The sequence below is a fragment of the Actinocorallia libanotica genome, assembly GCF_039525175.1.
GTDB lineage: Bacteria > Actinomycetota > Actinomycetes > Streptosporangiales > Streptosporangiaceae > Actinocorallia > Actinocorallia libanotica.
In genome coordinates, this window is record NZ_BAAAHH010000008.1 from 109,920 (window position 1) to 164,211 (window position 54,292).

The following is a 54,292-nucleotide window of genomic DNA, read 5'->3' on the forward strand; positions in this document are numbered from 1 at the left end:
CGGGATCCCGCGGGGAACCTGGTGCGCATTCAAGAGGTTCGTTGAGCCGGCCATCGGCCTTCCATGAAACTCGTGGGGGCGCGCGCTTATCGGTCAGGAATCGAGAAGCGTCGGTCGGGGTGTCGTGAATAGCGTGATGGGCATGACGAACATCGCATTCATCACTCTCGAAGTGGACGACACCGCGGCCGCCCAGCACTTCTACTCCACTGCTTTCGGCCTCGACGAGCAGGTGCGTCTGCGTGCTTCGGAGACGCCCACGAGTGGATTCCGCGGGTTCACGATGTCGCTCACGGTGTCCCAGCCGGCCGACGTCGACAGCCTCGTCGGCACCGCCTTGGAGGCCGGGGCCGCGGTGCTGAAGCCGGTCGCGAAGTCGTTCTGGGGCTATGGCGGGGTCGTGCGGGCACCGGACGGGACGATCTGGAAGATCGCGACCTCGGCGAAGAAGAACACCGGACCGGCCACCCGGCGGATCGACGGGACGGTGCTGCTGCTGGGCGTCGCGGACATCGCCGCGAGCAAGCGGTTCTACGTCGAGCGCGGCCTCACCGTGGCCAAGAGCTTCGGCCGCATGTACGTCGAGTTCGACACCGGGTCGAGCCCCGTCAAGCTGGCGCTCTACCGGCGCCGCGCCCTCGCCAAGGACGCCGGTGTCGCCCCCGAGGGCACCGGGTCGCACCGGATCGTGCTGGGCGGCTCCGCCGGGCCGTGCACCGACCCGGACGGGTTCGCCTGGGAGGACGCGTCACCGGCCGCGCTCGGCTCGGCCGAATGTACAGACGGGAAGGGAATGTAGAGAGACTTCCCTCAGCGGCGGGGAAGAATTTCGTGCCTTTGTCCCATGAACCGGCTGAACGGTTCGGTGAGGGTGAGGTGCATGAGGAAGCGAATCTCTCTCCTGGCAGGGGCGGCGGCCGTGGTCGTGGCGCTGCCGACGAGCGCCTATGCCGCGCCCGGTGATTCCTGGCGGCCGGTGACCTTTCTGCCGATCCAGGGAATCGAGGACTTCGACGCGGTGGGGGCCGCGGAAGTCTGGCATGTAGGGACGGACTACGACATCACGAAGGGGGTGGTGCCCGGGATCTTCCAGTGGACCGGCGGCCTCTCCTGGAAGAGGCACGCGCCGCCGGACCTTCCCCCCAACGGCCGTCTCACCGACGTGACCGCGCAGAGCGGGGATGAGGTCTGGGTCGCCGGGTTCTACCGCAGCAGCGATTACTTCCTCACCGGGTTCACCTATCTGGCCAGCTCCAGCCCGCTCGGGGTCTGGTCGAAGAGGCCGGTGCCGCAGCCGCCGATCGAGACCGAGCACCGCGAACTCGTCTCCGACAGCGCCGGTATGTGGCTCACGGAGGGCGGACGCATCTCCCGCTGGGACGGGACGGTCTGGACGACGGTCGCGACGCTCACCAGGAACATCGAGCGGCTGGAGTCGTTCGGTCCGGACAACGCCTGGATCGCGGCCGGTGACGAGGTCTGGCACTGGGACGGCTCGTCCTGGCAGCAGATTCCCAGGCCGGACGGCATCACCGGGCAGCGGGTGCGCTTCACCGCCGACGGCGCGTGGACGGCCACCACGAGCGGTCTGCGGACCTGGGACGGCTCGTCCTGGCAGACGACCGCCTACCCCGCGCCCTTCGACGGCGCGACCTTCTCGACCGTCAACGGCCTCACCGACTCCGACGGGCAGTGGGTGAGCCTGAAGATCCGCGAAGGCGAGGGCGGTCTGCTGCACTGGGACGGCTCCGAGTGGACCCGCTACCCGCTGATGGCCGACACGACGCAACAGGTGGTCGTCGACGACGCGGGCCGGATCTGGGGCGTCAACCGCATCAGCCGGCTGGTCTCCACCCTCCCGACCGGCGGTTACCTCCAGCACAAGGGCCAGGTCGTCCGTTTCAAGGACGGTGCCTGGGAGTCCGTCGGCGCCGCCGAGGCCGACTACAGGCTCACCCACCTTCCCGGGAGCGACCGTCTCTACGGTTTCGGCGAGAACGAGTGGAACGGCGCCGACAAGGCCGTCACCAACCGCTGACCCCCACCGCCGGGAGATGACTCCGGCCCTTGCGGAGACGAATCGGGCGACTCTCCGCAAGGGCCGGTCGGCGTCAGGGGCGGGGGAGGCCCGCGACGCGGGTGCGGGTGGCGTGGCCGCCGATGAGCCAGTCCCAGCGGGTGAGGAAGAAGTCGCCTTCGGAGCGGCAGGATTCGGTGAACCTCGCGTAGGTCCAGTCGTCCTCAGGCGGGCAGCAGTCGTCCGCGGGCCAGGTCCACTGCTCGTCACGGCCGGAGGCGACGATGCGTTCGCCCAACCGGATGGCCGACCCGTAGGCGCGCAGCCGGTCGATGGAGCACTCTTCGTCGTTCCGGGACGTGTGGAAGAGATCGAGGTTGCGGAGGATGAGCTCCTTGCCGTGCTCCAACTCGTCGGTGCGGGCGCAGAATTCCAGGTGCGCTGCGACCTCCATCGGGTGCTGGGCCGTTCGGTAGGTGTGTTCGTGGAGCTCCCGCGCCTCCTCCAGACGACCGGCACGGAGGTAGGGGAGGAGCCGGAGGGGCTCGTGGTCGGCCAGGATTTCGAGCGCCGGGTCGTCGCGGCCCAGGTCGAGCCACCACTGGGCGCGGCGCAGGACGTTCTCGCGGGTGGCGTAGGCAGCGCCGGCGGGGAGGGCATCGAAGGCCGACCATGCCGAGGCGGCCGCTTCCACGTCTCCGCACCGCACTTCCAGTTCCGTGCCGAACCAGCGGAGGTGGTGCAGGTCGTCGGTGTCCGGACGGCAGTGCGGCTCCAGCCTGTGCAGCAGGCCGCGAATCTGCGCCGGATGCACGGTCGGGAGGGTCAGTACGCGGTCCAGGACGATGGGGACCGCCCGCCACACCGCTTCGAGGCCGTCGGCTCCCAGCGGTGACGACTGGGCGTCGTGCAGCCGGAGGTATTCGGAGAGCGCGCTGAAGAGCTTGAAACGCCAGGTGCTGTTCAGCGGTGTCAGCTCCTCCAGCAGCGTGAGCCGGACGTCGGGGAGCAGTTCCCGATCGTCGGAGGCGATCGCGTTCTGGAGCACATGCTGGATCCGTACGATCCTCCTCCGGTTACGTTCCAGCGCGCGGGCCTCGGTGAGCGTGCCGAGCGGGTCGTCGGCCATGGCGCTCGGCAGGTGGTGGGCGAGCGGGGGGCACGCGTGCTGCCGGGGCGGGGCGGTGTCCGGGGGCAGGGGAAGGTCGTCGGTGACGGGCTCGGCGTGCAGCAGCTCCCTGATCTTCTCGCTCTGGAAAGTGGTGCCGTTCAGGCCGTCGAGCTCCTCCGCGAAGTTCACGACCTCCCAGTACAGGCGGGAGGCGAAGATCGCGTAGGTCCACACGGGGGTGGCGTCGCAGTCGGGGTCGTCGCAGGCGCAGTCCCAGACCCACTCCCGGTCGAGGTCCTTCGCCATGATCCGACGGCACAGCAGGACGGCCGCGGCGGCCGTCCACAGGTACTCGACCGTGGCGACCTCGTTCTCGAAGTAGTCGAGGTTGCGGTGCAGGACGTCGAGTCCGCGCTCCTCGTTGCCGGTGCGGGCGCAGAACTCCAGATGGATCGCGGTCCCGTCCAGCTTCAGGTCCGTACCGGTGTAGGTGTGCTGGTGCGCCGCCACGGCCTCGTCGAGGCGGCCCGCGTTCAGATACGGGAGGACCAGCGCGTCCCGCCGGTCCTTCTTCGTGGGGAACCGGCCCGCCGCCAGGGGCGCCGCCGCCGCGACGGCCCGGTCGCCGCGGCCCAGGCGCTGCCACATGCGGGACTCGATCGCGGCCTTCCCCGCCAGGTTGAGGTGCTCCTCCGGCTCGTCCTGAGCGCGGAGCCGCAGCCAGGTGCGCTCCACGGCGTCGAGGTCGCCCCGGCGCGCGTCGAGCTTCATCCGGTAGTGGTCGATGGTGTAGCGCGTCGACCGCCGGGTCGGGGGGCAGTACCGCTCCAGCTCGTCCAGGAAGCGGTGGAGCCGCTGCACCGGTTCGGGATAGAGCCAGATGTAGGCGTCGACGACGAGGAACAGCTGGTTCCACATGGCGCGGACGTTGTGCGCGTCGAAGAGGTGCGGTTCGGCGTGCCACATGAGCAGGCACCTGCGGAGGACGGGCAGCGCCTCGCCGAAGAAGTCCGCCTTCCCCTTCTCCAGCGGCTTGCTGCGCAGCGCCCAGGCGAACGACAACCGGGCGCGGAAGAGGAGGTTCGGTTCGCCGAGCGCCTCGGCGTGGGTGAGGACGCTCCGCATCGCCTCCACGTAGGCCTCGCCGCCGGGTCCTCCGTCCTCGGGGTCCAGCTTCTCCGCGGCCTTGAGCCTGGTGTGGATCTCGTCCCTGTCGAGCATCGGTCATCTGCCTCCGCGGTGGATGGCGTGTTCGACGAGGCCGAGGAACGCGCCGTTCACGGCGGTCACCTCCGCGGGGCGCAGCGCCCGGTTCCCGGTCAGGAGGGCGTAGCCGTACAGGGCCTCGACGGACAGCGCGACGACCCTGGCGTCGAGGGTGCTCGTCAGCCGGGCGACGAGCGGGTTGCGGTGGTTGAACACCAGCAGCGGGCGGGCCCGCAGGTCCTCCTCGGCGATGTTGTCCTCCAGGAGCTCGCCCCAGATCCCGTCGGCCTCCTCGCGGGCGGTGCGCAGGTCGGCGGCGAGCCTGGCGTCCTTGCCCTCCAGGTACAGCACCGGCAGGGAGGCGGGGGAGAACGCGCGCAGGACGGGCTTGCAGTCCCGCTCGTCCAGGGTCTCGCGGGCGGTGGCGAGGAAGTCGCGGGCGGCGAGCTCGGCGGCGGAGTCGAGGGCGTCGAACCGGGTGGCCAGGTCGTCGGGGTCGAGCCGCCGCACGACGAGGCCAGGGTCGAGGCGGTGCAGCCGCTGGAGGATGTCGCCGTGGTAGCTGTAACCGCCGTTGACCAGGCCGATGCCCTGGGCGGCGGCGATGCCCGCGAGCTGCTGGAACTCCTCGACCGACGAGGTGTAGTGGATCACGCGGTGGCGCCGGCGGAACTCGCCGAGGCAGACGGAGCCCTCGCTCGTCTCGAACTCCACCCATTCGTCGACGACGCGCAGCATCTCCACGTCGTGCAGGGCGAGGCCCATGACGCCGTGGTGGTGGACGCGCAGGAACGCGGCCAGCCGCTCGGGCGACGTCGACGCGAGCCGCACCAGCCAGGCGCGCAGCTGCGCGCCGAGCGCCTCCCGGGTGCTCTCCAGCAGGTCGTCCTCGTAGAGCTGCTCCCGGCTGGCGGTGGGACGCAGCTCGTCGGCGTTGACCACGCAGCGGGTGAAGAACGCCCAGTCCGGCATGACCTTCTCGACCCGGTCGCCCATGAGCATGCGTTTGAGGTAGACGCGGTGCCGTGCCCGATCGCCGGGCCCGGCCTCGTACGGCAGCACGTACGCCACGCCGCTCAGGCCCGCCTCGGGCACCTCGAGGTCGATCACGTCGAACGGCGGCGTGTCCAGCAGCCGTTCGCCGTACCGCAGGAGCGCCTCCCGGCGGGTCTGCGGGTCCGGGTGCTCGGCGTGCCAGGGCAGGACGCCCTCGGTGACGGGTTCGCCGCCGACCCGGACGTCGTAGGGCAGCAGTTCGCCGTAGTGCCGCACCAGTTCGACGACGGTGGAGGCGCCGAGCCAGTGGTCGAAGTCCCGGCGGGCCCGCAGGACGACCGTGGTGCCCGGCTCCTCCCGCCGCGGCCCGTGCTCCACCGTGTAGTGGCCGTCGGCGTGGCCGCGCCAGACGACGGTCTCGGCGTCACCGCAGCGTGTGATCACCTCGATCTCGTCGGCGACGAGGAAGCAGGAGAGGAGGCCGATGCCGAACTGGCCGAGGAAGTCGTGCCGGGCGAAACCGAACTCGTCGCGCTTGGCGGAGTTGCCGATGGTGGCGAGCAGTTCGTGCACCTGCGGCTCGGTGAGCCCGATCCCCGTGTCGTGGATGCGCAGCGTCCCGTCCCCGGTCGTCTCGCGCGGCTCGATGAGGATGCGTGTCGGCGCCGTCGCGTCGGCGGCGAGCCGGGCGGTGATCGCATCGACGGAGTTCTGCAGCAGTTCCCGCAGGTAGACCCGCGGGCTGCTGTAGAGATGGCGACTGAGCAGGTCGACGATTCCCCGCAGATCCACATGAAAGGTGTGCTGCATGGGAGGCACTGTAGGAGACGCCTCCGACACCCGGCGGGCACTCCGACCGGGACGCCCGCACACCGCCGGCCCGAGGGCCGCTCCGGAGGGCATCCCGTGCCCCCCGGAGCGGTCACCTCAGGCCGGCTTCGTGTGCGTTCTCAGTAGCCGGTCATGGCGATACCGGTCGCTACCGGATCACCACCACCCCCACCAGCCGCAGTCGTCCCACCACGAGACGGTGCTGGGAGCCGCCGCTGCGGCGTTCGTGGTGGTGGCGGCCTCCGCCGAGGTCGCCATCGCGGGGACACCGAGCAGGGCCACGCCGAGGGTGGCTGCGCCGAGCGTCTTCTTGATCATGCCTACCTCCCTGTGAGGATGTGACTTGCCATAGGGCTTTTGTCCGCTATCGGGTATAGCAAAATAATGCGATTGTCCTGTTGTTGGTAAATGCGCAAGAACCATCGCCTTTTGCAGAAATTTCAGCCCTATCGGTTGACGGGAAAAGGCGGTTTCAGGTGAGGTTTCGTTCGCCGTTCTCAGCGGTCGGGGAGGGTGAGGACGTCCGTGGAGGAGAGGTCGCGGTGAGCGGTGTGGACTTCGACGATCTCGGCGAGGGCGTCGCGGCCCAGGAGGCGGTAGGCGGCCGTGAGGAGGTCGCGGGACGCGGCGCGGTAGGCGTCGCGGTCGAGCCAGTGGAGTTCGCCTCCTACGGCCAGGGCCAGGGCGGGGCGGCCGTCTGCGAGCTCCCGTTCGGCGCGGGCGATCCAGGCGTCGGCTTCCGGGGTGCCCTTCCGGTAGGCGGCCAGGCGCTCGTTCGACTGCGCCAGGCACGGGTCTCCGCTGCCCGGGGGGAGGGCGGGGAGGATCGAGGGGGCGCCGGAGGGGTGGGGGGCGGAAGCCCAGCGCGGGCGGCCGTCGATCTCCGCGGCCTGGACCGCCTCCGGGATGAACCAGTCCAGGGCCTTGGCGAGCGGCTGGAGCGCCTGTGCCTCCTCGCCGTCGTCGCCGTAGTCCTGGATCGCGCGGGTGATCAGGTTGCGCAGCTCGGCCAGCAGGCTCGGGGCGCGGCTGGTCCAGGTCTCCGCGGAGTCGCGGGCGTAGTTGTGGACGATGAACGACGGGAGCTCGGCGGGGTCGTCGTACCAGAGGCCGTAGTGCAGGCCGTCGGAGCCGCCCATCATCACGGTGACGAACTCAGGGGGGTCGCAGCGGAAGCGGCCGTGGAGGCGTTCGTCCAGCCCGTTGCGGCCCACCAGGCGCAGGCCGTCGGCGCCGAAATAGTCGGTGATGCCGAACGGGCTCACGCCCAGCCGGTCGAACGCCTCTTTTTCGGCGGCGTCGGCGCTCTCCCACAGGGCGCGGAAGACGGCGAGATGGCGCGGAAGCCGCAGTCCGTAGACCTGCTGGAACTTCTCCGCGACGGCGGGAAAACGTTCGTGCATCGTCGAAAGCGCGGCTTGTCGTCGTGCGTTGTCGTCCATCGGGGCAGGGTAGTGGGGCGGTAGGACATGACCGGCTGCCTCGAACCCGAAGAACCCCTGCTGGGAAGGGGTTTCGCCGGTCCGGTTGCTTTTCGTGGGGCCAGCGGATACAGTCGGTAGCGGTTGTAGTTGTGGTTCCCATAGACTTTCTATGCGCCCCGCAGGCATCTGGCCGCGGTGGCGCATTTTTGTTTGACAGGTTCTACCTGGCGGGGTCATTTCGGCAGCTGGGAGTTCGTAAGGTGCGAACTTCGCGAATGCCTCAAAAGGAGTTTCATCATGGCTACTGGCACCGTGAAGTGGTTCAACTCGGAAAAGGGTTTCGGCTTCATCGAGCAGGACGGCGGCGGCGCCGACGTCTTCGCCCACTACTCGAACATCGCCGCCCAGGGCTACCGTGAGCTGCAGGAGGGCCAGAAGGTCTCCTTCGACGTCACGCAGGGCCAGAAGGGCCCGCAGGCGGAGAACATCATTCCCGCCTAAGTGCTTCACCTCCCACGGGGGCCCGGATTCTCAGTGATTCGGGCCCCCGTGGGCTGTCTGCTCCACACCTGGTTCGTACTTGGATTCGTCTCCTCGATACGTGCCGCATCGAGGAAGGCCCCATCCATGACCCGTACGCCCCGGCGCGGACCGCGCCGCTCCAGCACCGCACGCCGACCCGCGTCCGCCGTCCGGCACGAGGAGTTCGCGATGCCGGCCAACACCGTGCCCGCGCTTCCGCCGGTCGAGGACTTCGCCGCGATGGACATGCCGGCCCCGCTGCTGGCGGCCCTCGCCGCGCAGGGCCTGTCCACGCCGTTCCCGATCCAGGCCGCGACGCTCCCCAACGCGCTCGCCGGCCGCGACGTGCTCGGCCGCGGCCGCACCGGCTCGGGCAAGACGCTCGCCTTCGGGCTCGCGCTGCTCTCCCGGATCGCCGGGAAGCGCGCCGAACCCGGCAGGCCGCTGGCCCTGGTGCTGGTGCCGACCCGCGAGCTCGCCCAGCAGGTCACCGACGCGCTCACCCCGTACGCCGACGCCGTGCGGGTCCGCCTCACCACGGTCGTGGGCGGCATGTCCATCGGCCGGCAGGCGTCCTCGATCCAGCGGGGCCGCGAGGTCGTCATCGCCACGCCCGGGCGGCTCGCCGACCTGATCGACCGCGGCGCCGTACGGCTCGACGCGGTCGGCGTCACGGTGCTGGACGAGGCCGACCAGATGGCCGACATGGGCTTCCTGCCGCAGGTGACCCGGCTGCTCGACCAGGTCGAGCCCGGCGGGCAGCGCATGCTGTTCTCGGCGACCCTGGACCGCAACGTCGACCGGCTGGTGCGGCGCTTCCTCGACGACCCGGTCTCCCACTCGGTCGACCCGTCGGCCGGCGCGGTCACCACGATGGAGCACCACCTCCTGCACGTCTCGGACGCCGGGAAGCTGGACGCCGTCCTGCACATCGCCGCCCGCGACGGCCGCACCATCATGTTCGTCGGCATGAAGCACGCCGCCGACCGCCTGACCAGGAAGCTGCTGTCCAACGGCGTCCGCGCCGCGGCCCTGCACGGCGGCAAGTCCCAGCCGCAGCGCAACCGCACGCTGGAGCAGTTCCGCGCCGGCCAGGTCGACGTGCTGGTCGCCACCGACGTGGCGGCCCGCGGCATCCACATCGACGGCCTCGACATGGTCGTCAACATCGACCCGCCGACCGACCACAAGGACTACCTGCACCGCGGCGGCCGCACGGCGCGCGCCGGGGAGTCCGGCACGGTCGTCACCCTGGTCCGGGCCGACCAGCGCCGCGAGGTGGACCAGCTGATGCGCGCCGCCGGCATCACCCCGCACGAGGCGCGCGTCGCCGCGGGCGAGGAGCTCCTCACCCGCATCACCGGCGCCCGGAGGCCTTCCGGCGTCCCGGTGGTCATCGCACCCCCGGCCGTGCCCGCCCAGTCCCGTGCGGAGCAGGGCGACCGCCGCCGCTCCGGTGCGGGCAGGCCCCGCCGCGGCCGTCCGCAGCGCGCGGCCGCGTCCCGCTAGGGCCTTCACGGACGAGGCGCGGCGTGGTACTCAGCTAGAAGTGCGAAAAATATTCGCCTTTTGGAGGTGCCTGCCATGCCTCGTCCGCGTCTCGCCGTCCGCGCCGTCCTCACCGCCCTGACCACCATGATCGTCCTCGGGGGGCTGGTCCACGGGGCCTCGCCCACCCGAGCGGCGCCCTCCCCACCGGAGGACGCGGTCGAAGTCGTCGGAGAGCCCTTCCAGGGGACGACGCCCGACGGGCAGGTGCGCGGTTACGCCGACCTGCACAGCCACCTGATGTCGTACGAGGGGTTCGGCGGCCGGGTGATGTGCGGGAGCGTGTTCGACCCGCGCGGGATCCAGGAGGCGCTGAAGGACTGCTCCGACCACGGGAAGGACGGGTCGACGGCCTGGTTCGAGAACCTCGTCAGCAAGGGGAACCCGTTCGGGAAGCACGACACCGCGGGCTGGCCGACGTTCGCGGACTGGCCGCACCGCGGCTCGCGGACCCACCAGCAGGCCTACCACACGTGGATCGAGCGGTCCTGGCGCGCGGGGCAGCGGCTGCTGGTCAACCACCTGGTGTCCAACCGGACGCTGTGCGAGGTGTACCCGCTGAAGAAGTACCCCTGCGACGAGATGGGCTCGATCCGGCTCCAGGCGCAGCGCACCTACGAACTCCAGGACCACATCGACGCGCAGAGCGGCGGCCCCGGCCGGGGCTGGTTCCGGGTGGTGCGCGGCCCGGACGAGGCGCGCCGCGTCATCGAGCAGGGGAAGCTCGCGGTGGTGCTGGGCGTGGAGACCTCCGAGCCGTTCGGATGCAGGCAGGTCCGCGGCCGGGCGCAGTGCACCGAGAAGCAGATCGACGACGGCCTGGACGAGATGCGGCGGCTCGGCGTCGGCTCCATGTTCCTGTGCCACAAGTTCGACAACGCGCTGTGCGGGGTCCGCTTCGACCCCGACACCACGGGCCTCGCCGTCAACATGGGCAACTTCCTGGGCAGCAACCGCTTCTGGCAGGCCGACACCTGCCGGCGGCCCGAGCACGACAACACGATCGCCCCGTCGAACGAGATCACCTCCGTGCTCGCGGGGCCGCTGGCGCATCTGCGGCCGCTCGGCCTCACGCTGCCCGTCTACCCCGCGCCCCCGCACTGCAACGTCAACGGGCTCAGCGACCTCGGCGCGTACGCGGTCAAGGGCATGATCAAGCGCGGGATGCTCGTCGAGGTCGACCACATGAGCGTCGAGGCCGCCGACCGCACGCTGTCGATCCTGGAGCAGGCGGACTACCCGGGAGTGGTCTCCAGCCACAGCTGGACCGACCGGAACTTCCTCCAGCGCCTCTACCGGCTGGGCGGGATGGCCACCGCCTACGCGTCCGCCGCCGACGGGTTCGTCGGGTCCTGGCGCCAGGCGCGGAAGGCGAGCGTCCCCGGCCGCCTCTTCGGCTTCGGCTTCGGCCTGGACGCCAACGGGATGGGGCCGCTCCCCGGCCCGCGCGGCGGCAACGAGGCGAACCCCGTGCGCTACCCGTTCACCTCGCCCTTCGACCCGGACGTCCGCCTGGACCGCCAGCGGACCGGCGAACGCACCTGGAACGTCAACACCGAGGGCGTCGCCAACTACGGCCTGATCCCCGACTGGCTCGCCGACGTCCACACGGTCGGCGGCGACGAGATCATCACCGACATGGCGCGGGGCGCGGAGGCCTACATCCGCATGTGGGAGCGGGCCCGGGGCTGACGCCCGGCGCCGGTCGGGCGGCGCCGGCCGTCAGGACGGGGGAAGGCCCCTGGTGGGAGGGGTGGTCTCCACCCGCCTCCCGCCAGGGGCTTCACGGGGCGGTCCGCTCAGTACCGGGAGTAACCCCAGTTGTTGTGGTGGTTGTTCCAGTTGTTGTGGTGGTTCCAGTTGCCGTGGTTGTTCCAGTTGTTGTGGTGGTTCCACTTGTTGTGGTGGTTCCAGTTGTAGTGGTGCTTCCACTTGTAGTGGTGGTTCCAGTTGTTGTGGTGCTTCCACCACTTGCAGTCCTGGTACCACCACCGGCAGTCCTGGGCTTGGGCCTGGGTCGAGGCGGAGACGCCGGTGGCGGCTTCCGCCGAGGCCGAGGTCGCCACCGCGGGAGCGCCGAGCAGGGCCACGCCGAGGGCTGCGACGCCGAGCGTTTTCCTGATCATGTCGATTCTCCAGAGTGAGGGTGCGACTGAGGACTTCTGCCTTTTCGTTCGTTTCGGTACCGAGGCTAGGCGGACATCCGGAGCCACCGGGTACCAGGGAAATCCCCGGACGCTCTGCGGTCGGTCAAGAAATGGGGGAAGCCGCTCCCTTGTCCCAAGGATGGTCGACCCGCCGTTGTCCTCCCGGAGAAAAGTAGATCCTCCGGAAAGGAAGGGCGGGACGGCCGGGTTCCGGAGCCGGTCAGCTGACCAGGGTCTGCTCGTCGAGTTCGGTGAGGCTGACGGTGTAGAGGCCGCCGCGCTCGGCCTTCACGTCGGTGACCTCGAGCTGGGTGCCGGGCGGGAGGATGAACTCCTCCTCGCCGGTGAAGGCGGGACCAGGCCCTCGTCCTTGACGCTCGCCAGGCGCTCCAGGTAGAGCTTGTGCGCCTCCATATCGCCGCCGCCTTGATGATGCAGCGGATGGACACCACCGTTCCTCAACACTGTTCAGGAGTGCCCCCTGACCGGTGCGCCTGTCCCGAACGGTCCTGGACAGGCTGGTCCCCTGCTTTCACTCATCCGGCGGCCGCACGGATCGCGTCCGTGGGGCCGTTCGGGTGGGGCGGGTTCCCTCACGCCCCGGACCGCAGTGCCGGGCCTGGATGGTCCGATGCCCCGCACCATCGCTCTGGTGGTGTGGGGGCGGTGCCGTCCGTCGCCGGGCACCCAGGCCCAGGGCGCGTCTGCCGATCACGATGCTCGCGGCCTCGTGCCGACTGGTCTTGCGTCGAGTGGTGCTGGTGGGCTGCTGCCAGTGCTGGGCGCCCCACCGGCTGGTGTAGGCCGGATCCACCGCCACCAGGGCGATGCCGTGCTCGGCGGCCATCGACACCAGGCGTGCCTTCAGGCGGCTGGTGGGGATGCCGGAGATGACCTGGCGGAAGCGCCGGTTGCGGCCGTGTTTTTCGCGGGTGGTGGAGTCGGTGAAGTCCAGGTCCTCCACCGCGATCGCCTTCGCCCCGGTGCGAGCGGTCCAGTGCAGCAGCCGGGTCAGGGCGTGCCGCAACTGCGCGTCCCGGCGCGCTGCGGTGCCGGTCAGGTCATAGTCGAAGCGCTTCGGCGCGCCTACGGGGTTGCCGCAGGTGTCCAGGCGCCAAGCGGCCAGGTGGTCGGCGTTGGTGTCCACCGCCACCACCCCGGACGCGCAGGCGATCTCCAATGACAGGATCTGCACGGGCGGGCGCTGCCAGGCCGCGTCCACATACCAACGGCCCCGCCCGGCATCCAGGTGCAGGCGGTAGGCCGTCGCCCGATCGGCTTCTACCCGATCAGCCCACTCTGAGCCACGATGGGCGAAGGACGCCCTTGCGGCCAGGACGTACCGGCCGTGCGGTGCGTTGGCCAGAGCGGCCAGGGGCGCGGGGAGTTTGATGCTGATGTGCCCGCAGGGGGTGATGCGGATGGTCTCGTTGCCGTACCGCTTGCCCGACTCCCCATCGGCCGACAAGAACCAGCGGGCCGCCTCCCACCGGCCCCGCCACTGCTCCAGGGTGAGACCCGCTTCGGACAGGTGGTGGCGGGTGCGGGCGAGCCTGCCGCCGCCGCGCACCACCCGCACCCGCCCGGCAGCGAAATCCGCAGCGGCCTTCTCTCGTCGTTCCTTGAGCGCGGTCAGGCGGCGGGACTTGGCGAACCACTCGGCCCGGGAACGGTACCCGCCCGGAACACCCCGGCCGCCCTTGGCACCCACCGGCAGGGACAAGCGGTGGCCGATCACGCCGATGGCCGCGTTCAAGCTCTTCAGGTGAGCAGCCTGGGAACGCCGGGACAGGGCCCACTGATCATGGCTGGTCTTGGTGATCGACCCCGCCCACCGCGACGACGACCCACCCGTCAGATTCCGTTTACGCTCGGCCCACCGCCCGGACGAGTGGGCCAGGCCATCAGCGCAACGGGCGGCCAGATCCCGACCCGCCAACGCACCCAGATGCGCACCCACCCGCCGCAGCACGTTCTCGTCCCGGGCGGTGAGGCCCTTAAGACGGGTACGGATCGACACGCCCTGGCTCTGAGTGACCACGAACGGCGGGGCCAAGGACCGCAGTGACCCGCCTGCCCCGGACCCGGTCCCGCCCGGCCGTTCCGCAGACCGGACGGCAGCGGTGATCGTCGACACACCGGCCCCCTCCGCCCGCCTGTAGTCACCGGGTGTAACCATGACACAACCTACTCCTGGGGCAGGGGACGCGGACGGGAAACCCGACGGCCCTTCTCCCCCTCGCATGTCCGCGCGGACCGACGACCGGCAGCCCGCCGACAAGAGAGCGGACACAACACACACCGCGGGGCCCACGGGCAAGACCACGAGCGACCAGAGACGCCTTAACGACACTCATGAACACTCAACCGGCAACAGCTCCGAACCCTGCCGAACTGGCTGTTTTTCCAGTCTTGGAAGGTGTTGTCGAACATGGCGATGCCGGTGGCGCTCTCGGGACGCGGATAGGGGTTCTGGCCGAAGACGACGACCTTCCACTTGTGCGGCGGCTTGGGCTTGAGCGCCTGGTAGGTCAGCTCCCGGACGGGCACGACCTCGGGATCCGCCACGGCTCGATCTTCGATCAGCAGGTCGATGCCTAGGTCGCTCCCACCGTGGACGGGTTACACCCTGTTCCAGGACCACGCGTTCGGCGACTACGACGACCTGCGCCGGACGGTCCTCGCCCAGCTCGACAACCTCGAGAACGCCGCCGGGGAGCGGCGCGTGCGCATCACGCCGCCCCGGCGCTCCCGCCGTTGACGGGACGCGCGGAGAAGAGGGCCCGTGAGCCGGTCGGCGGGGCGGACCGGCTCACGGGCCGCGAAGTCACTTGTTGGGCTGCGGGGTGACGCGGAGGTAGGACTTCTTGGTCTCGAAGCCCTTGGGGAAGCGCTGCTTGGCCTCGTCGTCGGACAGGGCGGGGGCGACGATGACGTTGTCGCCGTCCTTCCAGTCGGCCGGGGTGGCGACGGTGTACTGCGCGGTCAGCTGCAGGGAGTCGATGACGCGCAGGATCTCGTCGAAGTTGCGGCCGGTGGAGGCCGGGTAGGTCAGGGTCAGCTTGACCTTGTTGTCCGGGCCGATGATGAAGACCGAGCGCACGGTGAGGGTGTCGTTGGCGTTCGGGTGGATCATGTCGTACAGATCGGCGATCTTGCGGTCGGAGTCGGCGATCAGCGGGAAGTTCAGGGCGTTGCCGGTCACGTCCTCGATGTCGCCGGCCCACGCGTGGTGGTCTTCCAGCGGGTCGACGGAGACGCCGATGGCCTTGACGTTCCGCTTGTCGAACTCCGGCTTCAGACCGGCGACCCGGCCGAGCTCGGTGGTGCACACCGGGGTGAAGTCCTTCGGGTGGGAGAACAGCACCGCCCAGCTGTCGCCCTTCCACTCGTGGAAGCTGAGCGTGCCGTCAGTGGTGGCGGCGGTGAAGTCGGGGGCTTCGTCGCCGAGGCGCAGCGTGGCCATGGAGGTCCTTCCGGATAGGTAACCGACGAGGAGCCCGGCCGAGACCGGCCGGGCGTCCTGGTCCCATAGTGGCATCTCCGCCGCGTCCGCCCGGTCAGCGGGAGCGGAGTTCGAGCCAGACGTCCCCCGGGGCGTGAGCGGTGACGGCCTGGTCCGGACCGGCGGCGGCGACCTCCCCGAACGAGGCGCCGTGCGCGGCGAGGAGGGCCTGGGCGTCGGCCAGGGAGTCGACGGAGAACGACAGCAGCATCTGGCCCGGCCGGAGGGGGCGGCCCGGGTCCCGGACGAGGGGGACGTCGGGGGTGTCGAAGGCCAGGAGCTCCAGGCGGGACGGGGTCAGGGCGGAGTCGGCGAGCAGGGCCATGGTGAAGGGGGCGGGTTCGGGGAGCGCCATCAGGCCCGCCACGTCGGGGTCGGGGCCGAAGACGTTGCGGCGGGTCTCGGGCAGGCCGGCGGCGGCGAAGAACTCCAGGGCCGGGTCGAGGTCGGGGACGATCCAGATGAGGCTGTGGACCTGGGAGCACAGCCGGGCCAGGTCGTCGTCCAGGACGCTGGGCAGGCGGCGCTCGGCGCCCAGCAGGACCACGGGGCCGCCGCCGGGGATGCGGCAGAACGTGCCGGACAGGGTGATGAAGGCGGTCTTGAAGACGGCGGTCTCGCCGACCTCCGCGCCGCCCTCCCGGGCCAGCCGGGCGCCTTCCTCCTGGTTGCGGCAGTAGATGTCGACGGCGTGGCCGCCGGTGCGGTACGCGCTGTACTCCAGGGGCTCCTCGTCGGTGTGCACCAGGCGGATCCGGCCGGGGAGAGCCTCGCCGGACGCGTCGCGCACGGCGTAGGTGCGCTGCTCGGCCGCGCCGTCGAGCCCGTACAGCGCCTGCGCGGCGGACGCGGAGAGCACGGTCTCGTCGACCTCGGTGAAGCCGAGCCGCTGCAGGAACTCCGCGGTGGCGGCCATCGTGTTCGTGCCGAGGACGACGGCGTCCGGGCTGGAGAGGGGGAGGGTCATGGTCTCGGATCCTTACAGGGCTTGGAGGTGCTTGGCGAGGGCGGTGCGGTAAAGGGAGACGTTGGTCACTTTCAGCTCCTCGTAGCCGCGCACCTGATCGGGCAGCCCGGCCAGCTCGGCCACGAGCGCCCGGTTCTCCGGTGTCAGGGCCTGCAGGGCCGTGGCGACCGCCTCGACGTACTCCGCGATGAGCTCCCGCTCCAGAACCCGCACCTTGGCGCGGCCGAAGGGGTCCAGCGGAGTCCCGCGCAGCCGCCGCAGGCCGTAGAGGGCCCGGAAGGCGGGCTTGAACCAGGGTCCGAGGCTGATCTTCCTGTCCCAGCCGAGAGCGCGCAGCACGGGCGGATGGAGCTGGTAGGAGTAGCGGGCGCCTTCCCCGAACTGCTCCCGGACGGCCCGCTCGAACGACGGATCGAGGGAGAGGCGGGCGACTTCGTACTCGTCCTTGTACGCCATGAGCTTGTAGAGATGACGCGCCACGGCGTGCGTGACGGCTCCGGCCGCGCCGCAGACCTCGGCCTCCCGGGCGCGCACCTCCTCCAGGAACGCGGCGTACCGCTCCGCGTACTTCTCGTCCTGGTAGGCGATGAGTTCGGCGACCCGCCGGGTGACGATGCCGGTGAGCTCGGCGTCCGCTCCCGAACGCACCGAAGCGGCGATCTCCGCGACCCGTTCGGCGGGGACGGGGTGCTCCTCCACGCGGGAGGGCAGCGCGGCCCGGAGCCCTTCCGGATCGGCGACGAACTGGCGGCCGCGGCGGAAGGCGTCGAGGTTGCGCTCGACGGCCACCCCGTTGAGCCCGATCGCCTCCTCCAGCTTGCCCACCGGCACCGGCAGCGCCCCGGCCTGCACCGCCACGCCGACGAGGAAGACGTTGGCGTACTGGTCGTCGTCGAACAGCCCCCGGACGACGGAGCCCGCGTCGGCGAAGACCCCGTCGTCCCGGCGGGTCAGCGCGCGGATGCCGCCGGCGATCTCGTCCACGTCGGGGAAGGACGTCCGGACGTCGGTCACCATCGCGCCCGTCGGCACCCGGGAGGTGGAGACGACCGCGATGGTCCGTTCGGGCGAGGTGACGGCGAGATTCGCCTCGCTCGCGGCCACCAGCAGGTCGCAGCCCAGGTAGAGGTCGCATTCGCCCGGCCCGATCTTGTTGGCGCCCAGGAACGGGGAGGCCGACAGCCTGATGTCGGAGACGACCGCGCCGCCCTTCTGCGCCAGGCCCAGCTGGTCCAGGCCCCGCACGTGCAGGCCCGCCATCGTCGCGGCGGTCGAGATGATCTGCGCGGTCGTCACGACGCCCGTCCCGCCGATCCCGGTGAGGCGCATGGCGAAGTCCGCGGCGTCGACCTTGAGGACCGGTTCGGGCAGGCCGGAGCCGGTGAACGGCGCCGCGGCGCGCTCCTTCCTCCTGCCCGGGCGGACGGTGACGAACGACGGGCAGTCCCCGTCCAGGCAGGAGAAGTCCTTGTTGCAGGAGGCCTGGTGGATCCGGGTCTTGCGGCCGAACTCGGTGTCCACGGGCCGTACCGAGAGGCAGTTCGACGCCGTCCCGCAGTCGCCGCAGCCCTCGCACACCCGCTCGTTGACGAAGACGCGCCGCTCGGGTGCCGCGGCCCGGCCGCGCTTGCGCTTGCGGCGGAGCTCGGTGGCGCACTCCTGGTCGTGGATCAGCACGGTGACGCCCGCGACGGCGGCCAGCTCCTCCTGGGTCTGGAGCAGCCGGTCCCGGTGCCGCACCTCGACGCCGCGGGGGAGCCGCACCTTCCGGTACCGCCCGGGATCCTCCGTGGTGATCACGACCCGGGCCACGCCTTCGGCGAGCAGGGCCCGCACGACCTGCGGGACCGCCATCCGGCCGACGGCCCGCTGCCCGCCCGTCATGGCGACGGCGTCGTTGTAGAGGAGCTTGTAGGTGATGTGCGAGCCCGCCGCGACGGAGGCGCGGACCGCGAGGCTGCCGGAGTGGTGGAACGTGCCGTCCCCGAGGTTCTGGATGAGGTGCCCGCGCTCGATGAACGGCGCGATCCCGATCCAGGGCGCGCCCTCGCCGCCCATCTGGCAGAGCCCGATGATCTCGCCGACGCGTTCCTCGGGCATCAGCGTGGCCAGGGTGTGGCAGCCGATCCCGGCTCCGACCAGCGAACCCGCGGGCACGGCGGTGGAGCGGTTGTGCGGGCAGCCGGAGCAGAAGTAGGGCGTCCGCGCCACCACGGGCAGCAGCGGCCGTGGCCGTCCGTCCCGCGCCGCGTCGAACCCGCCGAGGTGGGCGCGCAGCCGGGACGCGAGTGCTTCGGCGATGAGGTGCGGCGGCAGGTCGGCGTCCGCGCGGAGCAGGGGTTCGCCGGAGGGCGTCCGCTTTCCGGAGACCAGAGGGGCGCCCGGCCGGCCGTAGAGGAGGTCCTTGAGCGCCAGTTCGACGAACGCCCGCTTCTCCTCGACGACGATGATCTCCGCGAGCCCGGAGGCGAACTCCGCCACGATCCGAGGCTCCAGCGGAGAGATCATTCCGAGTTTGAGGATCCGGATGCCCGAGGAGGCGAGGCCCTCCCGGGAGACGCCGAGCGTCTTCAACGCCTGGTGCACGTCGAGGTACGCGCCCCCGGCGACGACGATCCCGACCTTCGCCTCGGGGTCGCCTTCGATCCTGTTGAGCCCGTTGGCGTAGGCGTACCGGCGGGCCAGCTCGACCCGCGACGTGACCAGGCTGTTCTCCAGCACGGCCAGGTTCGGCTGGAGGAAGTTCGCCGAGACCTCGTGGACGAACGGCCGCCCGTCGATCTCCCGGTCCGGGTACACCGGTGTCACCTGGTCGCCGCGGACGGCCGTGGTGCCCGTGCCGTCCACGACGTTCGTGGCGAGCTTCAACCCCGCCCACAGCCCGCTGAACCGGGACAGCGCGATCCCGTGCAGCCCCAGGTCCAGGATGTCCTGCGGGTCGGCGGGCGAGAGCACGGCCATGCCGATCCCCGCCATCGCGCTCTCGGACCCGCTCGGCACCGTCGAGGACTTCGCGACCGAGTCGTCGCCCACCAGCGCGAGCGCCCCTCCGCTCGGCGACGCGCCGCCGAGGACCGCGTGCCGCAGCGCGTCGGTGGCACGGTCGAGCCCCGGCGCCTTGCCGTACCAGACGCCCACGACCCCGTCGTGCAGCCGGTCCTCGAACGCCGGGACGAGCTGCGACCCCATCACCGCGTCGGCCGCGAGCTCCTCGTTGACCGCCGGGCGGAACACGACGTCATGCGCGTCGAGCAGCTTCCTCCGCCGGTTCAGCTCCAGGTCGTAGCCTCCCAGCGGCGACCCCTCGTACCCGGAGACGAAGACCGCCGTCCTCAGCCCCCGCCGGCGGTCCAGGCGCACCTGGTCGAACGGGATCCGCACCAGTGCCTGCAACCCCGACAGATGCACCTCCCCGTCGAGCATCTCGTAGCGGTCTTCCAGTCGCACGGGACGATCGGCGGCGGCTGTCACGGTCGCGGCCTCCTTCGGGGAAGGGACGGGAGCTGCGACCACGACAGTAATCTTCGAAGGCCGACGGTGTCAGTTCCCGCCGGGGAAGTCGAGAGCGGTGCCGTACAGGCGCGACACCCGCAGCCTGATCACGACGCGCCGCTCCGCCACGGCCTGGGCGAGGAAGGCGGCCTCCTGCGCGGGGTCGTCGAAGCCGGGGGTGAGGGACAGCAGCTCCCGGCCGATCGCGTCCCCCGGCTCGGCCGTCGGCTCCGACACCTCCGCCTCTCCTTCGGCGACGGCGAACGACCAGACGTCAGGCCCGCTCACGTGCAGGGCCAGCCGCGGGTCGTTGCGGACGTGGCGGGTCTTGAGCCGGTCCTCGGTGGTGGAGACCCGGATGATCCGCTCGGCGGGATCCCAGTGGTAGAGGACGGTGGACAGGTGCGGGTGACCGCTGCGTTTCACGGTCGCCAGCGCGCCGAACCGCTGGGCGCCGATCAGGCGCGCCGCCTCCTCCTCGGTGAGGGCGCGCGGAGCGGGATCCGCCTTCTGCGGGGACGCGGTGGTGGGCTCGGCCATCGGGATCGGCCTCCTTCTCTCGGTTCGTTCCGTGACAGAAGGAAAGCTAGCAGATTGTTTTGTTGTAGACAATCATGGAAAAAAAACCGAAGGCCGCCGCCGATGGATGTCGAGAAGGCGGGGACGGTTCCGACCACCGGACGAGAGCGCGCCGCGAGGGCGCGGCCGAGAGGGAGGACCCACCACCATGGGCGAGCTGATCCACTTCGTGCACCAGTCCCTGGACGGCTTCATCGAGGGGCCGAACGGCGAGTTCGACTGGCCGCTGATGGGCCCGGAGCTGTCCGCCTACTCGCAGGAGCTGAGCAGGGGCGGCAAGACGTTCCTGTACGGGCGGGTCGTGTGGGAGATGATGGCGAACTACTGGCCGGAGGCCGAGCGGCACTCCCAGGACGAGCACGACCTGGCGTTCGCGCCGATCTGGCGGGAGGCGCCGAAGATCGTCGTCTCCCGCACGCTGGAGAAGGCCGACTGGAACACCCGGGTGATCGGCGAGAACGTCGTCGAGGAGCTGACGGCGCTCAAGGAGTCCGGCACCACGCTGCTGCTGTTCGGCGGCTCCGAGCTCGCCTCGCACCTCACCGAGCACGGTGTGATCGACGAGTACCGGGTGTTCGTCCACCCGGTGCTCCTGGGCGGCGGCAAGCCCGCCTTCGCGCCGCGGGGGCGGCGGGCCGGCCTGGAGCTCGTCGAGTCGCGGACGTTCGACTCCCAGGTCGTCCTGCTCCGGCACCGGAGGACGTCCTGAGGCCCGCAGGGACCCGCCGCCGCCCGGCGGCGGGTCAGCCCATGTGGGGGTAGCGGTGGCCGGTCGGGGGGACGAAGGTCTCCTTGATGGTGCGGGTGGAGGTCCAGCGCAGGAGGTTCTGGGCGGAGCCGGCCTTGTCGTTGGTGCCGGAGGCGCGGCCGCCGCCGAAGGGCTGCTGGCCGACGACGGCGCCGGTGGGCTTGTCGTTGATGTAGAAGTTGCCGGCGGCGAACCGCAGCGCGCGGGTGGCGTGCGCGATGGCGGCGCGGTCGCGGGCGATGATCGAGCCGGTCAGCGCGTAGGGGCTGGCGGATTCCATCTGGGCGAGCATCGCCTCGTAGTCGCCGTCCTCGTAGACGTGGACGGCCAGGACGGGGCCGAAGAACTCGGTGCGGAACAGGTCGTGGCCGGGGTCGTCGCAGAGCAGGACGGTCGGGCGGACGAAGTAGCCCTCGGCGTCGTCGTAGGAGCCGCCCGCCAGGACGCGGACGGCCGGGTCGGCGGCGGCGCGGTCCAGGACGCCCTTGAGCCTGGCGAAGGAGCGGGCGTCGATCACCGCGCCCATGAAGTTGCGCAGGTCGCGCACGTCGCCCATGGCCAGGCCGTCGACGGCGGCGGCGAGCTCGTCCTCGATCCGGCTCCAGACCGAGCGCGGGACGTAGGCGCGGGAGGCGGCCGAGCACTTCTGGCCCTGGTACTCGAACGCGCCGCGGACCATCGCCGTGACGAGCGCCGCCGGGTCCGCCGACGGGTGCGCGACGATGAAGTCCTTGCCGCCGGTCTCGCCCACCAGGCGGGGGTAGGAGCGGTACGCCGGGAGGTTCTCGCCGACGGCGCGCCACAGGTGCTGGAACGTCGCGGTGGAGCCGGTGAAGTGGACGCCCGCCAGGTCCGGGGAGCTCAGCGCCACGTCGGAGACGGCGAGGCCGTCGCCGGTGACCATGTTGATGACGCCGGGCGGCAGGCCCGCCTCCTCCAGCAGCGCCATCGTGAGGTGCGCGGCGAGCTGCTGGGTCGGGGAGGGCTTCCACACCACGGTGTTGCCCATCAGGGCGGGCGCGGTCGGCAGGTTCGCGGCGATCGCGGTGAAGTTGAACGGGGTGACCGCGTAGACGAAGCCCTCCAGCGGGCGGTGGTCGGCGCGGTTCCACACCCCGGGGGAGGACTCCGGCTGCTCGGCGAGGATCTGCCGGGCGTAGTGCGCGTTGAAGCGCCAGAAGTCGGCGAGTTCGCAGGGGGCGTCGATCTCGGCCTGCTGGGCGGTCTTGGACTGGCCGAGCATGGTCGCGGCGGCGATCGTCTCCCGCCACGGGCCGGTCAGCAGGTCGGCGGCGCGCAGCAGCACCGCCGCGCGGTCGTCGAAGCCCAGCTCGCGCCAGCCGGGGGCGGCCGCGCGGGCCGCCTCGACCGCGGCGCGCGCGTCGGCGTGGTCGGCGTTGGCGGTGACGCCCAGGACCTCGGCGTGCCGGTGGGGCTGCACGACCGGGATGCGTTCGCCGCCCGCCATCCGGCGCTCCCCGCCGATCGTGCAGGTCAGTTCCACGCCGCCCGCCGAGAGCTTCGCGAGTTCGCCTTCCAGGCGGGTCCGCTCGGGGCTGCCGGGCGCGTAGGAGTGCACGGGCTCGTTGACGGGCGCGGGCACGTGGGTGATGGCGTCCATGGGGATCTCCGATCAGGCGCGGGTGAGGAGGGAACGGAGGAAGAAGGCGAGATTGGCCGGGCGTTCGGCCAGGCGGCGCATGAAGTAGCCGTACCAGTCGGAGCCGTAGGGGATGTAGGCGCGGACCCGGCGGCCCTCCTCGGCGGCAAGGCGGCGCTGCTCGCCGTCGCGGATGCCGTAGAGCATCTGGAACTCATAGGAGTCGGGCGCTCGGCCGTAGCGCTCGGCCAGCTTCAGGGCCAGGTCGATGACGCGCGGGTCGTGGGAGCCGACCATCGGGTAGCCCTCGCCGGCCATGAGGGTGTTCAGGCAGCGCGCGTAAGCGCGGTCGACGTCCTGCCTGCGCTGGTGCGCGACCGAGGCGGGCTCCTTGTAGGCGCCCTTGACGAGGCGGACCCGGGAACCCGATGAGGCCAGCGCCCTGACGTCCTGCTCCGTCCGGAACAGGGCGGCCTGGACGGCGACGCCGGTGCGGGGGAAGTCGCGGCGCAGCTCCGCGAGGATCGCCAGGGTGGAGTCGACGGTGGTGTGGTCCTCCATGTCGAGGGTCACCGTGGTGCCGATCTCCGCGGCCTTCGCGCAGACCGCGCGGGCGCCTTCGAGGGCCAGTCTCCGGCCGCCCGGCAGGGACTGGCCGAACGCCGACAGCTTCACCGAGACCTCGGCGCGGTCGCCCAGCCCCTCGGCGCCCAGCGCGTCCAGCAGGGCGAGGTAGGCGTCGCGGCTCCGGTGGGCCTGGGAGACCTCGGTGATGTCCTCGCCCAGATGGTCGAGGGTGACGTCGATGCCCCGGGCGGCCAGGGCGCGCACGGTCGCCAGGGCGTCGGGCAGCGCGTCGCCCGCGATGAACCGGTCGACGACGGGACGGGTCATCGGGGCGCCGCTGACGAAGCGGCGGATCCGGTCGCTGCCGGAGGCGGCCAGCAGCAGAGGTCCGAGCACGGTGGCCTCCAGGTGAAGCGGTGGATGCGGCTGCTTCGAACCTAGGTTCCGCGGTGCGGGGCGGCCATCGACAGCGGTCATGACCTGGCGCGGGATCCGTCATACATTTGTCTGAAGGGAGGTGGGGTGATCGACTATCAGAGCCTCGTGGACGAGGTGTCGCGGCTGCTCGGGGCGCCGGTGACGCTGGAGGACAGGGAGTTCACGCTCATCGCCTTCAGCTCCCACGAGGACGAGCTGGACCCGGTGCGCGCCCGCTCGATCCTCAGCCGCCGCTCCTCCGCGCAGGTCCGTGCCTGGTTCGAGGGCTTCGGGATAGCCCGGGCCGCGGAGCCGGTCCGCACCCCCGCCGATCCCGCCACGGGCGTGCGCGCCCGGCTGTGCCTTCCGGCGCGGCACGGGAACGAGGCCTACGGCTATCTGTGGCTGCTGGACGACGGGTCCGTGGATCTCGGCGACCCCCGGTTGGCGCAGGCCATGGACCTGGCGGCCCAGGCGGGGGAGCTGCTGGCCGCAGACGTCTGGAAGGGGCAGGCGGCGCCGCGCGCGTTCGCCCGGCTGCTGTCGGCTTCGGCCGCCGAACGTGCCGAGGGAGCCCGCGCGCTCACCGCCATGGCGCATCCGGCCGCTGCGGTGCCGGTCGCGGTCGCCGTGGTGAGTCCGGCTCCCGGCCGCGTTCCCGCGCGGCTTTCGCATGACGTCCTGACGTACCGGGGCGATGACGGGCTGGCGCTCCTCGTCCCGCTGGCGGATCCCGCGGACGTTTCTCCCGCCTGCGCCACCGCCATGTCCCTCCTCGCGGACCCCGGGGCGCTCGCCGGAGTGGGAGGAGGCCGGGCCGGGCTGTCGGAGGCGGCGGATTCCTGGCGGGAGGCGCGGTTGGCGCTGAGGTCGGCACGTGCCGAACCCCGGCTGGGCCCGGTGGCCGACTGGGGCGGGCTGGGCGCCTACCGGCTGATCGCCGAGCTGCCCGCACCCGCTCCCGGAGTCCCGCTCGCCGACCCGGTCCTGCTCCCGCTGCTGGCCCCGGCCCGAGCGGTCCTGCTGCACACCGCCGAGGTCTATCTCGACCACGCCGGCCACGTCCAGCGGGCGGCCGCCGCCCTGTCCGTGCACCGCCAGACGCTGTACTACCGGTTGTCGCGCATCGAGGCGCTCACCGGCCTGGACCTGGAGTCCGGCGCGGACCGCCTCCTCCTCCACCTGGCCCTCAAGGCGTTCCGCCTGAACGCCTCGGGGGAGGTCAGCCGGGGGTGACGCGGCGCCAGCGGGCCTCGCAGCAGGAGTAGACGCCGAAGACGGCGAGGCCGAGGGCGAGGACGGTCAGGAGCCAGGGCCCGGCGGGCGCGTCGGCCAGCTCGCGGAGGGTGCCGTCGATGCCCTTGGCCTTGTCGGGGTCGAAGGTGAGGGCGGCGTAGGCGAGGAAGACACCGGCGCCGACGTAGACCGTGGAGCGCGCCGTGTAGCCGACCATGCCGAGCTTCTCGACGATCTCGCGGGCCCTGCCGGTGACGGTGAGCTTGTCCATGAAGTCCTTGTCGGAGAGGGCGCGCCACGCCATGAGGCCCGCGACGGCGATGAGGCCGATCCCGACGAGGAGGACGAGCCAGCGCCCGCCGGGGATGTCGTGCATGGCCTGGCCGGTGAGGTCCTTGGACTGGGAGTCGCTGGACTTCTGGTCGCCGGCGCCGAGGGTGAACAGCAGGGTCGTGACGAACAGGAAGGCGTAGAAGACGCCGCGCGCCAGGGAGCCGAGCCGCTCGGACGCCTTGTGCCCGTCGAGGCCGGCCGCTCCGAACGCGGCCTCGGCGAGCCGCCACACCGTCAGTCCCGCCAGCCCGACGACGACCAGCCACAGCAGGATCTCCCCGCCCGGCTGCCGCGCCAGCGTCTGCACGGCGCCCGAGTTGTCGGCCTCCTCGCCTCCGCCGGAACCGAAGGCGATACGCAGGGCGAGCAGCCCTATCAGCAGGTAGAGGAGCCCGCGTACGGCCAGTCCCAGCCGTGCGAGCAGTCCGGTCGTCTTACTCTGAGACGCTTCTTTGGCCTGTCTTTGCGGAGTACTCACCATGCGCCGACTTGTGCCCGTGGGAATTTTCACTAAAACGTACAAACTTATATGAAAACGCACACATAGTGCTTTCTTCCCTGGTCAGCGGGGGTGGCGGAGCGCCGTGACGTCCGCCGTTGCCGGGAAGTGATTGAGATCGTCCACATATGGGAACCCGAGAACAGACGGGGGCGTTCTCCTGAAGGCGCGCACGGAAGTCGCCTCGCGAGGCCTTCCCCACCGCGCCCCACCCCCTGGACCAAAAGAACGGTGTTGTCGTGTTCGTCGTCTTCGTGCTGGTCGCGGTCGTCATCCTGACGCTGATCGGGGTGCTGCACTGGTACGTGTGGCGGCGGCTCGTCAGGGACACGACGGCTCCCGGATCGGTCGCGCGGCGGACGGGGCGGATCGCGATGATCGCGCTGCCGCTGCTGGTCGTCGCCACCTTCGTCGGCGGGCGGACGGTGCTGCCGTTCGAGGTGGTGCGGGTCATCGCCTGGCCGGGCTACCTGTGGCTGGCCGTCTTCCTGTACCTCCTGCTGGCCCTGGCCGTCGGCGAGCTGGTCCGGCCGCTGCTGATGCGGCTGACGCGCGGGAAGGAGGCGCCGCGCGAGGCCAAGGTGCCGGAGCTCGTGCCGGTTCCGGCGGGGGAGGCGCCCCCGGCGGAGGCGGCGGAGCCCCCGGCCGGCGAGCCGAAGAACGCCGAGGAGCCCTCGCGGCGGCTCTTCGTCTCCCGCGTGGTGGCGGGCACGGCCACGGCGGCCGCGCTCGGAACGGTCGGGTACGGCGCGTACGGAACGCTCCGCGGGCCGAAGGTGAAGCGCCTGACGGTCCCGCTGGCCAAGCTGCCGCGCGGCGCGCACGGCTTCCGGATCGCCGTCGTCAGCGACATCCATCTCGGCCCGGTCCTGGGCCGCGGGTTCGCCCAGCGGGTCGTCGACACGATCAACGCGACGCAGCCGGACGCGATCGCCGTCGTCGGCGACCTCATCGACGGGAACGTCGAGGACCTGGCGCCGGCCGTGGCGCCCCTGGCCGGGCTGCGCGCCCGGCACGGCGCCTACTTCGTGACCGGCAACCACGAGTACATCTCCGGCGCGGGGCAGTGGGTCGAGCACGTCCAGGGGCTCGGCCTGCGCCTGCTGCCCAACGCCCGCGTCGAGCTGCCCGGCTTCGACCTCGCCGGCGTCAACGACGTGGCGGGCGAGGACGACGGGCAGGGCCCGGACTTCGCCCGCGCCCTGGGCGACCGCGACCGCACGCGCGCCGCCGTGCTGCTCGCCCACCAGCCGGTGGTCGTCCACGACGCCGTCCGCCACGGCGTGGACCTCCAGCTGTCCGGGCACACCCACGGCGGGCAGCTGTGGCCCTTCAACTACGTCGCCGGGCTGGCCAACCCCACCCTGGCCGGGCTGGAGCGCTACGAGGACACCCAGCTGTACGTCTCCCGGGGCGCGGGCGCGTGGGGTCCGCCGGTCCGGGTCGGCGCGCCCTCGGACATCACCGTGATCGAGCTCGCCTCCCGGCAGGCCTGAGCCGGGCCGCGCGCCGTCAGGCCCTCTCCCCGGCGGGGTCCTCCAGGCGGGCGAGGACCTGGACGGCGAGCCCTTCCAGGGCGCGGAGCTGCTCGGGCGACAGGGCGTCGATGAAGAGGCGGCGGACGGTCTCGACGTGGTCGGGGGCGGCCTGGGTGATCGCCTCGCGGCCGGCCTCGGTGAGCAGGACGTAGGCGCCGCGCCTGTCCTCGTCGCACTCCTCGCGCCGGACGAGGCCGCGTTTCTGCATGCGGCCGAGGTGGTGGGAGAGGCGGCTCTGCTCCCAGTGGAGCTCGCGCTGCAGCTCGTACGGGCGCAGCCTGCCGTCCGGGGCGTCGGTGAGGCGGACGAGGACGTCGTAGTCGGCGAGGGACAGGCCGGAGGAGGCCTGGAGCCGCCGGTTCAGTTCCGCGCCGAGGCTCCCTTGCAGGCGCAGGTAGGCACGCCAGGCGCGCTGCTCGTCGTCGTCCAGCCACCGGATGTCGCTCATGCTCGCACTCTAGCCGTTGGATGACATGTCATCTTGTGGAATGAGCGACGGGGCGGATATGTTGGGGCAGGTACATGACACGTCATCTTTCCAGGAGGGCACGATGGCAGGCACCCCGACCCCGCAGGTCGACATCCGCCGCTCGGCCGAGCGCTTCCCCACCGAGGCCGGCTGGCTGACCTCCCGGCACTCCTTCTCCTTCGGCCACCACCACGACCCCGCCAACACCCACCACGGCGTGCTGCTGGTCAACAACGACGACGTCGTGCGGCCCGGCACCGGCTTCGACACCCACCCGCACCGGGACATGGAGATCGTCACCTGGGTGCTCCAGGGCTCGCTGGTCCACCAGGACTCCGAAGGGCACAATGGCGTCATCTACCCGGGCCTCGCCCAGCGGATGAGCGCGGGCACCGGCATCCGGCACTCGGAGAAGAACGACTCCTGGCGGCTGCAGGGCGGCGACGCCCACGACGAGCCGGTGCACTTCGTGCAGATGTGGGTCGTCCCCGACGAGGCGGGCATCGCGCCCGGCTACGAGCAGCTGGAGATCGGCGACGAGCTCCTCAAGGGCGGCCTCGTGCCGGTCGCGTCCGGCATGGACAAGCACCGCGACGCCGCGGCCATCCGGATCAAGAACCGCTACGCGGGCCTGTACGCCGCACGCCTCCAGGCCGGGCAGAGCGTGCAGCTGCCCGAGGCGCCCTACCTGCACCTGTTCGTCCCGCGCGGCGAGGTGAACCTGGAAGGCGCCGGAGCCCTGGGCACCGGGGACGCGGTGCGCCTCACCGCCACCGGCGGCCAGCGGGTCACCGCCGCGGCGGACGCCGAGATCCTGGTGTGGGAGATGCACGCCGCCATCGCGGCCTGAGCCGCACGCCCCCGACGGAGCGGCGGACCCGGCCCCGCTTCGGAATCCGGCCCCGCTTCAACGGATCCGGCCCGGTCTCAGCGGGCCGGCTCCGGATTCAGCGGGCCGGGTCCGGCTCCGCCTCCGGAAGGAGGGGCGCCAGGCTGCCGGCGAGGCCGCCGAGGAGGGTGATGCCGTGGCGCTCCCACTCGGGTCCGTAGAGGGCCAGGGCGCGCTTCTCCACGTCGGCCGCGAAGGCCGCCGCGCTGGAGGGGCGGTGCAGGAGGCTCTTGGCGAGGCCGCTGAGGACGAGGTCGTGCAGCGGCTCGGGCACGTGGTCGAGGGGGACCGGCGTCGACAGGTGTGCCTCCAGCGTGCCGTCCAGGGGCGGACGGCCCGTGAGGCACTCGAAGAAGACGCAGGTGACGGCGTAGACGTCCGTCGCCGGGACGGCGGAGGCGTTCAGCCACTGCTCCGGCGCCGTGTAGGCGGGGGTGCCCGAGTGCCGCCGCTCCCCGGCCAGCGTGCTGACGCCGAAGCCGACGAGCTTGCTCAGCCCGTTCCGGCGCACCAGGATGTTCGCGGGTTTGCAGTCGCGGTGCACCACGCCCCGGGAGTGCGCCTCCTGCAGCCCCAGCAGCGACCTCTTGAGCACCGCCAGCGCCGCCTCGGGCGACAGGTGCCCGTGCCAGGTGAGGACGTCCCGCAGCGGGACGCCGTCGACGGCCTCCAGCAGGATCGCCGAGACGGGGCCCTCGTCCAGGTGCCCGTACCAGCGCGCCACGTACGGGCTGAAGATCTGCTGGACGAGCGCCGACTCGTCCTCGAACCTGCCGCGGGTCGCCGGGTTCGTCGAGGCCAGGTACTTGATGACATAAGGCTTGCCGGAGCTGCGGTGCCGGACCAGGACCGTGCGTCTTCCCGGCCCGCTGCCCAGCTCCCGCACCTCGACGTATCCGGGGACGCGCCAGGTCCCGACCACTCCCATGGGGGGCAGATTACTGAATCGCCCGCGGGAACCGTGCTGGAATGCGTCAAGTCCGCCGTGACGGGTTGTCGGGGGACGAAGTGGTGATCATCGCTTCGGCGGCCGCAGCCCGTCCAGGAAGAGCACGGCGAGCTGGCGTCCCACCTGCCGGTGGGTGAGCGGGCCGTCCGCGCCGAACCAGGTGTGGACGTTGTTGACGGTGCCGAGGAACCCGTGGGCCATGACGCTCGCCGAGACGTCGCGGCGGACGGCGCCGGCCTCCTGGCCCTCGGCCAGGAGGCCGCGGAACATCTGGTGGTAGCGGCGGCGGTCGGCGCGGATCGCCTCGGCCGGCTCGCCGTCCAGCAGGTGCGTCGAACGGGCCCAGACGGTCAGCGGCTCGAAGTGCTCGGCGACGTGCTCGACGAGGTCGAACACCGCGTCGTGCAGCCGCCGCCCGACGGGGGCGTCGCCGGCGGCGATGGACGCCAGCCTGCCGGTCTGCTCGGCGAGGAGGTCGCGGTAGATGCAGATGAGCAGATGCTGCTTGGAGTCGAACCAGTGGTAGAGGGCGCCCTTGGTGACCTGCGCGGCCTCGGCGATCTGCCGGGTGCCGGTGGCCTCGTACCCCTGGCGGGCGAACAGGTCGGTGGCCGCGGCGAGGATGCGTTCGCGGCCCTCCCCGCGCACCGCCGTGCCGCCGCTCATCCCCGCCCCGGGATCAGCCGCGTCGCGCGGTCGACGAGGACGGCGACGGCGGAGCCGAAGTCCTTGAAGGCGGGGTTGGTGGTCTGCCCGGCCCGGTAGCGCGCCCAGATCTGCTGGGCGATGACCGCGAGGCGGAACAGGCCGTAGACCTCGTAGAAGACCCAGCCGTCCCCGGGCAGGCCGGTGCGCGCCAGGTAGCGGGCGACCATCTCCTCGCGGGTGGGCATGCCGGGCAGGTGGGAGGGCTGGCGGCGCAGCAGGGCGAAGAAGGGGTCGTCGTCGGCGGTGACCCAGTAGGCCATGGACGCGCCCAGGTCCATCAGCGGGTCGCCGACGGTGGCCATCTCCCAGTCCAGGACGCCGACGACGCGCGGGTCGGGGCCGTCCAGGTCGAGCACGAGGTTGTCGAGCTTCCAGTCGCCGTGCAGCATCCGGGCGGCGACGTCGTCGGGCTGCCGCTCGTCCAGCCAGGCCAGCAGCGGCCCGGCGTCGGGGGCGTCGTCGGTGGCCGCGCCGAGCCAGCGCCGCGACCAGCCCTCGATCTGGCGGCGCACGTACCCCGGGCCCTTGCCGAGCGCGGCGAGCCCCGCCTTCTCGACGTCCACGCTGTGCAGGTCGGCCAGGGTGTCGATCACCGTCTCGCCCAGGGCGCGCGCCCGCGCCGGGCCGAGCTCGACGCCCGGCGGGAGGTCGGCGCCGAGGATCACGCCGGCCAGGTGCTCCATGACGTAGAACTCGGCGCCGATCACCGAGGGGTCCTCGCAGAACCCGTACACCCGCGGCACCATCGGCCAGAACGGGGCGAGCCCGCGCTGGACGGTGACCTCGCGGCCCATGTCGTGGGCGGACGCGGCCTTCCGGCCGTGCGGGGGGCGGCGCAGCACCAGCTTCCGGTCGGGGTAGGCCAGCAGGAACGTCAGGTTCGACGAGCCGCCGCCGAACTGCCGCACCTCCGGCGGCCCCGGCAGGCCGGGAAGGCGCTCGGACAGCCAGCGGTGCACGGCCTCCACGTCGAAGGCGTCCTCGGCGCGCGGCTCTCCGGCCGTCATCGGTCCCGCCACGTTCTGCCTCCCGGAGCTCGGTTCCGTCCGCCGTAACATACCGGGCGCTCAGTACGTGTCGCCACAACGAGTTCGCCCCGCCGTTCTTCTCTCCTCCGTCCAAGAAGTGAACAATGGGCGCATGAACGCTGCCTCGACGCGGAATCTGGTGACTCTGCTCGCGGGCATGGGAGCCCTGCACTTCGCGGCGCCCCGCCCGTTCGACCGGATCGTCCCCCAGAGCCTGCCCGGCGGGCCGCGCACCTGGACGTACCTCAGCGGCGTCGCCGAACTGGCCTGCGCCGCGGCCGTGGCGGCCCCCGGGACGCGGAAGCTCGGGGCGCTGGCGGCGGCGGGGCTGTTCGCCGCGGTCTTCCCGGCGAACATCAAGATGGCGATCGACTGGCGGACCCGCCCCGCCCCGCTGCGCACCGTCGCCTACGCCCGGCTGCCGCTCCAGATCCCGCTCTTCCTGTGGGCGCTGAAGGTGGCGCGCGACGCGGAATGACGCCGGTCAGCCGAGCCCGCCGCCCTGCGGGACCGTGATGCGGGTGATCAGGGCGTGCAGGTGGGCGCGGAACCGCTGCAGCGCCTCCATGCCGAGGGGCTCGCCGCGGGCGTGGTAGCGGTGGGGGCCGGGATGCTGGATGCCGCCGGACAGGAACCCGTGCACGCACCACACGATCGTCCAGATCAGGTACTCCGGGTCGATGTCGGGCACCGCCACGTCCTGCACCGCGGCCGCCATCATGGCCGACAGGGAGCGCACCTGCTCCTCCATGTCGGGGATGTCGGCGGCGTCCCCCATCCAGCGCTGGAGCCACAGGGAGATGATCTCGGGGTGGTCGACGTGGAAGTCCAGGTAGGCGTCGACCAGGTCGATGACCCCCTGCCGGGTCGGGGTGAACGTGGCGGTCGCCGCCTCCAGCGCCTCGCGCTCGGCCGCCTGGATCCGCAGCATCACCTCCCGGTAGAGGATCGCCTTGCTCCCGAACCGCTCGGTCAGCTCCTCCACGCCGATCCCCGACGTGTCGGCGATCAGCCGCCACGGGGTTCCGTCGAACCCCAGGTCGGCGAACAGCCGTATCGCCACGGCGATGATCCGTTCCCGCTCCGCATCCTCCATGGCTCTTACTCTAGGTAATCGCCGGGTGCGGAGCGTGTCCGGCTCTCGTCAGCCGGCCCGATCCGCCCGCAGCGCCTCCTCGGCGGCCTCCCGGAGCGCCTTGTGGCGGGAGTAGAAGGGGAAGCCGAGGAGGACGCAGAGCACGATCGGCGCCAGGATGAACGGGCCGGGGTCGAGGCAGAGGGCTGCGAGGGCGAGGAAGGACGCCCCGAGCAGCAGTCCGGCGTTGCCCGCCCGGACGCGCACCTCCAGGGGGACGCGGGCCGCGGCGACGCGGTCCCTGCGGGAGGCCTGGACGTCGCCCAGGCCCCTTCTGAGCCGGGCGCCGGAGATGACGCACAGGAGGCCCAGGCAGAGGGGGCCGACGGCGCTGAGAAGAGGATTCACCGGCGTCCCGTCAGAACCAGTCGTCGATCTGGTCGACGAGCCAGCCGCCGCCGCCGACCACGACACCGGCGCCCAGCCCGATGAGGCCGCCGACGGTGGCGCCCGGCAGCGCCCCGACGCCGCCGAAGGGGGCGCCGATGGCCGCGCCGATCCCGGCGCCGCCCCCGACCCAGCCGGCGAAGCCCGCCCAGTCGAAGTCGTCGTCGGGCAGGCCGTCGTCGAGCTCGTCCTCGACGTGGTTGAGCCGGTCCCGCAGGCCCTGCGAGAGGTTCTTGTCGTCCGAGAGCGTCTTGGTGGTGTTCATGACCGACCAGCCGTCCTCGCCGCCGGAGTAGAGGCCGACCAGGCGTCCGGCGCACTCCTTCTGGAGCTTCCGCGCCTGGTGGAATCCGTCGATCCAGATCCGGTACGCCTCGTTCTCGGCGGTCTGGCTGGCCATGGGGTCGTCTTCCTTGGCCGCCTGGGCCTTGGTCTTGAACTCGCCGGCCCGGTCGTTGATCGACAGCTGGAGCTCCGAGAGGGCGGTCGCCAGCTGGTCGAGCTCGAAGGCGGCGTCCTCGGTGAACATCGAGAGCTTCTTGGCGTCGGAGGCGTCCTCGCCCCAGGCGTCCTGGAAGTTGTTGGCGTCGTCGCCCTTCCAGCCCGCGTCGGTGACGAGCTTCTTCACGGACTTCTCGATGGCGTCCACGACCTCCTCGCTCGGCGGCACGTAGCCGTAGAGCTTGTTGGCCAGGGCGGCCAGGCCGCGGATGTCCACGCCGAGGGACAGGTCTTCGCCGACCGCCTGCACGCCGGCGGGGACGGGAGCCGCTTCTTTCGGTGCCATCTCGCTCTCCTGAGGTCAGTAGCCCACGCGCGGCTGGATGGTCGAGGGGTCGTCGATGCTCCGCATGAGGTCGTCGATGTCGTCCTCGGTGTCCCGGTAGCGGTCGTGGACGGCCTTCAGCTTGTCGCCGTGGATCTGCATGGAGGACCCGAGGGAGTCGTGCAGGGTGGAGATGGCCTCCAGGACCCGGGTGATGGCGTCGCCGAGCGAGGACTCGGTCACCTGGGGGACGGCGCCGATGTCCTTCGGCACGATCTTGTCGTAGTTCGCCCCCTGGGTCTTGAAGACGGAGGAGGAGTCGAGGATGTCGGCGTAGACGACGTTGATCTCGGAGCTCATACCGTGCCTTCCGCTGCTTCGTCGGTCGCCTCGTCGGTCATGAGGTGCGGGTTGAGGACGACGCCGATCTTGTCCCTGCCCACGATGTAGAGGAGCTCGATCAGCGGTGCCTCGGCCCACGGCTGGTCCGCGCCGAGCCGCTCCTTGAGGAGCTCCAGCGAGGTGTAGACGGCCAGGCCCGCGGTGCCGTCGACCATCTCCCGCAGCTGGTACTCGGGCCGGTCGTTCGGGCCCGCCTCGCGGACCGTGGGGACGAAGGCCGTGGACAGCTCGGACAGGTGCCGCTCGGGCCGCGGGGCGGACCGCTCGGGCGCCGCGCCCGGGTCGGCGGCGCCCGCCGGGCTCGCGGCGGCCAGCCGCCGTGCCTGCTCCTCCTGGCTCTGCGGAGCGTAGGGGGTGCTCTGGTTCAGCAGGGAGTCCAGAGAACGCGGGGGGACGGAGTCCGCCAAGACCGGAACCTCCAACACGATGGGGTAGCTGGATGAAGGGAGGGAACGTTGTAATTTGCGCGGAAAGTTTAGGGGAGGGGTCGGCGGCGTTCAACGACTTTCGATCTTGTTTCGGATAACTCGTCCTGAAAGATGGAGGATTCGGGCTCTAGGCTTTGCGCGTGACTTCCGGGCGGAACGTGGTGGACGGCCGTTTCGAGCTGCTGGCGCGGCTCGGCAGCGGCGGGATGGGAACGGTCTGGCGCGCGCGGGACCTGGCGCTCCACCGGGAGGTCGCGCTCAAGGAGGTGCGCCCGGGCGGCGGCGAGGCGCCGCCGGACGAGGCGCTCGCCGGGATGTACCGGGAACGGGTGCTGCGGGAGGCGCGGGCGCTGGCGCGGATCGACCACCCCCACGTGGTGACGATCCACCACATCATCGATGAGCCGGACATGCCGTACCCGTGGCTCGTCATGGAGCTCGTCCGCGGCGAATCCCTCCAGGACCGCCTCGCCCGGGGGACCATGACCCCCGCCGAGGCGGCACGGACGGGCCGCGGCGTCCTCGCGGCGCTCCAGGCCGTGCACCGGGCGGGCATCTGCCACCGCGACATCAAACCGGGGAACGTCCTGCTGCGCGCCGACGGCAGCCCCGTCCTCACCGACTTCGGCATCGCCGTCCTCGAAGAGGCGTCACGGGTGACCGCGACGGGAGGCCTCGTCGGCTCCCCCGAGTACATCGCCCCCGAGCGCCTGCACGGCCACGAGGGCGACCCCGCCTCCGACCTGTGGTCCCTCGGCATGCTGCTGTACGTGGCGGTCGAAGGCCACAACCCCGTCCGCCGCACCACCCTGGCCGCCACCCTCGCCGCCGTCATGACCGCGCGGATCCCCGCCCCCCGCCACGCCGGCCCCCTCACCGAGGCCCTCGCCGCCCTCCTCGTCCCCGACCCGTCCGCCCGCCCCGACGCCCCCGCCCTGGACCAGCTCCTCGCCCGCGCCGAAACCGCACCCCCCGCCCACCCGGAACCGACGGCTCCCCCGACCCCGCCCGCCTTCCCGGCCGGCCGACCCACCCACCCTGCGGGTGGTGCCGCCCTTCCGGGCGACCCGTCCGCGTTTCCTGCGGGCGGGGCCGCTTTCTCCGGTGGGTCGTCTGGGCATCCTGCGGGTGCTTTTCCAGGCGGCCCGTCCGCGTTTTCGGCGGGCGGGGACGCCTTCTCCGGTGGATCCTCTGCGCATCCTGCGGGTGGGGCCGCCTTTCCCGGCGGGCCGTCCACGCATCCTGCGGGTGGGGCCGTCTTCCCGGGGGGACCGGCCACTCATCCGGCGGGTCCGGTTTCCGCGGCGGCGCCTCGGCGCCGGGCGCCGCTCATGCTCGTCGGAGCCGGGGGGCTGGTGCTCGCGTTGATGTTCGGCGGCGGCACGCTGCTGGAAGAATTCGAGGGAAACGGAGTGGACGGGGCGGATGTGCCGCCTTCCGCGCCCGAGCCTTCACGGTCCGCGCCCGCGGCGGCCGCCGAGGACGATCCTCCCGGGGAGGGCGGGCGGCCCGCGACCCTGCTGACTCCGGCGGGCATCCGCGGCGTCATCGACGCCTTCGAGAAGGCGACGGGAAACGACCGGTTCACCGATTTCAGCGTCTACGAGGAGTACGCCTACGCGGACGTGCCCGTGCCCGGCAGGAGCAAGGCGGCGGACAGGTACCTCTACCGGAACGGCAAGGTCCAGCGGCAGGGAAGCGGCAGCGGCGACGGGAACTCCATGAGCCTTCGCGCGTTCGACTGGAGCACCGTCCCCCGCCTCCTGCGCACCGCCGACCGGAAACTCAACGTCCCCGACCCCGACAACCGCTACATCACGATCGACCCCGCCTGGACGTTCGGCGGAGGCAGACCCGCCATGCTCGTCTACCTGGCCGACGAGCACGGCGGCGGCTACCTGGCCGCCGACGCCAAGGGAAAGGTCCTGCGCGTCTACCCAGCGGAATGACCGCGCCCGACGACCGACGGATCGGCCCCGCCGGCGGTTCCGGCGGGTCGGTCCTGCCGGTGGTCCCCGGCGGGCGGGTCCTCCGGTGGTTTCGGGCGGGTCAGTCCTGCCAGCGGTTCCAGTGGATGACGGTGTCGGGGTCGGGGCGGTCGACCGGCTTGAAGGTCTCGCCCGTGTAGTGGGCGACGGGGGTGAGCATCACCTGGGTGACGCCGTCGAAGGGGATGCCCAGGAGCTCGGCGACCGCCTTCTCCTGCTGGAGGTGCACGGACGTCCAGCAGGTGCCCAGGCCGTGCAGGCGCGCGGCGAGCATGAACGACCACAGCGCGGGCATGGCCCCGCCGAGGAGCGACGCCGTCACCCAGGACCCCAGGCCGTCGGCGCGCCCGGCCACGCAGCCCACGACGATGGCCGGGACCTCCGGCATGATCTCGGCGAGCCGGTCCGCCGAGACCGCGGTCCGCTCCTGCTGCTCCCGCTCGGCCCCCTCCTTGGCGATGCTCCCGATGTAGATGCCGTCCAGCTGCCGGTACACGTCGTACCCGGCCTGGTAGAGCTCACCGAGCCTCCGCCGCACCTCGGGATCGGTGACGACGACGAAGCGCACCGAGATCTGGTTGGACGGCGCAGGCGCCTGAAGCGCGATCCGCACGCACTCCCGCAACACGTCGTCGGAGACGGGCCGTTCGAGATCCAGCCGCTTGCGCACGGCGCGCGTGGTCGTCAGAAGCTCCAACCCCGACAGGGGAAGCGCGCCTTCCCCACTGAAGGCGGAAGGACCGGTCTGCGCAGAGGACATGCGGCGGCTCCGAAGGTGTCGTGCCATGAACGCGAACGGGGACGGCCCGTCACCGCCCCCGAGTCGATCATAAAAGGATCAACCACCCCGGGACAGCCCCTCCGTCCGCCGAAAGCCGCACCCCGCCCGGCACCGCGTCCCGCCGTCCCGGCTCCCTGACCGCCCGCGGGCGGTCAGGGAGCGGTCAGGGGGCGGTGAAGCGGGGAGCAGGGGCGCCATGGAGGTGACCGGGCGGAAGCCGGCGGCCGCACAGGACGAGAAGGAGATCCTGGGCGGGGGCGCTCAAGGGCCGGCCAGAGCCCAGGGACCAGTCCATGTCGTCGGCTTGGAGGCGCACTCCGGTCAGATCCGTACCGAAGAACTTCCGGCTGCGCGGAGAGTCCGAGCCCCCCAGGACGATGAGAAGCCGTTCGCGGGGGACGCGGCGGTCGAGCCCCAGCGCCACGGTGATGTCCAGACCGTGGATCACGTCATGGGACAGCGCCCCCGCATAACCGCCGCCCGGGGGCTTCCAGGGAAAGCGGGCGTTCTCCCGCAACATCGCGGTGAACTCCTCCGGCGTGTACCTCTCGGCGTCCTGCCGCGCGTAACGGTCGGCCATGCGGTTGAAGTCGCCCCGGGCCCGGATCATCCCCTTCAAGAACCTCCCGGTCGACGAGTGGTACGGCATCGTCATGTGCGCGACCACCTCCCGCACCCGCCACCCCTCGCACAGGCTCGGCGCGTCCCAGGCCTCCGCCGGAAGCCCGCCCAACAACTCCGCCAGCTCCTCCCTCTCACCCGCGATCTGATCCCTGGTCTCCGCCTCGCCCACGTCCACGCTGTCCTCCCTCGCGTCCGGCGCCCGATCCCGGTGCCCGTTCACATCCGTCATCCCCCCGACGAACGGACCCCTCGCCGCAGGACACCCCCTCCACCACGAATTTCGTCTTTCTGCGCGAGACAACGCAGAACGGCACCCCCGAGAAGGCGTCTCCGAACGAGCGGTGAGCGGAGGCGAAGAGAGGACACGGAGGGGAAGGACGGCGGGCCCAGATAGAGGAGCAGCGGGGAGATCGCGGATGAGATGCACGGTGGATCGGGAGGGCGGGATGCGCGGTTGATCAGGTGGTCGGGGTGCGTGGTGGGCCAGGTGGACGGTGGATCAGGTGGACGGGATGTGCGGTGGGTCGGGGGAGCGGGCGTCGGGGTGGGGGAGGGTGGCGAGGCGGTGGGCGAGGTAGTGGCGTTCGGGGGCGGTGGGGGCGAGCGCGAGGGCCTGGCGGTAGGCGGTGGCGGCTTCGGCGGGGCGGTTCAGGCGGCGGAGGAGGTCGGCCCGGGTGGCGGGGAGGAGGTGGTGGGCGGCGAGGGCGCCTGAGGAGTCGAGGGCGTCGAGGAGGGGGAGGGCGGCGGCGGGGCCGTCGGCCATGGCGATGGCGATGGCGCGGTTGAGCTCGACGACGGGGGACGGGGTGAGGCGGGCCAGGTGGGCGTAGAGGGCGGCTATCTGGGGCCAGTCGGTGTCGGCGGGGGTGCGGGCGGTGGCGTGGCAGGCGGCTATGGCGGCCTGGACCTGGTAGGGGCCGGGGGAGCGGCGGGCCAGCGTCCGGTCGAGGAGTGCCACGCCCTCCTCGATCCGGTCGCGGTCCCACCGGGTGCGGTCCTGCTCCTCCAGGGGGATCAGGGAGCCGGAGGGGCCGGTGCGGGCGGGGGTCCGGGCGTCGTGCAGGAGCATGAGGGCCAGCAGGCCGGCGGCCTCGGGCTCGTCGGGCATCAGGCGGGTGAGGACGCGGGCGAGGCGGACGGCCTCGGCGGTGAGGCTCCGCCGGACGAGCTCGTCGCCGGAGGAGGCCGTGTAGCCCTCGTTGAACAACAGGTAGAGCACGCCCAGGACGGCCCTGAGCCGGTCGGGGAGCTGCGCGGGCCCGGGGACGCGGAACGGTATGGCGGCGTGCTTGATCTTCTGCTTGGCCCTGGTCAGGCGTTTGGCCATGGCCGGTTCGGTGACCAGGAAGGCGCGGGCGATCTCGGCGGTCGTCAGGCCGGCGAGGGCGCGCAGGGTGAGGGCGACCCGCGCCTCCGGCGCGAGGGCCGGATGGCAGCAGGTGAACATCAGGCGCAGCACGTCGTCGGGGATCGCGTCGTCCGGCCGGCCGCCGGACCGCGCGTCGCCGGACGGGGCCGCGGCGGCCACCTCCCTCAGTTTCGCCTCGCCGACGGCGGCGCGGCGGATCCGGTCCACGGCGCGGTTGCGGGCGACCGTGGTGAGCCAGGCGCCGGGACGGCGGGGCACCCCCTCGGACTCCCAGCGCTGCAGGGCCAGGGCGAAGGCCTCCTGGGCGCACTCCTCGGCCAGGTCCCAGTCGCCGGTCGCCCGGATCAGGGCCGCCACGACCCGGCCCCACTCCTCGCGGAAGGCCGCGGCGACCGCCGACCGGGCGTCGTCCGGGGCGCTCACGGCTCCCAGAGGGGCCGGATCTCGATCGTGCCGTAGCCCGCGGCCGGATGCCGCGAGGTGATCTCGACCGCCTCGTCGAGATCGGCGCACTCGATGATGCAGTAGCCCCCGATCTGCTCCTTGGCCTCGGCGAACGGCCCGTCGGTGAGCAGCACCTCGTCGTCGCGCACCCGGACGGTCGTCGCCTCGGACGGCGGCCGCAGACCGCTGCCGCCCTGGAGGACGCCCCGCTCCAGCATCTCCTCCGACCAGCCGCCGCAGCCCTCGTCGGCGTGCTCCGCGGCGGACTCGTCTCCGCAGATCAACAACATGTACTTCACGGGTTCCTCCGGAATCTCGGTGTCGCCATGACGACGAACGGCGCCCCGGGAAAAGGACGGCGCTCCCGTGACCGATCGTGCCGGACCCCGCCCCTCTCCGGAGCCCCCGCCCGCCATCTGTGGAGAACCCGAGCCGCGGGACTCGGCCCGCCCGAAGCCCTACGCCTGAGGCGAAAAGGTCTTTCCGGCCACCGCACGCCGGGATACAGCTGAAGAAAGCAGCCGCGCGGAAGAGGAGAGACGCATGCAGGGTCCGGCCGTCAGTGGCGAAGAAGAACCCCGCCCCTTGCTGCGGACGATGCTCGGCGACGTGCTGCGCCGCAACCGCCGCGAGCAGAGACGCACCCTGGAGGACGTGGCACGGGCCGCGAAGGTCTCCATGCCCTACCTCTCAGAGGTGGAGCGGGGCCGCAAGGAGGCCTCTTCCGAGGTGCTCGCCGCCGTCTGCGACGCCCTGCGCGTCGAGCTCTCCGACGTGCTGGCCGAGGTGGGCCGCGACCTGGCGGCCGACCGCGTCCGCCGCGAACGCGTCATCCGCCTGGACGTCGCACTCGGCCGCCGTACCGCCCGCCCGGCCCGCAGGTCCGGCGACACCTACTGCCTCGCCGCCTGACCCGCCCGGCCGCGGGGCCGGTCAGCGGGTGATGATGATCTGGTCGGCCAGGCCGTAGTCGACGGCCTCGGCCGCGTTGAAGGTGCGGTGGCGGTCGGTGTCCTCGCGGATCTTGTCCACCGGGTGGCCGGTGTGCCGGCTGAGGATCTCCTCCATCTCGGCGCGGACCGTCGCCACCTCGCGGGCCTGGACGGCCAGGTCGGGCAGGGTGCCGCGGGCCTGGCCGGACGGCTGGTGCAGCATCACCTTCGCGTGGCGCAGGAGGGCGCGCTTGCCGGGCGTCCCCGCCGCCAGCAGGACGGCGGCCGCCGACGAGGCCTGCCCCATGCACGTCGTCGCCACGTCGGGCTTGACGAAGTGCATGGTGTCGTAGATGGCGGTCAGCGCGCTGAACGAGCCGCCCGGAGAGTTGATGTACAGGTTGATGTCGACGTCCCCGCTCACCGACTCCAGGTGGAGGAGCTGCGCCATCACCACGTTGGCGACGCCGTCGTCGATCTCGGTGCCGATGAAGATGATGCGCTCGGCCAGGAGCCGCGAGTAGATGTCGAAGGCGCGCTCCCCGGAGGACGTGCGCTCTACGACGGTCGGGATCATGTACTGGCTCATCACAGCCCCACCTTCTGGCGGACGAGCGACGGGCGGACGTCGTCGACGCGTTCCACGATGTGGTCGATGAACCCGTACTCCAGGGCCTCGCCGGCGCTGAACCAGGCGTCGCGCCTGCTGTCCCGCTCGACCTTCTCCTCGGGCTGCCCGGTGTGCTCGGCGGTCAGCCGGGTCATCAGCCTTCCGATGCGCTCCAGCTGCCCGGCGTAGATCTCGATGTCGGCGGCGGTGCCGCCGAAGCCCGCCGACCCCTGGTGCATGAGCACCTGGGCGTGCGGCAGGGCGAACCGCTTGCCGGCCGTCCCCGCCGTCAGCAGGAACTGCCCCATGCTCGCGGCCAGCCCCAGCACCAGCGTGCTCACGTCGTTGGGGATGAGCCGCATCGTGTCGTAGATCGCCAGCCCGGCGCTGACGGAGCCGCCGGGCGAGTTGATGTAGAGGCTGATGTCGCTGCGCGGGTCCTCGGCCGACAGCAGCAGGAGCTGCGCGCAGATCCGGTTGGCCACCGGGTCGTCGACCTCGGTGCCCAGGACGATGATGCGCTGCTGGAGCAGCCGTCCGGCCAGCTGGTCGTCGAGCGATCCGCCGATGGCGGGCCCTTCGGAGGCGGTGTGCATGGTCTCTCCCCGGTACTCGGTGCGGTGTTGCGGCCGACGCTAGGCCGCCCGCCGGACGGCGCCCAGGGATCTCTGCCGTCAGCAGAGAAATGACGCTCTCCGCGATCACCGGCCCCGGAGCGGTGCTGCCGGAGAGCGCCCTTATCCTGGCGGTGGCTTCGCCGTGCTGACGACCCCCGAGCCCCGCGCGAGGTACTTCCCGCCGTTCTTCCGGCGACCACATACCCCTGAGAGGACCTGAAGTGACTGACAAGGGCTGGGACCGCCTCATCGTTCGCGCCTTCTCGGTGATCGCGGCCGTGGAGGCGTTCACCTGGGCGGGGCTTCTGATCGGCATGTACTTCAAGTACGTGCCCGAGACGACCGAGCTGGGCGTCAAGATCTTCGGCCCGCTGCACGGCGGGGTGTTCATGCTCTACGGCGTCGTGGCGATCCTGGCCGCGGTCCGCCTGAAGTGGTCGTTCTTCTGGACCACGGTCCTCGCCCTGGTCGCGGCGGTCCCCCCGTTCGCCACCGTGGTCTTCGAGGTGTGGGCGCGCCGCAGCGGCCGCCTCACCCCGCAGGTCCCGGCCGCGGTCCCGGCGGCGGACTCCGCGAAAGCCTGATCTCCCAGAAGGGCCCCGGCGGAAGCCGGGGCCCTTCTTCTTGTGCCGGGAAGGCTTCTTGTGCCGGAAAGACCGAACCGGAGGAGGGCCGCGGTCATCTCATCAGGCCATGAACACCCTGCGCTTTCGGCTTGCGGTGCTGGTGGGGATCGCGGTGACCCTCGCGACGGGACTCGGGGTCACTCTCATCGGCTTCGGGAAGGCCGGGGAGTACGCCGGAGGCGCGCTTTACGCGTGCCTCATCGGCCTGCTGATCCTGCTGATCCTCCCGCGCATGAAGCCCCTTCTCCTCCTGGCCTCGACGGCAGGCGTGTGCTGGGCGGTGGAGTTCTTCCAGCTGACGCCGTGGCCCGCGGAGTGGGCGGAGCAGAGCTTCCTCGCACGCCTGGTGTTCGGCTCGACCTTCCACGCCCCTGACCTCCTCCCCTATATCCTCGGGGCGGGACTCGTCGCGGCCGTCCACGCGTGGACGCGGCGCGGCCCGCTCCCGGAGGCCGCCCCCTGAGCTCACACGTTATTCTCCATAATGGAGGGTGCGACACAGTGAAGCTGCTGGATGACGAACGGTCTCGGGACGTGGCGCGATGCGCGTTCGAGCGCCTGCTCGAACTGACCGAGGCCACCGCCGCGTTCGTGAAGCGGCGCCTGGCCGAGCACGGCCTGTCACGGGCGAGGGCGTCGGTGCTGTGGGTGCTGCACCATCGGGGTCCCGTGACGCAGCGGGAGCTGTCCGACCTGGTCGGCGTGACCCCCCGGAACATCACGGGCCTGGTCGACGCCCTGGAGGCCGACGACTACGTCACCCGCAGACGCCACCCGAACGACCGCCGCGCGATGCTCGTCTCCCTGACCGCCAAGGGCGCCGAGACGATGAACAGAGCCCAGGACGATTTCGGCGAGAACGCCTTCCGCCTCTTCTCCGACATCCCCGCCCAGGAACTGGACACCTTCCTGGAGGTGAGCGGCAGGCTCATCACCCGGGTCCGGGAGCACGCGGCCCCCTGTCACGACGCCCCGGGCCGGACGAGCCCGCTCTCGTAGGCGAAGACGACGGCCTGGGTGCGATCGCGCAGCCCGAGCTTGCCCAGCAGGCGGCTCACATGCGTCTTCACCGTCTGCTCCGAGACGAACAGCCGCTGCGTCATCCCGAGCGAGAATCCGCTGATCCTCCGCCTCCGGCGTTCCCGAGCCCGACCCGCTCCAGCACCTCCCGCACCCTGCGCTCGCCGATCCCGTTGGAGTAGGCGAGCCACAGCAGATGGTGAAAGGCCGCCCGCCCTGCACAGCCCCGGGCTCCAGCAACAGACGGTCGCACTCCCGGCGGTGGGCCGGTCCAGGCCGACGATCACCCGCAGAGTCGTCGATTTCCCGGGGCCCTCGCAGGAGTGACGCTCTCACCTGCCGAGGACGTGTTCACGGCCCCAGGCGCCGAGCGGTTCCAGGGCCTCGTTCAGCGACGCTCCGAGCGGGGTCAGCGAGTATTCGACGCGGGGAGGCACCTCGTCATGGGCCACGCGGTGCACGATGCCGTCGGCCTCCAGTTCTCGTAGATGCGAGGCGAGCACCTTCTCGGACACACCCCGTAGGGATCTGCGCAGTTCGCCGAAGCGCCGCGGACCCTCCGTCAGCTCCCAGAGGATCAGCACCTTCCACTTCCCGCCGATCACGTCCATCGCGGCGTCGATTCCGCAGATGAACATTCCCGGCCTGCGCGGGACCGTCATGGTGCCTCCACCTGCTCGCTCACCTCGAGGTGAGTGCGCACCTCAAAGTGCGTACTTGATCATTTCCGGGCTTCTGACCAGCCTAGAGCGCATGAACGACAACACTTTCGAGCATTCTCCGCTCACCGTCCTGGGACTCGGGGCCATGGGGACGGCGCTCGTCCGCGCCTGGCTCGCCGCGGGGATGCGGCCGACCGTCTGGAACCGCACGCCGGGCAAGGCCGACGCGCTGGCCTCCGAGGGGGCGAAGCCCGTCGCGACGGCGGCCGAGGCGGTGGCCGCGAGCGGTCTCGTGGTGGTGTGCCTCCTCGACGACGCCTCGGTCGGGCAGGCTCTGGACGGGATCGATCTGACCGGCAAGGACCTGGTGGACCTCACCACCCGCACGCCCGCCGAGGCCCGCGCCCGCGCCAGGTGGGCCGAGGAGCGCGGCGCCCGCTTCCTGGACGGCGGGATCATGGCCATCCCGCCGATGATCGGCGTTCCGGAGTCCGGCGGGTACGTCTTCTACAGCGGCTCGCGCGCCCTGTTCGACGAGCACCGGGCGACGCTGTCGGTCCCGGCCGGCGCCGAGTACACCGGTGAGGACCCCGGTTCCGCCTCCCTGCACGACGTCGCCCTGCTGAGCGCGATGACGGGGATGTTCGCCGGTGTCGCGCACGCCTTCGCCCTGATCCGCAAGTCGGATATCGCGCCCACGAGCCTCGCCCCGCTGCTCGTCGACTGGCTCAACGCCATGGCGCAGGGCGTCCACGAGCAGGCCGCGCGTCTGGAGAGCGGCGACTACACGCGGGACGTGGTCTCCAACCTCGCCATGATGGTCGAGGGCGACGGGACGCTCCTGCGCACGGCGGAGGAGCAGGGCGTCACCCCGGAACTCCTCACCCCGTACATGGCGTTGATGGAGCGCCGGGTCGCCGACGGACACGGCGAAGAGGACGCGACGGGAGTCATCGAGTTGCTCGTCGGCTGAACCCCGCCCGCTGAACCGCCCGCCGGTCCGTCAGGACGGGCGGTGGGAGCCCAGGCCGGTGAGGGAGCGGACGGAGAGTTCGTCGTAGCTCTGGGCTTCGGCCTTCTCGCGGCTCAGGAGGCTGCCGAGGACCGCGCAGAGGAAGCCGAAGGGGATGGAGACCAGGCCCGGGTTCTCCAGCGGGAAGAGCTGGAAGTCGATGCCCTCGGGCAGCAGGGAGAGGTTCCTGCCGGTCTCCGGGTCGGTCTTGCCGGAGACGGTGGGGGAGAGCAGCACCAGGAGGAAGCTGCTGCCGAGGCCGCCGTAGATCCCGGCGAGGGCGCCGGTCGCGGTGAAGCGCTTCCAGAACAGGGACAGGGTGATGGCGGGGAGGTTGGCGGAGGCCGCCATGGCGAAGGCCAGGGCCACCAGGAACGCGACGTTCAGGTTGCGCGCCACCACCGCCAGCATGATCGCCAGCAGGCCGATGAGGAGCGCCGCGACCCGGGCGACGGCGACCTCCTGCGACTCGCGCGGGCGGCCCAGCATCAGCACATGGCCGAAGTAGTCGTGCGCCAGGGAGGTGGAGGAGGCCAGCACCAGCCCGGAGACGACGGCGAGGATCGTCGCGAAGGCGACCGCGCCGATGAAGGCCAGCAGCAGTTCGCCGCCGAGCCTGCCGCCCAGGTGGCTGCCGAGCTCGTGGGCGAGCTGCAGCGCCGCGGTGTTGCCCGCCGGGTCCTGCGCGGAGATGGCCTTCTCGCCGACGAGCGCGGCGGCGCCGAAGCCCAGCGCCAGCGTCATCAGGTAGAAGACGCCGACGAGGCCGATCGCCCAGTTCACCGAGCGGCGCGCGGCGCGGGCGTCGGGGACGGTGAAGAACCGGCCGACGATGTGCGGCAGGCCCGCCGTGCCCAGGACCAGGGCGAGCGCCAGGCTGATGAAGTCCAGCTTGTTGAGGACCGTGCGCACGGTGTCGCCCTGGACCTCCTGCCCGTAGCGCCCGCCGGGCTGGAGGAACCCCGAGGAGCCGCTGGCGTCGGCGGCGGCGCCCAGCATGGTGCTGGGGTTGAAGCCGAACCGGCCGAGCACCAGCACGGTCAGCACGACCGTGCTGGCGACGAGCAGCACCGCCTTGATGATCTGCACCCAGGTGGTGGCCTTCATCCCGCCGAACATCACGTAGAAGATCATCATGACGCCGACGCCGACGATGGTGAGCACCTCGGCGGCTTCCCCGGAAACGCCGAGGAACGTCCCGCCGGAGTGCACGCCCAGCAGCAGCGACACCAGCGCGCCCGCGCCGACCATCTGGGCCAGCAGGTAGAACACCGACACGGTGACCGTGGAGACGGCCGCGGCCGTGCGCACCTTCGGCTGGCTGCGCGCCCGGTACGACAAGACGTCCGCCATGGTGAAGCGTCCGGCGTTGCGCATCATCTCGACCAGCAGCAGGCTGAGCAGCCACGCCACCAGGAAGCCGATCGAGTACAGGAAGCCGTCGTAGCCCGACAGCGCGATGAGCCCCGCGATGCCCAGGAACGACGCGGCCGACATGTAGTCGCCGGCGAGCGCCACCCCGTTCTGCGCCCCGGAGAACATCCGGCCCCCGGCGTAGAAGTCGTCGGCGCTGCGGGTGTTGGCGCGCGCCCAGAACGTCACGCCGAGCGTGATGACGATGAAGACGACGAAGAGGGCGAGGGTCAGCGTCCGCCCGTCGCCGGTCGCGGAGATCACGCCTGCCCCCTGCCCGCCTGCTCGTCGGCCGGGAACCAGTCGTCCATCCGCCCGCGCTCGGCCATCATCCGCGCGTACGCCTCCCGCCGCCGCTCCACCTCCTGGCGGATCTGCGCCGCCAGGGGGTCGAGCCTCCGCCGCGCGTAACGCGAGTAGTACCAGGCCAGCAGGAACGTCGAGGCGAACTGCAGCATCCCGAACACCAGCGCCACGTTGACGTTCCCGACCACGGGCCGCGCCATGAACCCCCGCGCGAACACCGACAGCCCGATGTAGAGCAGGTACCACCCCAGGAAAACCACGAGGAGCACCGCGATGAGCCGCCGGAACCGGCTCCTCAGCAGCCGGAACCGACGGTCCCCGACGATGATGGAGCACTCATACCCGCCCACCTGTTCACTTCCCCGCCGCGGTCGCGGCGCCGAATACCCGGCCATGCCGACCTCCCCGCCCTAGCAGTGCGCACCATCGACTCCGTATCGAGATCAAACGATAACTATGAGTGCGCGCTTTCGCCTGGAAACACGGGAAGCCGTCACGACCGGGTAACGCTCCGGGACGTCAGGAGGAGTTGAATCGGCGGAGGCGGAGGCTGTTGCTGACCACGAAGACGCTGGAGAAGGCCATGGCCGCGCCGGCGAGCATCGGGTTCAGCAGGCCTGCGGCCGCTAGGGGGAGGGCGGCGACGTTGTAGGCGAAGGCCCAGAACAGGTTGCCCTTGATGGTGCCGAGGGTTCGGCGGGACAGGCGGATCGCGTCGGCGGCGGCCCGCAGGTCGCCTCGGACGAGGGTGAGGTCGGCGGCCTCGATGGCGACGTCCGTTCCGGTGCCCATGGCCAGGCCCAGGTCGGCCTGGGCGAGGGCGGCCGCGTCGTTGACGCCGTCGCCGACCATGGCGACGACCCGGCCCCGGGACTGCAGGTCCTTGACGACGGACGCCTTGTCCTCCGGCATGACCTCGGCGTGGACCTCGGTGATCCCGACGGACGCGGCGACGGAGCGGGCGGCCGCCTCGTTGTCGCCGGTCAGCAGGATCGGGGTGAGGCCGAGGCCGCGGAACCGGGTGACGGCCTCGGCGCTGGTCTCCTTGATGGTGTCGGCGACGACGAGCAGGGCGCGGGCGGCGCCGTCCCAGCCGACGGCCACGACGGTCTTGCCGGTCGCCTCGGCCTCCTCCTTGGCCGAGGCCAGGGCGGCGGGCAGCGGCTGCGACCACTCGGCCAGGAGCCGGGGCCGGCCGACGAGCACCGCGTGCCCGTCCACCAGGCCCTGGACGCCCAGGCCCGGCACGTTCTGGAAGTCCGCGACGGGCGGCAGGGCCCCCGTGCGGTCCGCGGCCGCCTTGGCGACGGCCTTGGCGATCGGGTGCTCCGAGGCGTCCTCCAGGGCCCCGGCCAGGCGCAGGACCTCCGCCTCGTCCTCGCCGGGGGCGGTGACGACGGCGGTGAGGCTCATCTTCCCGTGGGTGACGGTGCCGGTCTTGTCCAGGACGATGGTGTCGATCCGGCGGGTGGACTCCAGGACCTCCGGGCCCTTGATGAGGATGCCGAGCTGGGCGCCGCGGCCGGTGCCGACCAGCAGGGCGGTGGGCGTGGCCAGGCCGAGGGCGCACGGGCAGGCGATGATGAGGACGGCGACCGCGGCGGTGAAGGCGGCGGTGGCCGAGGCGCCGGAGCCCAGCCAGAAACCGAGGGTGGCCACGGCCAGGACGATCACCACCGGCACGAAGATCCCCGAGACGCGGTCGGCGAGCCGCTGGGCCTGGGCCTTGCCGCTCTGCGCCTCCTCCACCAGCCGCGCCATCTGGGCGAGGCGGGTGTCGGAGCCGACCCGGACGGCGCGCACGACGAGCCGCCCGCCGGCGTTGACGGTGGCGCCGGTGACGGTGTCGTCGACGCCGACCTCGACGGGCACCGGCTCACCGGTGATCATGCTGGTGTCGACGGCGGACGCGCCCTCGACGACGATCCCGTCGGTGGCGATCTTCTCGCCGGGCCGGACGACGAACAGGTCGCCGACGGCCAGCCGGTCGATCGGGACCGTGACGGGCGCGCCGTCGCGCAGCACGGTCACGTCCTTGGCGCCCATCTCCAGCAGGGCCCGCAGCGCCGCGCCGGCCCGCCGCTTGGAGCGCGCCTCGAAGTACCGTCCGGCCAGCAGGAAGACGGTGACCCCGGCGGCGACCTCCAGGTAGATGTTGCCGCCGCCGTCGCTCCGTTCCACGGTGAGCTCGAAGGGGTGCTTCATGCCGGGTTCGCCCGCGTGCCCGAAGAACAGGGCGTAGAGCGACCACAGGAAGGCCGAGGCGGTGCCGAGCGAGACGAGGGTGTCCATCGTCGCGGCGCCCAGCCTGAGGTTCTTCCAGGCGGCGAGGTGGAACGGCCACGCGCCCCACACCACGACGGGCGCGGCGAGGGCGAGCGAGGCCCACTGCCAGTTGCGGAACTGCAGCGCCGGGACCATCGCCATCGCGATCACCGGGACGGCCAGCACCAGGCTGACGAGCAGCCGCTGCCGCAGCGTCCGCAGGGCGGAGTCCTCCGGGGAGGACTCCTCCGCGTCCTCCTCGCGCGGCGGCGCGGGCAGCTCGGCGGTGTACCCGGCCTTCTCCACCTGGGCGATCAGGTCCTCGGGCGTGACCTCGGGCCCGTAGGAGACGCTCGCCTTCTCGGTGGCGTAGTTGACGCTGGCGGTGACGCCTTCGAGCTTGTTGAGCCGCCGTTCGACGCGGTTCGCGCAGGAGGCGCAGGTCATCCCGCCGATCGTCAGTTCGACGCGGTCCTGGACGGGGTTCATCAGGGCCTCCTTACGAGGTCGGCAGGGCGGCTGGACCAGTGGATCGTTCAGCATGCGTGAGCATGCGTTCAGTTGCGGGTAGCGCGCCGTCAGGCGCATGGCTTTCAGTGGACGTGGACGGTGAATTCCGCGGTGCGGACCTGGCCTTCGTGCTGGAAGTCCAGGTAGAGCCGGTGGTCCCCGCCCGTGGGGGCCTCGGCGAAGAAGGTGATGTCCGGCCCGGAGGCCGTCTTGCCGTCGCCGGGAGCACCTTCCGGATGGACATGAAGATAGGCGAGGTCGTCCTTGCGCAGCGCCACGAGGTGCCCGTAGGCCCCCAGGTAGGGCTGGAGGTCGGTGACGGGCTTCCCGTCCTTGTTGACGGTCAGGGTCAGCTCGCTGGTCCGGCCCGCGGCGAGCGTGCCGTCGAGGGTGACGGTGTACCCGTCGACCTCGGCCGTGTCGGACGGCGCGGGCAGCGGGCGCTCGGTGGCCGTGCCGGGCACGTCGGTGTCGAGCGTCAGCACCTGGGCGTCGCCGCCGGTGGGCTTGAAGTCGGCGAACGCGCGGTACGAGCCGGGCTCGCCGAGCGGGGACTCCACCTCCCAGACGCCGTCAGGACGCAGCTCGGGGTGGACGTGGCGGAACCCCGAGAGATCTCTGCGAACGACGATCAGGTGCATCTTCTTGTCGTGTTCAACGTCGTAGGCGGTGACGGGCTTCCCGTCCCGCCCGGTGACGCGGAAGGCGAACCGGCCGCCCGGCGCGTCCTGCCGGCTGATCGCCAGGTCCGTGGCGGCCGCGGGCTCGGCGGCCGCCTCGTCTCCGTGCGCCCCGTGGTCCTCATGGGAGGCGGGTTCGCCGCTCTGGACGTGTTCGGGCCGTTCGGCCGGGTCGGGTCCGAGGACCTTCCCCGCGCCGAGGGACACGCCGAACACCCCCGCCATCCCCACTGCGAACGCGCCGAGCTTCACCGCGGTGTTCATGATCTCTCCTTCCGGGTCCGTCCTTTTCTCGAACCATATACCCCAGGGGGGTATTTCGCGGAGATGGTGTGACGCGAGTCATAGTTCGAGAAAAGGGGCGCGCCGCCCCGGATCAGCGGGTCAGAGGGTCTCGCCCATCCAGACGACGTGCTCGTTCTCGGCCAGAACGGTGAACCCCAGCGCCCGGTAGAAGCCGACGGCGCGCCGGTTCTCGGGCGAGACGCCCAGGTGGATCCCGGGGGACCCGGCCCGCCGGAGCTGCTCGCGCAGGCGGTCCATCAGCCTTCGCCCGTACCCCTTGCCCTGCGTGCTCGGCAGGAGGTCGATGTGCAGGTGGGAGGGGTGGCTCGCGACGATCTCGTCCGGAGCGGGGTGGAAGTGGTGGATGGCGTACATCAGCCGCTCGTCCGTCGTCGCGGGCTTGCCCGGATCGGGGTACCGCTCCCGCAGCGGAGGCCACCACTCCGCCTCGCACCGCGCCTCGAACGCGCGGGTGTCGGGCGCTCCGAGGATGTAGCCGAGGACGTCGCCCTCCTCCTCGACCACCGATGCGAAGCCAGGGCAGAGCTTCATGTACGCCCCGGCGTAGACGTGCCCCAGCAGTTCCGGATCGGTGATCAGGTGTGTGGCGTCTTCTCCGGACGCGCCGGTGCGCAGGCAGATGTCGTAGACGGCGGCCTCGTCGCCCGGTCGAAATTCGCGGATCATCACCGTCTCCTCGCCTCGGTACCGTGAGCACCATGCCAGATCTGTTCGTCTACGGCACGCTTCGCTTCCCCGAGGTGCTGGACGCGCTGCTGGGCCGGGTGCCCGAACTGTCCCCGGCCAGGGCGGAGGGGTGGCGGGCGGCGGCGCTGCCCGGACGGGTCTACCCCGGGCTGGTCGCCGCCCCCGGCACGGCCGACGGCCTGCTGATCAGCGGCCTCGGCGCGGACGAGTTCGCGCTCCTCCACGCCTACGAGGACGCCGAGTACGAGGTCGTCGAGATCCGCCTCACCGACGGCCGCCCCGCCCTGGCCTACCGGTGGCTCCACGAGGCCCTGGACGAGGACTGGGACCCGGAGCGGTTCGCCGCGCAGGTCCTGGACGCCTACGTCCCCGGCTGCGCGGCCTGGCGGACGGAGTACCACGTTCGATGATCTGGGGGAGTCCGGCCGATCCTCGCTTCGCTCCGGTCGTCCGTGCTTTTCTGGGGGGCGACCCCCAGGCCCCCGGGGGGAGTCCGGCCGATCCTCGCTTCGCTCCGGTCGTCCGGACTCAGGGGACCAGCGCCACCTTGCCGGTGACCTGGCGGTTCAGCAGGGCGTCGAGGACCTGGCCCGCCTCGGCCAGGGGCCGGACGGCCGGGGCGATCGGGTCGAGCCGTCCCGCGGCGACGAGGTCGAGCGCCTCGCGGTGCAGCTCGGCCTGCCGCCCGGGGGCGGCCATGGACCATCCGCCCCAGTCCACGCCGACGATCGCGCGGTTGCGCAGCAGCACCTGGTTGAGGGGGAGCGAGGGGATCCCGCCGGTGAAGCCGATGACCGCGTACCGGCCGTAGTTGCGCAGGGCGCGCAGGGCGGGGTCGGCGAGCTTGCCGCCCACCGGGTCGTAGACCACGTCCACGCCGCCTTCGGAGAAGGCGCGGGCGGCGGTCTTCACGTCCTCGGCGAGGGTGTCCACCACGGCGTCGGCGCCGGCGGCGAGGGCGGTGTCGCGCTTCTCGGCGGAGGACGCGCCGGCCAGCACCTTCGCGCCCAGCGCCTTGGCGACCTGGACGGCCGCGAGCCCCACGCCGCCGCCGGCGCCCAGCACCAGGACGGTCTCGCCCTCCCGCAGCCCGGCCCTGTCGCGCAACGCGTACAGCGCGGTGCAGTAGGACTGGGTGAAGGTCGCCGCCCGGGGGAAGTCGAGCACGTCCGGGATCACCACGGCCGCCTGGGCCTGCACCACGACCTGCTCGGCGAAGCCGCCGATCCCGCACAGGGCGGCCACCCGGCTGCCGACGGCCGGCCCGCTCACCCCGGGACCGAGCGCCTTGACGGTCCCGGCGACCTCCCCGCCGGGGACGAAAGGCAGCGGAGGCTTGATCTGGTACCGCCCGTGCAGGAAAAGCCCGTCCACGTAATTGGCGCCGGCCGCGGCCACCTCGATGAGCACCTGCCCGGGACCGGGCACCGGCTCGGGCGCCTCAACAGTTTCCAGAGATCCCAGTTTTTCCACCGTGAATGCACGCATTCCGGCAGACTAAAGGGAAGTGATATCGCGCACGGCCCGGGGGTCGCCCCGGGCCGTGCGGGTCAGTCCAGTTCCTGCAGGGTGTAGCGCAGTCCCATGTGCGAGGGGCGGAAACCGACCTTCTGGTAGAAGCGGATGGCGTCGGGGCGCTGCCGGTCGCTGGTGAGCTGCACGACGCGGCAGCCCATCGCGCGGGCCTCCTCGATGGCCCAGCGCAGCATGGCGTGGCCGACGCCGCGGCCGCGCAGGTCGCCGGCGACCCGGACGCCCTCGATCTGGGCGCGGGAGCTGCCCATGTAGGTGAGGCCGGGGATGTAGGTGAGCTGGAGGGTGGCGATGACGTCGCCGTCGACGTCGGCGACGATCAGGCGGTTGTGCGGGTCGGCGTCGATGGTGGCGAACGCCTTCTCGTAGTGCTCGTTGACCTCGGGCGACTCGCGGGTGCTGCCCAGCACGTCGTCGGCGAGCAGCCGGACGATCTTCTCGAGATCGGCGCGGGTGGCCTCACGGAAAACGGGCTGCTTGCGGGTGGTCATGGCCCGCAGGCTACCCGGCGCCCCGCGCGCGGCGTCCGGCGGCTTCCCCGTAACGCCGGGTTGTAGTACTACGTGTTGTAGTACTACATTGGGTGGCGTCAGAAGGACGCAAGGAGGCGTGCCGTGAAGGCGACCATGTACCGCGATGTGGCGAACCCGCTCGCCGTGCGCAGGGACACCGACGAGCACTGGACCGATCTGGCCGAGTGTCGCGGTGCGGACCCGGAGCTCTTCTACCCGATCTCGGAGGCCGGTCCGGGGCGGGACGTGGTGGGCGAGGCCAAGCGCATCTGCCACCGCTGCCCGGTGACCGCCGACTGCCTGGACTGGGCGCTGCGCGCCGGCGAGCCGGCCGGGGTGTGGGGCGGGACGACCCCCGAGGAAAGGCGTTATCTGCGTCGCTGAGGGGGCGGGCCGCGGTAATCCAAGAACTTATCGGGTATATCGGTCGTTAACCTGAAAAACGACAGATAGGGCAGGTCCCCGATGAGCGCCCGAAGCCGGGAACTCGGCCGCAGAGCCGCCGGAGAACTGACAGTTCAGGCCACCCGCGCCCTGGGAGGCGCGGCCCTGGTGGGCGGGATGCTGGCCCTGATGTGGCTGCTGGAGGCCATCGACTACGTCCTCGGCGGATGGCTCGACCTCTACGGGATCCGCGCCCTTCACCTCCCCGACCTTCCCCAGATCTTCAGCGCCCCCTTCCTGCACGGCAATTTCGAGCACCTCATGGCCAACACCGTGCCCTTCGCGGTGCTGGGCTTCGTGGCCGCCCTGCGCGGTCCGGGCAAGTTCGTGCTGATGAACCTCATCGTCATCGTGATCGGCGGGCTGGGCGTCTGGCTGACCGGCCCGCCGGACTCCGAGACACTCGGCGCCAGCCTCCTGGTGTTCGGCTACTTCGGCTACATCCTCGGCCGCGGCTTCTTCGAACGGCACTTCGGCGACGCCCTCATCGCGGTGGCGGCCTTCGCC

The 54,292-nt window shown here is 71.6% G+C and carries 58 protein-coding genes and 1 pseudogene (2 of these 59 only partly in view); 21 read left to right on the plus strand and 38 right to left on the minus strand.

Annotation, left to right across the window (positions count from 1 at the left end; genetic code table 11):
• From ABD140_RS12740 to ABD140_RS12750, 3 genes are all read left to right on the plus strand, one after another.
• Positions 1-45, plus strand: partial view of a VOC family protein gene (locus ABD140_RS12740; RefSeq protein WP_344240209.1) — the final stretch only. It extends 366 nt beyond the left edge of the window; 45 of the gene's 411 nt are visible here — the last part of the coding sequence; its start codon lies off the left edge, out of view; the stop codon is at positions 43-45.
• A 91-nt stretch (positions 46-136) separates the two neighbouring features.
• Positions 137-799 carry a glyoxalase gene (locus ABD140_RS12745; RefSeq protein ID WP_425544110.1) on the plus strand — a complete coding sequence of 221 codons (663 nt, stop codon included), beginning with the start codon at positions 137-139 and terminating at the stop codon, positions 797-799.
• An 81-nt stretch (positions 800-880) separates the two neighbouring features.
• Positions 881-2,038: a hypothetical protein gene (locus ABD140_RS12750; protein WP_344240213.1), complete on the plus strand. Its 1,158-nt coding sequence runs from the start codon at positions 881-883 to the stop codon at positions 2,036-2,038.
• Between the two features lie 73 nt (positions 2,039-2,111).
• On the opposite strand, the gene ABD140_RS12755 is transcribed toward ABD140_RS12750, so the two are convergent.
• The 4 genes from ABD140_RS12755 to ABD140_RS12770 form a co-directional block, all read right to left on the minus strand.
• Positions 2,112-4,349: a hypothetical protein gene (locus ABD140_RS12755; RefSeq protein WP_344240215.1), complete on the minus strand. Its 2,238-nt coding sequence runs from the start codon at positions 4,347-4,349 to the stop codon at positions 2,112-2,114.
• 3 nt (positions 4,350-4,352) lie between these two features.
• Entirely contained in the window at positions 4,353-6,140 is a 1,788-nt protein-coding gene (locus ABD140_RS12760; RefSeq protein ID WP_344240217.1) for an HSP90 family protein, read from the minus strand.
• A 177-nt stretch (positions 6,141-6,317) separates the two neighbouring features.
• A complete protein-coding gene (locus ABD140_RS12765; protein ID WP_344240219.1) occupies positions 6,318-6,479 on the minus strand; it encodes a hypothetical protein in 162 nt (53 codons plus the stop codon).
• 179 nt (positions 6,480-6,658) lie between these two features.
• Positions 6,659-7,603: an ADP-ribosylation family protein gene (locus tag ABD140_RS12770; protein ID WP_344240221.1), complete on the minus strand. Its 945-nt coding sequence runs from the start codon at positions 7,601-7,603 to the stop codon at positions 6,659-6,661.
• Positions 7,604-7,882: 279 nt separating this feature from the next.
• Between ABD140_RS12770 and ABD140_RS12775 the strand changes: the two genes are divergently transcribed.
• The 3 genes from ABD140_RS12775 to ABD140_RS12785 all read left to right on the plus strand — a co-directional run bounded on the left by ABD140_RS12775 (position 7,883) and on the right by ABD140_RS12785 (position 11,347).
• Complete coding sequence (locus ABD140_RS12775) at positions 7,883-8,086, plus strand: cold-shock protein (protein WP_344240223.1); 204 nt, start codon at positions 7,883-7,885, stop codon at positions 8,084-8,086.
• Positions 8,087-8,212: 126 nt separating this feature from the next.
• Positions 8,213-9,616: a DEAD/DEAH box helicase gene (locus ABD140_RS12780; RefSeq protein ID WP_344240225.1), complete on the plus strand. Its 1,404-nt coding sequence runs from the start codon at positions 8,213-8,215 to the stop codon at positions 9,614-9,616.
• A gap of 75 nt (positions 9,617-9,691) precedes the next feature.
• The gene (locus tag ABD140_RS12785; protein ID WP_344240227.1) at positions 9,692-11,347 is read left to right on the plus strand and encodes an amidohydrolase family protein; all 1,656 of its coding nucleotides are present in this window, start codon (positions 9,692-9,694) and stop codon (positions 11,345-11,347) included.
• A gap of 107 nt (positions 11,348-11,454) precedes the next feature.
• Here the strand turns inward: ABD140_RS12785 and ABD140_RS12790 are convergent, their stop codons facing one another.
• From ABD140_RS12790 to ABD140_RS12800, 3 genes are all read right to left on the minus strand, one after another.
• Complete coding sequence (locus ABD140_RS12790) at positions 11,455-11,781, minus strand: hypothetical protein (RefSeq protein ID WP_344240229.1); 327 nt, start codon at positions 11,779-11,781, stop codon at positions 11,455-11,457.
• A gap of 553 nt (positions 11,782-12,334) precedes the next feature.
• On the minus strand, positions 12,335-13,558 hold the full coding sequence (locus ABD140_RS12795; protein WP_344240231.1) for an IS200/IS605 family accessory protein TnpB-related protein: 1,224 nt from the start codon (positions 13,556-13,558) through the stop codon (positions 12,335-12,337).
• 587 nt (positions 13,559-14,145) lie between these two features.
• Positions 14,146-14,370: a hypothetical protein gene (locus ABD140_RS12800; RefSeq protein ID WP_344240233.1), complete on the minus strand. Its 225-nt coding sequence runs from the start codon at positions 14,368-14,370 to the stop codon at positions 14,146-14,148.
• 25 nt (positions 14,371-14,395) lie between these two features.
• Here ABD140_RS12800 and ABD140_RS12805 point away from each other — a divergent pair, with 25 nt between their 5' ends.
• A complete protein-coding gene (locus ABD140_RS12805) occupies positions 14,396-14,563 on the plus strand; it encodes a hypothetical protein (protein WP_344240235.1) in 168 nt (55 codons plus the stop codon).
• Positions 14,564-14,629: 66 nt separating this feature from the next.
• Here ABD140_RS12805 and ABD140_RS12810 read toward each other — a convergent pair whose 3' ends face one another.
• The 4 genes from ABD140_RS12810 to ABD140_RS12825 form a co-directional block, all read right to left on the minus strand.
• The gene (locus ABD140_RS12810; RefSeq protein WP_344240237.1) at positions 14,630-15,268 is read right to left on the minus strand and encodes a peroxiredoxin; all 639 of its coding nucleotides are present in this window, start codon (positions 15,266-15,268) and stop codon (positions 14,630-14,632) included.
• 94 nt (positions 15,269-15,362) lie between these two features.
• The gene (locus tag ABD140_RS12815) at positions 15,363-16,274 is read right to left on the minus strand and encodes a hypothetical protein (RefSeq protein ID WP_344240239.1); all 912 of its coding nucleotides are present in this window, start codon (positions 16,272-16,274) and stop codon (positions 15,363-15,365) included.
• A gap of 12 nt (positions 16,275-16,286) precedes the next feature.
• Positions 16,287-19,787: an indolepyruvate ferredoxin oxidoreductase family protein gene (locus ABD140_RS12820; RefSeq protein ID WP_344240241.1), complete on the minus strand. Its 3,501-nt coding sequence runs from the start codon at positions 19,785-19,787 to the stop codon at positions 16,287-16,289.
• 27 nt (positions 19,788-19,814) lie between these two features.
• Positions 19,815-20,306: a PPOX class F420-dependent oxidoreductase gene (locus ABD140_RS12825; protein ID WP_344240243.1), complete on the minus strand. Its 492-nt coding sequence runs from the start codon at positions 20,304-20,306 to the stop codon at positions 19,815-19,817.
• Positions 20,307-20,493: 187 nt separating this feature from the next.
• On the opposite strand from ABD140_RS12825, the gene ABD140_RS12830 reads away from it, so the two are divergent.
• Positions 20,494-21,054 (plus strand): dihydrofolate reductase family protein, encoded by a 561-nt coding sequence (locus ABD140_RS12830; RefSeq protein WP_344240245.1) that lies wholly within the window; start codon positions 20,494-20,496, stop codon positions 21,052-21,054.
• Between the two features lie 34 nt (positions 21,055-21,088).
• Here ABD140_RS12830 and pruA read toward each other — a convergent pair whose 3' ends face one another.
• Complete coding sequence (gene pruA / locus ABD140_RS12835; protein WP_344240247.1) at positions 21,089-22,714, minus strand: L-glutamate gamma-semialdehyde dehydrogenase; 1,626 nt, start codon at positions 22,712-22,714, stop codon at positions 21,089-21,091.
• A gap of 12 nt (positions 22,715-22,726) precedes the next feature.
• Positions 22,727-23,656, minus strand: coding sequence for a proline dehydrogenase family protein (locus ABD140_RS12840; protein ID WP_344240249.1), 930 nt, complete (start codon positions 23,654-23,656; stop codon positions 22,727-22,729).
• 126 nt (positions 23,657-23,782) lie between these two features.
• Here ABD140_RS12840 and ABD140_RS12845 point away from each other — a divergent pair, with 126 nt between their 5' ends.
• Positions 23,783-24,913 carry a PucR family transcriptional regulator gene (locus tag ABD140_RS12845; RefSeq protein WP_344240251.1) on the plus strand — a complete coding sequence of 377 codons (1,131 nt, stop codon included), beginning with the start codon at positions 23,783-23,785 and terminating at the stop codon, positions 24,911-24,913.
• On the opposite strand, the gene ABD140_RS12850 is transcribed toward ABD140_RS12845, so the two are convergent.
• Positions 24,900-25,727 (minus strand): DUF1206 domain-containing protein, encoded by an 828-nt coding sequence (locus tag ABD140_RS12850; RefSeq protein WP_344240253.1) that lies wholly within the window; start codon positions 25,725-25,727, stop codon positions 24,900-24,902. The genes ABD140_RS12845 and ABD140_RS12850 overlap by 14 nt on opposite strands.
• A 257-nt stretch (positions 25,728-25,984) precedes the next feature.
• On the opposite strand from ABD140_RS12850, the gene ABD140_RS12855 reads away from it, so the two are divergent.
• Positions 25,985-27,241, plus strand: a complete 1,257-nt coding sequence (locus tag ABD140_RS12855; protein WP_344240255.1) for a metallophosphoesterase — start codon at positions 25,985-25,987, stop codon at positions 27,239-27,241.
• Between the two features lie 16 nt (positions 27,242-27,257).
• On the opposite strand, the gene ABD140_RS12860 is transcribed toward ABD140_RS12855, so the two are convergent.
• On the minus strand, positions 27,258-27,731 hold the full coding sequence (locus tag ABD140_RS12860) for a MarR family winged helix-turn-helix transcriptional regulator (RefSeq protein WP_344240257.1): 474 nt from the start codon (positions 27,729-27,731) through the stop codon (positions 27,258-27,260).
• A 103-nt stretch (positions 27,732-27,834) separates the two neighbouring features.
• Between ABD140_RS12860 and ABD140_RS12865 the strand changes: the two genes are divergently transcribed.
• Entirely contained in the window at positions 27,835-28,602 is a 768-nt protein-coding gene (locus ABD140_RS12865) for a pirin family protein (RefSeq protein ID WP_344240259.1), read from the plus strand.
• Positions 28,603-28,699: 97 nt separating this feature from the next.
• On the opposite strand, the gene ABD140_RS12870 is transcribed toward ABD140_RS12865, so the two are convergent.
• From ABD140_RS12870 to ABD140_RS12880, 3 genes are all read right to left on the minus strand, one after another.
• Complete coding sequence (locus ABD140_RS12870) at positions 28,700-29,569, minus strand: serine/threonine-protein kinase (RefSeq protein WP_344240261.1); 870 nt, start codon at positions 29,567-29,569, stop codon at positions 28,700-28,702.
• 87 nt (positions 29,570-29,656) lie between these two features.
• Positions 29,657-30,256 carry a TetR/AcrR family transcriptional regulator gene (locus ABD140_RS12875; RefSeq protein ID WP_344240263.1) on the minus strand — a complete coding sequence of 200 codons (600 nt, stop codon included), beginning with the start codon at positions 30,254-30,256 and terminating at the stop codon, positions 29,657-29,659.
• Complete coding sequence (locus tag ABD140_RS12880; RefSeq protein WP_344240265.1) at positions 30,253-31,317, minus strand: phosphotransferase family protein; 1,065 nt, start codon at positions 31,315-31,317, stop codon at positions 30,253-30,255. Before ABD140_RS12880 ends, ABD140_RS12875 begins: the two co-directional genes overlap by 4 nt.
• A 121-nt stretch (positions 31,318-31,438) precedes the next feature.
• Between ABD140_RS12880 and ABD140_RS12885 the strand changes: the two genes are divergently transcribed.
• Positions 31,439-31,804, plus strand: coding sequence for a DoxX family protein (locus ABD140_RS12885; protein ID WP_344240267.1), 366 nt, complete (start codon positions 31,439-31,441; stop codon positions 31,802-31,804).
• Between the two features lie 6 nt (positions 31,805-31,810).
• On the opposite strand, the gene ABD140_RS12890 is transcribed toward ABD140_RS12885, so the two are convergent.
• Genes ABD140_RS12890 through ABD140_RS12910 form a run of 5 tightly spaced genes read right to left on the minus strand, consistent with a single transcriptional unit; the run spans position 31,811 to position 34,423 of the window.
• Positions 31,811-32,422 carry a TetR/AcrR family transcriptional regulator gene (locus ABD140_RS12890; RefSeq protein WP_344240269.1) on the minus strand — a complete coding sequence of 204 codons (612 nt, stop codon included), beginning with the start codon at positions 32,420-32,422 and terminating at the stop codon, positions 31,811-31,813.
• Positions 32,423-32,470: 48 nt separating this feature from the next.
• Positions 32,471-32,809, minus strand: coding sequence for a hypothetical protein (locus ABD140_RS12895; RefSeq protein ID WP_344240271.1), 339 nt, complete (start codon positions 32,807-32,809; stop codon positions 32,471-32,473).
• Positions 32,810-32,819: 10 nt separating this feature from the next.
• Positions 32,820-33,635 carry a hypothetical protein gene (locus tag ABD140_RS12900; protein WP_344240273.1) on the minus strand — a complete coding sequence of 272 codons (816 nt, stop codon included), beginning with the start codon at positions 33,633-33,635 and terminating at the stop codon, positions 32,820-32,822.
• Positions 33,636-33,650: 15 nt separating this feature from the next.
• Positions 33,651-33,974, minus strand: a complete 324-nt coding sequence (locus ABD140_RS12905; protein WP_344240275.1) for a DUF6317 family protein — start codon at positions 33,972-33,974, stop codon at positions 33,651-33,653.
• A complete protein-coding gene (locus tag ABD140_RS12910; RefSeq protein WP_344240277.1) occupies positions 33,971-34,423 on the minus strand; it encodes an SseB family protein in 453 nt (150 codons plus the stop codon). Before ABD140_RS12910 ends, ABD140_RS12905 begins: the two co-directional genes overlap by 4 nt.
• A gap of 161 nt (positions 34,424-34,584) precedes the next feature.
• Between ABD140_RS12910 and ABD140_RS12915 the strand changes: the two genes are divergently transcribed.
• A complete protein-coding gene (locus tag ABD140_RS12915; protein WP_344240279.1) occupies positions 34,585-36,393 on the plus strand; it encodes a serine/threonine-protein kinase in 1,809 nt (602 codons plus the stop codon).
• A 100-nt stretch (positions 36,394-36,493) separates the two neighbouring features.
• Here ABD140_RS12915 and ABD140_RS12920 read toward each other — a convergent pair whose 3' ends face one another.
• The 4 genes from ABD140_RS12920 to ABD140_RS12935 form a co-directional block, all read right to left on the minus strand.
• Positions 36,494-37,129 carry a nitroreductase family protein gene (locus tag ABD140_RS12920; RefSeq protein ID WP_344240281.1) on the minus strand — a complete coding sequence of 212 codons (636 nt, stop codon included), beginning with the start codon at positions 37,127-37,129 and terminating at the stop codon, positions 36,494-36,496.
• Between the two features lie 247 nt (positions 37,130-37,376).
• Positions 37,377-38,012, minus strand: a complete 636-nt coding sequence (locus tag ABD140_RS12925; protein WP_344240283.1) for a maleylpyruvate isomerase family mycothiol-dependent enzyme — start codon at positions 38,010-38,012, stop codon at positions 37,377-37,379.
• Positions 38,013-38,336: 324 nt separating this feature from the next.
• On the minus strand, positions 38,337-39,629 hold the full coding sequence (locus ABD140_RS12930; RefSeq protein WP_344240285.1) for an RNA polymerase sigma factor: 1,293 nt from the start codon (positions 39,627-39,629) through the stop codon (positions 38,337-38,339).
• Complete coding sequence (locus ABD140_RS12935) at positions 39,626-39,940, minus strand: YciI family protein (protein ID WP_344240436.1); 315 nt, start codon at positions 39,938-39,940, stop codon at positions 39,626-39,628. The genes ABD140_RS12930 and ABD140_RS12935 overlap by 4 nt, the downstream gene beginning before the upstream one ends.
• A 253-nt stretch (positions 39,941-40,193) precedes the next feature.
• On the opposite strand from ABD140_RS12935, the gene ABD140_RS12940 reads away from it, so the two are divergent.
• A complete protein-coding gene (locus tag ABD140_RS12940) occupies positions 40,194-40,562 on the plus strand; it encodes a helix-turn-helix domain-containing protein (protein WP_344240287.1) in 369 nt (122 codons plus the stop codon).
• Between the two features lie 21 nt (positions 40,563-40,583).
• Here ABD140_RS12940 and ABD140_RS12945 read toward each other — a convergent pair whose 3' ends face one another.
• Positions 40,584-41,174 (minus strand): ATP-dependent Clp protease proteolytic subunit, encoded by a 591-nt coding sequence (locus tag ABD140_RS12945; protein WP_344240289.1) that lies wholly within the window; start codon positions 41,172-41,174, stop codon positions 40,584-40,586.
• Positions 41,171-41,788 (minus strand): ATP-dependent Clp protease proteolytic subunit, encoded by a 618-nt coding sequence (locus tag ABD140_RS12950; protein ID WP_344240291.1) that lies wholly within the window; start codon positions 41,786-41,788, stop codon positions 41,171-41,173. Before ABD140_RS12950 ends, ABD140_RS12945 begins: the two co-directional genes overlap by 4 nt.
• Before the next feature lie 242 nt (positions 41,789-42,030).
• Here ABD140_RS12950 and ABD140_RS12955 point away from each other — a divergent pair, with 242 nt between their 5' ends.
• The 3 genes from ABD140_RS12955 to ABD140_RS12965 all read left to right on the plus strand — a co-directional run bounded on the left by ABD140_RS12955 (position 42,031) and on the right by ABD140_RS12965 (position 43,434).
• Complete coding sequence (locus ABD140_RS12955; protein ID WP_344240293.1) at positions 42,031-42,393, plus strand: DUF3817 domain-containing protein; 363 nt, start codon at positions 42,031-42,033, stop codon at positions 42,391-42,393.
• 109 nt (positions 42,394-42,502) lie between these two features.
• Positions 42,503-42,898 (plus strand): ribosomal maturation YjgA family protein, encoded by a 396-nt coding sequence (locus tag ABD140_RS12960; protein WP_344240295.1) that lies wholly within the window; start codon positions 42,503-42,505, stop codon positions 42,896-42,898.
• Positions 42,899-42,936: 38 nt separating this feature from the next.
• A complete protein-coding gene (locus ABD140_RS12965; protein ID WP_344240297.1) occupies positions 42,937-43,434 on the plus strand; it encodes a MarR family winged helix-turn-helix transcriptional regulator in 498 nt (165 codons plus the stop codon).
• Here ABD140_RS12965 and ABD140_RS12970 read toward each other — a convergent pair.
• Both ABD140_RS12970 and ABD140_RS12975 read right to left on the minus strand, forming a co-directional pair.
• Positions 43,398-43,529: pseudogene (locus ABD140_RS12970) on the minus strand (response regulator transcription factor); the annotation flags it as partial. The gene ABD140_RS12965 and the pseudogene ABD140_RS12970 overlap by 37 nt on opposite strands.
• Positions 43,530-43,787: 258 nt before the next feature.
• Positions 43,788-44,117 carry a winged helix-turn-helix transcriptional regulator gene (locus ABD140_RS12975; protein WP_344240299.1) on the minus strand — a complete coding sequence of 110 codons (330 nt, stop codon included), beginning with the start codon at positions 44,115-44,117 and terminating at the stop codon, positions 43,788-43,790.
• Between the two features lie 91 nt (positions 44,118-44,208).
• Between ABD140_RS12975 and ABD140_RS12980 the strand changes: the two genes are divergently transcribed.
• Entirely contained in the window at positions 44,209-45,090 is an 882-nt protein-coding gene (locus ABD140_RS12980; RefSeq protein WP_344240301.1) for an NAD(P)-dependent oxidoreductase, read from the plus strand.
• A 30-nt stretch (positions 45,091-45,120) separates the two neighbouring features.
• Here ABD140_RS12980 and ABD140_RS12985 read toward each other — a convergent pair whose 3' ends face one another.
• From ABD140_RS12985 to ABD140_RS13005, 5 genes are all read right to left on the minus strand, one after another.
• A complete protein-coding gene (locus tag ABD140_RS12985) occupies positions 45,121-46,806 on the minus strand; it encodes a solute symporter family protein (RefSeq protein ID WP_344240303.1) in 1,686 nt (561 codons plus the stop codon).
• Positions 46,803-47,198: a DUF485 domain-containing protein gene (locus tag ABD140_RS12990; RefSeq protein ID WP_344240305.1), complete on the minus strand. Its 396-nt coding sequence runs from the start codon at positions 47,196-47,198 to the stop codon at positions 46,803-46,805. The genes ABD140_RS12985 and ABD140_RS12990 overlap by 4 nt, the downstream gene beginning before the upstream one ends.
• 169 nt (positions 47,199-47,367) lie before the next feature.
• Positions 47,368-49,602 (minus strand): heavy metal translocating P-type ATPase, encoded by a 2,235-nt coding sequence (locus ABD140_RS12995; RefSeq protein WP_344240307.1) that lies wholly within the window; start codon positions 49,600-49,602, stop codon positions 47,368-47,370.
• 104 nt (positions 49,603-49,706) lie between these two features.
• The gene (locus tag ABD140_RS13000) at positions 49,707-50,567 is read right to left on the minus strand and encodes a hypothetical protein (protein ID WP_344240309.1); all 861 of its coding nucleotides are present in this window, start codon (positions 50,565-50,567) and stop codon (positions 49,707-49,709) included.
• A 120-nt stretch (positions 50,568-50,687) separates the two neighbouring features.
• The gene (locus ABD140_RS13005) at positions 50,688-51,275 is read right to left on the minus strand and encodes a GNAT family N-acetyltransferase (RefSeq protein WP_344240311.1); all 588 of its coding nucleotides are present in this window, start codon (positions 51,273-51,275) and stop codon (positions 50,688-50,690) included.
• Positions 51,276-51,307: 32 nt separating this feature from the next.
• On the opposite strand from ABD140_RS13005, the gene ABD140_RS13010 reads away from it, so the two are divergent.
• On the plus strand, positions 51,308-51,706 hold the full coding sequence (locus ABD140_RS13010; RefSeq protein ID WP_344240313.1) for a gamma-glutamylcyclotransferase family protein: 399 nt from the start codon (positions 51,308-51,310) through the stop codon (positions 51,704-51,706).
• A gap of 118 nt (positions 51,707-51,824) precedes the next feature.
• On the opposite strand, the gene ABD140_RS13015 is transcribed toward ABD140_RS13010, so the two are convergent.
• Both ABD140_RS13015 and ABD140_RS13020 read right to left on the minus strand, forming a co-directional pair.
• Positions 51,825-52,784 (minus strand): NADPH:quinone oxidoreductase family protein, encoded by a 960-nt coding sequence (locus tag ABD140_RS13015; protein ID WP_344240315.1) that lies wholly within the window; start codon positions 52,782-52,784, stop codon positions 51,825-51,827.
• Positions 52,785-52,846: 62 nt separating this feature from the next.
• On the minus strand, positions 52,847-53,320 hold the full coding sequence (locus ABD140_RS13020; RefSeq protein WP_344240317.1) for a GNAT family N-acetyltransferase: 474 nt from the start codon (positions 53,318-53,320) through the stop codon (positions 52,847-52,849).
• Positions 53,321-53,455: 135 nt separating this feature from the next.
• On the opposite strand from ABD140_RS13020, the gene ABD140_RS13025 reads away from it, so the two are divergent.
• Positions 53,456-53,725: a WhiB family transcriptional regulator gene (locus ABD140_RS13025; protein ID WP_344240438.1), complete on the plus strand. Its 270-nt coding sequence runs from the start codon at positions 53,456-53,458 to the stop codon at positions 53,723-53,725.
• 81 nt (positions 53,726-53,806) lie between these two features.
• Positions 53,807-54,292 carry the 5' portion of a rhomboid family intramembrane serine protease gene (locus tag ABD140_RS13030; RefSeq protein ID WP_344240319.1) on the plus strand. Its footprint extends 153 nt past the window's final position, so 486 of the gene's 639 nt are visible here — the first part of the coding sequence; it begins with the start codon at positions 53,807-53,809; its stop codon lies beyond the right edge, outside the window.

Excerpts from the sequence above, each read along its gene's own strand:
- ABD140_RS12745 (WP_425544110.1), top strand. The coding sequence starts at position 137 with ATGGGCATGACGAACATCGCATTCATCACTCTCGAAGTGGACGACACC.
- ABD140_RS12750 (WP_344240213.1), top strand. The coding sequence starts at position 881 with ATGAGGAAGCGAATCTCTCTCCTGGCAGGGGCGGCGGCCGTGGTCGTG.
- ABD140_RS12755 (WP_344240215.1), bottom strand. The coding sequence starts at position 4,349 with ATGCTCGACAGGGACGAGATCCACACCAGGCTCAAGGCCGCGGAGAAG.
- ABD140_RS12760 (WP_344240217.1), bottom strand. The coding sequence starts at position 6,140 with ATGCAGCACACCTTTCATGTGGATCTGCGGGGAATCGTCGACCTGCTC.
- ABD140_RS12765 (WP_344240219.1), bottom strand. The coding sequence starts at position 6,479 with ATGATCAAGAAGACGCTCGGCGCAGCCACCCTCGGCGTGGCCCTGCTC.
- ABD140_RS12770 (WP_344240221.1), bottom strand. The coding sequence starts at position 7,603 with ATGGACGACAACGCACGACGACAAGCCGCGCTTTCGACGATGCACGAA.
- ABD140_RS12775 (WP_344240223.1), top strand. The coding sequence starts at position 7,883 with ATGGCTACTGGCACCGTGAAGTGGTTCAACTCGGAAAAGGGTTTCGGC.
- ABD140_RS12780 (WP_344240225.1), top strand. The coding sequence starts at position 8,213 with ATGACCCGTACGCCCCGGCGCGGACCGCGCCGCTCCAGCACCGCACGC.
- ABD140_RS12785 (WP_344240227.1), top strand. The coding sequence starts at position 9,692 with ATGCCTCGTCCGCGTCTCGCCGTCCGCGCCGTCCTCACCGCCCTGACC.
- ABD140_RS12790 (WP_344240229.1), bottom strand. The coding sequence starts at position 11,781 with ATGATCAGGAAAACGCTCGGCGTCGCAGCCCTCGGCGTGGCCCTGCTC.
- ABD140_RS12805 (WP_344240235.1), top strand. The coding sequence starts at position 14,396 with ATGCCTAGGTCGCTCCCACCGTGGACGGGTTACACCCTGTTCCAGGAC.
- ABD140_RS12810 (WP_344240237.1), bottom strand. The coding sequence starts at position 15,268 with ATGGCCACGCTGCGCCTCGGCGACGAAGCCCCCGACTTCACCGCCGCC.
- ABD140_RS12815 (WP_344240239.1), bottom strand. The coding sequence starts at position 16,274 with ATGACCCTCCCCCTCTCCAGCCCGGACGCCGTCGTCCTCGGCACGAAC.
- ABD140_RS12825 (WP_344240243.1), bottom strand. The coding sequence starts at position 20,306 with ATGGCCGAGCCCACCACCGCGTCCCCGCAGAAGGCGGATCCCGCTCCG.
- ABD140_RS12830 (WP_344240245.1), top strand. The coding sequence starts at position 20,494 with ATGGGCGAGCTGATCCACTTCGTGCACCAGTCCCTGGACGGCTTCATC.
- pruA (WP_344240247.1), bottom strand. The coding sequence starts at position 22,714 with ATGGACGCCATCACCCACGTGCCCGCGCCCGTCAACGAGCCCGTGCAC.
- ABD140_RS12850 (WP_344240253.1), bottom strand. The coding sequence starts at position 25,727 with ATGGTGAGTACTCCGCAAAGACAGGCCAAAGAAGCGTCTCAGAGTAAG.
- ABD140_RS12860 (WP_344240257.1), bottom strand. The coding sequence starts at position 27,731 with ATGAGCGACATCCGGTGGCTGGACGACGACGAGCAGCGCGCCTGGCGT.
- ABD140_RS12865 (WP_344240259.1), top strand. The coding sequence starts at position 27,835 with ATGGCAGGCACCCCGACCCCGCAGGTCGACATCCGCCGCTCGGCCGAG.
- ABD140_RS12870 (WP_344240261.1), bottom strand. The coding sequence starts at position 29,569 with ATGGGAGTGGTCGGGACCTGGCGCGTCCCCGGATACGTCGAGGTGCGG.
- ABD140_RS12875 (WP_344240263.1), bottom strand. The coding sequence starts at position 30,256 with ATGAGCGGCGGCACGGCGGTGCGCGGGGAGGGCCGCGAACGCATCCTC.
- ABD140_RS12885 (WP_344240267.1), top strand. The coding sequence starts at position 31,439 with ATGAACGCTGCCTCGACGCGGAATCTGGTGACTCTGCTCGCGGGCATG.
- ABD140_RS12890 (WP_344240269.1), bottom strand. The coding sequence starts at position 32,422 with ATGGAGGATGCGGAGCGGGAACGGATCATCGCCGTGGCGATACGGCTG.
- ABD140_RS12900 (WP_344240273.1), bottom strand. The coding sequence starts at position 33,635 with ATGGCACCGAAAGAAGCGGCTCCCGTCCCCGCCGGCGTGCAGGCGGTC.
- ABD140_RS12905 (WP_344240275.1), bottom strand. The coding sequence starts at position 33,974 with ATGAGCTCCGAGATCAACGTCGTCTACGCCGACATCCTCGACTCCTCC.
- ABD140_RS12935 (WP_344240436.1), bottom strand. The coding sequence starts at position 39,940 with ATGTTGTTGATCTGCGGAGACGAGTCCGCCGCGGAGCACGCCGACGAG.
- ABD140_RS12940 (WP_344240287.1), top strand. The coding sequence starts at position 40,194 with ATGCAGGGTCCGGCCGTCAGTGGCGAAGAAGAACCCCGCCCCTTGCTG.
- ABD140_RS12950 (WP_344240291.1), bottom strand. The coding sequence starts at position 41,788 with ATGCACACCGCCTCCGAAGGGCCCGCCATCGGCGGATCGCTCGACGAC.
- ABD140_RS12960 (WP_344240295.1), top strand. The coding sequence starts at position 42,503 with ATGAACACCCTGCGCTTTCGGCTTGCGGTGCTGGTGGGGATCGCGGTG.
- ABD140_RS12975 (WP_344240299.1), bottom strand. The coding sequence starts at position 44,117 with ATGACGGTCCCGCGCAGGCCGGGAATGTTCATCTGCGGAATCGACGCC.
- ABD140_RS12980 (WP_344240301.1), top strand. The coding sequence starts at position 44,209 with ATGAACGACAACACTTTCGAGCATTCTCCGCTCACCGTCCTGGGACTC.
- ABD140_RS12995 (WP_344240307.1), bottom strand. The coding sequence starts at position 49,602 with ATGAACCCCGTCCAGGACCGCGTCGAACTGACGATCGGCGGGATGACC.
- ABD140_RS13000 (WP_344240309.1), bottom strand. The coding sequence starts at position 50,567 with ATGAACACCGCGGTGAAGCTCGGCGCGTTCGCAGTGGGGATGGCGGGG.
- ABD140_RS13005 (WP_344240311.1), bottom strand. The coding sequence starts at position 51,275 with ATGATCCGCGAATTTCGACCGGGCGACGAGGCCGCCGTCTACGACATC.
- ABD140_RS13010 (WP_344240313.1), top strand. The coding sequence starts at position 51,308 with ATGCCAGATCTGTTCGTCTACGGCACGCTTCGCTTCCCCGAGGTGCTG.
- ABD140_RS13015 (WP_344240315.1), bottom strand. The coding sequence starts at position 52,784 with ATGCGTGCATTCACGGTGGAAAAACTGGGATCTCTGGAAACTGTTGAG.
- ABD140_RS13020 (WP_344240317.1), bottom strand. The coding sequence starts at position 53,320 with ATGACCACCCGCAAGCAGCCCGTTTTCCGTGAGGCCACCCGCGCCGAT.
- ABD140_RS13025 (WP_344240438.1), top strand. The coding sequence starts at position 53,456 with ATGTACCGCGATGTGGCGAACCCGCTCGCCGTGCGCAGGGACACCGAC.